This is a genomic window from Pseudomonas sp. TH04, from assembly GCF_016651355.1.
GTDB lineage: Bacteria > Pseudomonadota > Gammaproteobacteria > Pseudomonadales > Pseudomonadaceae > Aquipseudomonas > Aquipseudomonas fluorescens.
Map to the genome: position 1 here is coordinate 3731133 of NZ_JAEKEA010000001.1, position 54863 is coordinate 3785995.

The window sequence follows — 54863 nt, forward strand, 5'->3', positions numbered from 1 at the left end:
CGTCGGTCAGGGCCTTGACCAGGCTGCTCTTGCCCGCGCCCGAAGGGGCGGAAATGATGTAAAGGGTGCCGGTGCTGTGGGTCATGGAGGTTGCCTTACTCAATATTCTGTACTTGTTCGCGCATCTGCTCGATCAACACCTTGAGGTTGACCGCAGCCGTGGTGCTGCGCGGATCAAACGCCTTGGAGCCCAGTGTATTGGCTTCGCGGTTGAGTTCCTGCATCAGGAAGTCCAGGCGCCGACCGGCGGCACCGGCGGACTTGAGCACGCGGCGCACTTCGAGGATATGGGTGCTCAGGCGGTCGAGCTCTTCGGCCACGTCACTCTTCTGTGCCAGCAGCACCATTTCCTGCTCTAGGCGCACGGGGTCGAGGTCGGCCTTCATGTCGGTGAAGCGGTCGAGGACTTTCTGGCGTTGGGTGGCGAGCATCTGCGGCACCAGCTCGCGCAGGGTGACTACGTCGGCTTCGATCGAGGTCAGGCGCTCGTTGATCAGGCGGGCCAGTTCGGCGCCTTCGCGCTCGCGGCCGGCCTTGAGCTCCTTCAAACCCTGTGTAAACAAGGCGAGCGCTTCGGCGTTGAGGGCTTGCGGGTCGGTGGCGTCGGCCACGAGTACGCCGGGCCAGGCCAGCACTTCCAAAGGGTTGAGCGCGGCGGGCTGCTTGATCAGGCCGGCGATGGTTTCGGCGGCGGCAACCAGTTGCGCGGCGCGGTCGCGGTCGACTTGCAGTGGCTTACCGGTGGTTTCCTCGGTAAAGCGCAGGGTGCATTCGAGCTTGCCACGGGAGATGCCCTGGCGCAGTGCTTCACGCACGGCGCCTTCGAGGTCACGGAAGGATTCCGGCAGACGCAGGTGCGGCTCCAGGTAACGGCTGTTGACCGAGCGCAGTTCCCAGCTCAGGGTGCCTTGGACGCCGGCTTTTTCGACGCGGGCGAAGGCGGTCATGCTGTGCACCATGGAGGTACCTCGCGATGCAGTCCCACAAATGCGGGCTGATGGGTAAATTGAAGCCGACAGGCTGCGAAGGCGCAGGATTGTAGCGCAGTGGGGCGAGCGCGCCCAAACAATGGGCAATAGGCTCGCCATTCGTAACCGAATTTTTTAGAAGTGCCCCGAATCGGTTCGCGGCTCTATAATGCTCGGCAGTTTTTCGTCCTCCGTACAGGTATCCCCTATGAAACGTCCAAGTGGTCGCGCTGCCGATCAGCTCCGCTCGATCCGCATCACCCGCAACTACACCAAACACGCCGAGGGATCTGTACTGGTCGAGTTTGGCGATACCAAGGTGATCTGCACCGTCAGCGTCGAAAACGGCGTGCCGCGTTTCCTCAAGGGCCAGGGCCAGGGTTGGTTGACCGCCGAATACGGCATGCTGCCGCGCGCCACCGGCGAGCGTAACCAGCGTGAAGCCAGCCGTGGCAAGCAAGGCGGCCGTACCCTGGAAATCCAGCGTCTGATCGGCCGCTCCCTGCGTGCAGCCCTGGACATGTCCAAGCTGGGCGACGTCACCCTGTACGTCGATTGCGACGTGATCCAGGCTGACGGCGGCACGCGCACCGCTTCCATCACCGGCGCTATGGTGGCCCTGGTCGATGCACTCAAAGTGATCAAGAAACGCGGCGGCCTGAAAGGCGGCGACCCGCTCAAGCAAATGATTGCTGCTGTGTCGGTCGGCATGTACCAGGGCGAGCCCGTGCTGGACCTGGACTACCTGGAAGACTCGGCTGCCGAGACCGACCTGAACGTAGTGATGACCAGCACCGGTGGTTTCATCGAAGTGCAGGGCACCGCCGAAGGCGCGCCATTCCAGCCGGCCGACCTGAACGCCATGCTGGCCTTGGCCCAGAAAGGCATGACCGAAATTTTCGAGCTGCAGAACGCCGCACTGGCTGACTGAGTCGGCCTCAAGGAGAAACGCCATGAATGACAGCCAACTACCCGTGCCTACGCCTTCCTACGAAGTGCGTCAGGGAGCCATGTTGTGTCACTTGGCGGCGTTTCTGGGGTTTGTGTTCCCCTTCGGCAGCGTCGTAGGGCCGCTGATCCTGTGGCAGATGAAAAAGGAAGTGGACCCGTTCATTGATGATCAGGGCAAGGAAGCCTTGAACTTCCAGATCACCGTGGCCATCGCCTGGATGGCGTGCATCGTGCTGGCTTTTGCGGTCATCGGCTTTTTCCTGATGTTTGCACTGGCCATCGGCACTATCGTGCTGACGATCATAGGTGCGATCAAAGCCAACAAAGGCATCGCCTATCGCTATCCCTTGACCTGGCGAGTGGTCAAATAACGCGGGTTCGGCCGACAGGCATCCACAAAAAAACCGACAACGATGTCGGTTTTTTTGTGCCTGGGAAAAGACCTCAGATGGTCAGTGTCCAGTCGTAGTCCACGATCAGTGGTGCGTGCTGCGAAAAGCGTGGCTGGCGCGGCAGACGTGCGCTGCGAACAAACCGGCGCAGACCTGGGGTCAGCAACTGGTAGTCGAAACGCCAGCCCAGGTTGAGCATCTCAGCCTGTTCGTTATCCGGCCACCAGCTGTACTGGTCGCCTTCACGGCTGACTTCACGCAGGGCATCAACATAGCCCATGTTGCCGACAATCTCGTCCATCCAGGCACGTTCTGGTGCCAGGAAGCCCGGGGATTGCTGGCTGTCACGCCAGTTCTTGATATCCAGCTTCTGTTGCGCCACGTACAGCGAGCCACAATAAATGTACTCGCGACGTTTGCGTCGCTGTTTATCCAGGTAACGGGCGAAATCGTCCATTAGCTTGAACTTCTGGTTCAAGTCTTCATCGCCGTTCTGCCCCGAAGGGAGCAGCAAGGTCGCGATGCTGACCTTGTCGAAATCGGCTTGCAGGTAGCGCCCGTAGCGGTCGGCTGTCTCGAAGCCGAGGCCGCTGATGACCGCCTTGGGTTGCAACCGCGAGTACAAAGCCACGCCACCTTGGGTGGGCACTTCGGCATCGCAGGCATAAAGGAAGTAGCCATCCAGTTGGAAGGCTGGGTCGTCCAGTTCAAAGGCGGAGGCGCGGGTGTCCTGCAGGCAGATGACGTCGGCATTCTGTGCTTGCAGCCAACTGAGCAAACCACGCTCGACTGCAGCCTGAATACCATTAACGTTCACACTGATGATCCGCATAAATGGCCCCAAAAATCGCGTGCGTGTATGATACACGCCGTCTACCTAATTAGCTAAATCCGTGGTATCTGAGGCTTTTTTCATGCAGGCGTATCAACGCGATTTCATTCGTTTTGCCATCGATCGCGGCGTTTTGCGCTTCGGTGAGTTCACCCTGAAGTCCGGGCGCACCAGCCCATACTTCTTCAATGCAGGCTTGTTTAACTCGGGTTCGGCCCTGGCTCAGCTGGGCCGTTTCTACGCGGCAGCCATTGTTGAAAGCGGTATTTCCTTCGACGTACTGTTTGGCCCGGCCTACAAGGGTATCCCGCTGGCGGCCGCGACGGCCGTTGCGTTGGCCGAACATCATGGGCTTGATCTGCCGTGGTGCTTCAACCGTAAAGAGGCCAAGGCTCACGGCGAAGGCGGCAGCCTGGTGGGTGCTCCGCTTAAAGGCGACGTGCTGATTATCGACGACGTGATCACTGCCGGCACCGCGATCCGTGAAGTGATGCAGATCATCGCTTCCCAGGAGGGCGCCAAGGCGGCCGGCGTGTTGATCGCTCTGAACCGCCAGGAGCGCGGCAACGGTGAGTTGTCGGCAATCCAGGAAGTGGAGCGTGATTTCGGCATTCCGGTGGTGAGCATCGTGTCGTTGAACCAGGTGTTGCAGTTCCTGGAAGATGACCCGCAGCTCAAGCAGCATTTGCCGGCGGTTAAGGCATACCGCGAGCAGTTCGGCGTCTGACACGGCGGCCCATGCAAGCCAGCTCCCACAAAAAAGGCCCCGCTCAATTTGATTGAGCGGGGCCTTTTGGTTTGCCGCGTTTAAGGACGCTTGCGATTGCTGATCAGCGTACCCACACCGGTATCGGTGAAGATTTCCAGCAGGATCGCATTCGGTACCCGACCATCCAGGATCAGCGAGCTACCGACGCCGCCTTGCACTGCTTCCAGCGCGCAACGGATCTTCGGCAGCATGCCGCCGTAGATCGTGCCGTCGGCGATCAGCTCGTCCACCTGCTGGGTCGTCAGGCCGGTCAACACCTTGCCTTCCTTGTCCATCAGGCCGGCGATGTTGGTCAGCAGCATCAGCTTTTCAGCTTTCAGCGCTTCGGCCACTTTACCGGCGACCAGGTCGGCGTTGATGTTGTAGGACTCACCGTTGGCACCTACACCGATCGGCGCGATCACCGGAATGAAGTCGCCTTTGACCAGCAAGTTCAGCAGGTCGGTGTTGATGCCGATGACTTCGCCTACCTGGCCGATGTCGATGATTTCCGGCTGGGTCATTTCCGGCGTCTGACGGGTAACGGTCAGTTTTTTCGCGCGAATCAGCTCCGCGTCTTTGCCGGTCAGGCCGATGGCGCTGCCGCCATGACGGTTGATCAGGTTGACGATGTCCTTGTTCACCTGGCCGCCGAGGACCATCTCCACCACGTCCATGGTCTGCGCGTCAGTAACGCGCATGCCATCGATGAAGTGACTCTCGATCGACAAGCGCTTGAGCAAATCGCCGATTTGCGGGCCGCCACCGTGCACAACTACCGGGTTGATCCCGACAGCTTTCATCAACACGATGTCGCGGGCAAAGCCGGTTTTCAGCTCCTCGCTTTCCATGGCATTGCCGCCGTACTTGATCACCAGCGTCTTGCCGACGTAGCGTCGAATGTAAGGCAACGCTTCGGACAGGACCTTGGCGGTATTGGCAGCGGCTTCGCGTTCGAGGGTCATTCAGGGCTCCGGTAAAAAATCAGAACGGTAATTGGAGATCAGGGGCAACACGTTTCAACTGGGCGTGGAACACGTCCTTGATGCGCTGCAACTCAGCCTCGGTATCCGCCTCGAAGCGCAGGACCAGCACCGGTGTGGTGTTGGACGCGCGAACCAGGCCCCAGCCTTTGGCGTAATCGACTCGCACACCATCAATGGTGGTCAGGTTGGCGCCTTCACCCCATTGCGCATCGTGCAGTGCGTCAATGATGCTGAATTTGCTCTCCTCGGTCACATGGATATTGATCTCTGGCGTAGAAATATCATTCGGGAAGGTCTGAAACAGCTCCTGCGCCGTGGATTTTTCCTTGCTGAGGATCTCCAGCAGACGGGCGGCGCTGTAAATGCCGTCGTCAAACCCGAACCAGCGCTCCTTGAAGAACACATGGCCGCTCATCTCGCCAGCCAACAGCGCGCCGGTTTCCTTCATTTTCTTTTTGATCAACGAGTGACCGGTCTTCCACATGAGTGGGCGACCGCCGTATTCCTTGATCAGCGGCGTGAGACGGCGGGTGCATTTTACGTCGAAGATGATTTCAGCATTGGGATTGCGCGCTACCACGTCTCGGGCGAACAGCATCAGCAAGCGGTCTGCGAACACATTCTCGCCGGTGTTGGTCACCACGCCGACGCGATCACCGTCACCGTCGAACGCCAGGCCCACGTCGGCGCCGGTTTCCTTGACCTTGGCGATCAGGTCTATCAGGTTTTCAGGTTTGCCCGGGTCCGGGTGGTGGTTGGGGAAGTTGCCGTCAACGTCGCAGAACAGCGGGATAATTTCGCAGTTCAGGGCTTCGAGCAGCTGCGGGGCGATCACGCCGGCCGCGCCGTTGCCACAGTCCACCACCACTTTGAGGCGGCGTGCGAGTTTGACGTCGCCGGTGATTTGGTCGGAGTAGCGTTGAAGAATGTCGACTTGGGTAATGCTGCCTTTACCGCTGGTCAGGTCGTTGTTCTTCAGGCGGTTGTGCAGGGCCTGGATCTGTTCGTTGGCCAGGGTATCGCCGGCGATGACGATCTTGAAGCCGTTGTAGTCCGACGGGTTATGGCTGCCGGTGAGCATCACCCCGGATTTGCCGGCCAGTACGTTGGCGGCGTAGTACAGCGCAGGCGTCGGCACCAGGCCGACGTCGCTGACGTGGCAGCCGCTGTCGGCCAGGCCCTGGATCAGTTGTTCCACCAGTTCCGGGCCGGACAAGCGGCCGTCACGGCCTACCGAAACATTGGGCTCGCCCTGGGCCAGGCTCTGGGAGCCAATGGCCCGACCGATCCAATAGGCGGTTTCGGCGGTCAGGGTCTTGGGCACCACACCACGAATGTCGTAGGCGCGAAAGATGCTGTCGGGGAATGTCGGGGCTACTCGGGCTGCGGTACTCATCGCGGGGGGGGAACTCCATCTGAAGGGGGGCAAGGCTGGCCTTAAAGTGGCTGACCGGCAGGCTCAAACTGAAGGGTAAGACGGCGTTTTCGGCAGAGAGTTCGTGGTGTAAAAGTGCCATCGGAGTACTGGCTCCGTTTGCGTTTTCGCGTAATTCATTGATTTTATTAGAAAAATCTCGCTGAATAAAACCGCGCATTCTTCATCCTGAATAGCCATGCGGTGACGTCTTGCCGGACAACTGCGCCCGGCAAGATTCAGCTTAGTCAGTGGCTGCCGGAATGCCCAAAACCACCTGCGCCGCGTTGAGTTTCGTCGAACTCCTGTACCAGTTCGAAGTGCGCCTGTACCACCGGCACCAGCACCAACTGGGCGATGCGCTCGCCAACGGCGATGTTGAACGCGGTGTTGCCACGGTTCCAGCACGACACCATCAGCTCGCCCTGGTAATCCGAATCGATCAGGCCCACGAGGTTGCCCAGCACGATGCCGTGTTTGTGGCCCAGGCCGGAGCGCGGCAGGATCAGCGCCGCCAGGCCAGGGTCGCCGACATAGATCGACAGGCCAGTAGGAATGAGGAGGGTCTGGCCCGGCTCAAGGACCGTGTCCTGCTTGAGCATGGCGCGTAGGTCCAGGCCGGCGGAGCCCGGTGTGGCGTAGGCCGGCAGCGGGAATTCGTTGCCGATGCGAGGGTCGAGGATCTTGGCTTGCAAAGCGTGCATGTAAATTAAACCTGGTTCAGCCGTTGGGCGATAAATGAGATCAGTTGGCGGGCAATCTTGCCTTTGCTGGTCTGGGCGAAAACGGTGGCGTGCAACTCGCGGTCGATCACGCTGATGGCATTTTCCTCACTGTTGAAGCCGATGCTCGGGTTGGCGACATCGTTGGCAACGATCAGGTCGAGGTTTTTGTCTTTCAATTTGCGCGCGGCATAGTCCAGCAGGTGCTCGGTCTCGGCGGCGAAGCCGACACTGAATGGCCGGTCCGGGCGGGTGGCGATGGTCGCCAGAATGTCCGGGTTGCGCACCATTTGCAGGAGCAGGCCATCGCCGCTTGTAGGGTCTTTCTTGAGCTTTTGCGGGGCGACGACTTCCGGGCGGTAGTCTGCAACCGCTGCCGAGGCGATAAACAGCTCGCAGGGAATGGCTGCTTCACAGGCCGCCAACATGTCCCGGGCACTGACTACGTCGATGCGCGTGACGCGATCGGGGGTTGGCAAGTGCACCGGACCGGTGATCAGGGTGACGCGTGCGCCTGCCTCAACCGCGGCTTCGGCCAAGGCAAAGCCCATTTTTCCTGAGCTATGGTTGGTGATGTAACGCACCGGGTCGATGTTTTCCTGGGTCGGGCCAGCGGTGATCAGTACGTGTTTGCCGGTGAGTGCCAGGTGCTGGAAGCACTCTGCGGCGCACTGCGCCAGGTCGGTGGCTTCGAGCATGCGGCCCATGCCCACGTCGCCGCAGGCCTGGCTGCCGGAGGCCGGGCCGAACACTTTGAGGCCACGGCTCTGCAGGAGTTGGGTGTTGGCCTGGGTGGCCGGGTCGCGCCACATGGCCTGGTTCATGGCCGGGGCGATGGCGACGGTAGCGTCGGTGGCCAGTACCAGGGTGGTCAACAGGTCATCGGCAATGCCTTGGGCCAGACGCGCGATCAGGTCGGCAGTGGCCGGGGCGATCAGCACCAGGTCAGCCCATTTGGCCAGCTCGATATGGCCCATGGCGGCTTCGGCCGCCGGGTCCAACAGGTCCAGGTGAACGGGGTGGCCGGACAGGGCTTGCATGGTCAGTGGGGTGATGAACTCACTGCCACCGCGTGTCATGACCACGCGCACTTCGGCGCCCTGGTCCAGGAGCCTGCGAACCAGCTCTGCGCTCTTGTAGGCGGCAATGCCGCCGCCGACGCCGAGAACGATGCGTTTCCGATACAGACGCTGCATTGGTTTGCCTTTCCAGTTCAGTGATGCCAGTTCAGTGACGCCTGCGATGCCCCCTCCCCAGGTGAAATCGCACGCAAAAAAGAGGGCTTAAGATAACACAGCGACCGCCGGGCAACAGCGGCGCACATGCACACGGAGGTGGGATGAGTATTCGCGATTGGCCTGTGGCTGAGCGTCCACGGGAGAAGCTTTTGGAGTGGGGCGCGGCGAGTCTGTCCGATGCCGAGTTGTTGGCAATCTTCCTGCGCACTGGGGTTTCGGGCAGAAGTGCGGTGGATCTGGCGCGCCATCTATTGGCGCAATTCGGAGGCCTTCGACCGTTGTTGGAGGCTAACCAGACGCTGTTCATCCAGCATTTGGGGTTGGGCCCGGCGAAGTTTGCCCAGTTGCAGGCGGTGCTGGAAATGTCCCGGCGCCACTTGGCGGAGCGCCTGCGTAGCGATTCGGTATTGGAGAGTCCGCTCGCCGTGCGTGACTACCTCAAGGCGCTGTTACGGCATGAGCCCCACGAAATCTTCGGCTGTCTGTTTCTCGATTCAAAACATCGTGTGCTGGGCTTCGAGGCGTTGTTTGAGGGCACCATCGACACCGCCATCGTTTACCCTCGGCAGGTGGTCAAGCGTGCGCTTGCATATAACGCGGCAGCGCTGATCCTGTGCCATAACCATCCTTCCGGGAGTGTCGAGCCGAGTGCGGCTGATCGAAAACTAACCAAGTTGCTGCAAAAGGCGTTGGAAGTCGTGGATGTGCGAGTGCTGGACCACATCATTGTGGGCGACGGTGACCCGCTGTCGATGGCGGAATATGGGTGGCTGTAGCCCCGCCCCATTGGGGCAGGGCGGGCTTTCACGGTTTGACGCTGACCTTGGAGAAGTCCTGGCGCCCAAACGGGCTCACCTGGTAGCCCTCGACATTCTTGCGCGTCAGTGCGAACGCCGTCGGGTGCGCAAGCGGTAGCCACAGGGCTTGCTGCTGGATCTGTGCCTGGGCCTGTTGATACAGCTTGCTGCGTACACCTTGCTCGCTGGTGGTCTTGCCGGCGCTGATCAGTTTGTCCAGGGCAGGGTCGCAGTAGCGGGCGAAGTTGGTGCCGGATTTCACCGCCGCGCAGGAGAATTGCGGGGTCAGGAAGTTATCCGGGTCGCCGTTGTCGCCAGCCCAACCCATGAACAGCAGGTCATGCTCACCGGCTTTGGCGCGGCGAATCAGTTCGCCCCACTCGATCACACGGATCTCTGCCTGGATGCCGACTTTGGCGAGGTCCGCCTGCAGCAGCTGCGCGCCGAGGTTGGGGTTGGGGTTCAGCAGGCTGCCAGTGGGGCGAGTCCAGATCGTGGTCTTAAAGCCATTCTTGAGCCCGGCGCGATCCAGCAGCGCCTTGGCTTTGGCGATGTCCTGTGGATAACCCGGCAAATCCTTGGCATAGCTCCAGGTATTCGGTGGATAAATGCCATTGGCTACTTCGGCGGTGCCTTCAAATACCGCTTTCAGGTAGCTGTTCTTGTCGAAGGCCAGGTTGATCGCCTGCCGTACTTCGGGCTTGTCCAGCGGCGGGTGCTGGCTATTGATCGCAACGAATGCGGTCATGAAGGCTGGGGTTTTTTCTACTTTGAGTGCGGGATCTTTCTCGGCTTCACCCACATCCAGCGGCTTGGGCGACAGCGCGATCTGGCACTCATCGCGGTGCAGCTTCTGCAGACGCACGTTGGCATCCGGCGTAATGGCGAAGAGCAAGTTATCCACAGCCGGTTTGCCGGCGAAGTAATCCGGGTTGGCTTTGTAACGCACTACGGCATCTTTTTGGAAACGCACAAAAACGAACGGCCCGGTGCCGATCGGCTGGCTGTTGAGCTTTTCGGGCGTGCCGGCCTTGAGCAGTTTATCGGCGTATTCGGCCGGGTAGATCGAGGCAAAGCCCATGCTGAGGGCCGCGAGGAAGGTCGAGTCGGCGTGATCGAGGGTGAAACGCACGGTCAGCGGGTCGAGGGCGTCGATCTTCTTGACCAGTGCCGGCAATTGCAGAGACTGCGCATGCGGGAAGCCGCTCTGGGCAATCTTGTGCCACGGGTTGGCCGGGTCGAGCATGCGCTCAAAGCTGAAACGCACGTCTTCGGCGGTCAGGGTGCGACTCGGGGCGAAATACTCGGTGCGGTGGAATTTGACGTCCGGGTGCAGCTTGAAGGTGTAGGTCAGGCCGTCCGGCGACACTTCCCAGCTGTCTGCGAGGCTCGGCACCAGCTTGCCGCTGGCGGCGTCGTAGTCCACCAGGCGGTTCATCAGCACATCGGCCGAAGCATTGGTGGTGGTCAGGGAGTTGTACTGCACCACATCGAACCCTTCGGGGCTGGCCTCGGTGCAAACGCTCAAACTGGTGGCGGCTTGGGCCAGCGGCGCGATAAAGAGAGGGGCTAGCAATAGCGGTAGGGCAGCGAGGCGCATATTCAGTTTCCTTTGCAGATCGAAGGCCCATCTGCGAGTGCAGTCTGGAAAAAGCCTACCGTAGTGGTCTGTTTGATAAATGACTAGCCCATTTTTGCCTGTGCTTTTGGCGTAAATGCTGTTTTGATGGCGCCTCAGCGCGTTTCGTCTTGTACTTTTGTGTGCTGGCGGGCGTGGTAAATCATTCTGTGCGACGAGCGGTCGGCTGTTACAGCGGCCCCTCCTGGCAACGGTTCAGGCGTCTGTCGCCAACATTTATGCCGGTAAAAACACACGGGCTGTTGTTGCACTTGGGTCTTTCTGGTATAAAGCAGCGCTCTTTTCTAGGGGCCCGGTTCCTTCACTGTAGGTGTAGCCGGTAAGACCCTTAAAGAAACGCGGCGCCTGGCGCCAAATGACTGAGAGATTAAGCGGCCAACCCATGCCGGGTTGGGCATGTGGTTTTAGAGGGCTGAGGCATGTCGAGAGTCTGTCAAGTTACCGGTAAGGGTCCGGTGACTGGGAATAACATTTCCCACGCAAATAACAAAACCCGTCGTCGTTTCCTGCCGAACCTGCAGCATCACCGCTTCTGGGTTGAAGAAGAGAAACGTTTTGTTCGCCTGCGTGTATCTGCCAAAGGCATGCGTATCATCGACAAGCGTGGCATCACTGTCGTGCTGGCCGAAATCCGCGCCGCTGGCAAGATCTAAGGAGCTTTATCATGCGTGAATTGATTCGAATGATCTCTAGCGCCGGTACTGGTCACTTCTACACTACCGACAAGAACAAGCGTACTACCCCGGACAAGCTCGAAAAGAAAATGTTCGACCCGCGCGTTCGCAAGCACGTGATCTACAAAGAAGGCAAAATCAAGTAATTGATTTTCTTCCTTGTGAAAAAAAGCCCGTATCTCACGATCCGGGCTTTTTTTTGCCTGTGATTTGTTGATCAGGCTTTCTGTTCGAACACCACGTAGATCTTGCGGCACGGCTCCAGCACTTCCCAAGTGCCGCTGAACCCGGCGGGGATCACGAAGCGGTCGCCGGCGCGCAAGGTCTTGGCGTTGCCGTCGGCATCGCGCAACACGGAAACACCCTGCACAATCTCGCAGTACTCATGCTCCGTGTAATTGACCTTCCAATGCCCGACTTCACCTTCCCACACGCCGGCGCTCATCTGGCCGCACGGACTGTTGTAGTGGTTGTAGATCGTTTGTTCGGGGTCACCCTTGAGGATTTTCTCGGCGGCCGGACGGTAGCGGTCTGGGGCGGTGTTGGCTTGGCTGAAGTCGACGATGTCCTGGATGCTCATGTGCGTGTCCCGTCTGGCCTGCGGTTGGTGAGCCCAAAGTCTATGTTTATTAAAATGAACATCGCAAGGGCGTTTACCGCCGTTATGTCAAATATATTGAAACATCCCCAGCCGCTGGTTTAGGGTGGCAGCTGCCTTGAGCCGAACAGCAGGCTGGCCGGGCAAGAATTCTTTGAGGCTGCCGGGGGACATCACCTGGCCCTTGTATTCAATAAGAGGAGGACACTCGCATGACCACCCTGACCCGTGCCGACTGGGAACAACGCGCCAAGGACCTGAAGATCGAAGGCCGCGCGTATATCAATGGCGAATACACCGCCGCTGTTTCCGGTGACACCTTCGAATGCATCAGCCCGGTCGATGGCCGCCTGCTGGCCACCGTTGCCAGCTGTGACGTCGCCGACGCCCAGCGCGCTGTCGAAAATGCCCGCGCCACGTTCAACTCCGGTGTCTGGTCGCGCCTGGCGCCGGCCAAGCGCAAATCCACCATGATCCGTTTCGCCGCATTGCTCAAGGCCAATGCCGAAGAGCTCGCGCTGCTTGAAACCCTGGACATGGGCAAGCCGATCACCGACTCCCTGGAAATTGACGTGCCTGGCGCAGCGAATGCGCTGAGCTGGAGCGGCGAGGCTATCGACAAGATCTACGACGAAGTTGCCGCCACCCCGCATGATCAGCTGGGTCTGGTGACCCGCGAGCCGGTCGGTGTTGTCGGCGCGATCGTGCCGTGGAACTTCCCGTTGATGATGGCCTGCTGGAAACTCGGCCCGGCGCTGTCCACCGGTAACTCGGTGATCCTCAAGCCGTCTGAAAAATCCCCGCTGACCGCCATCCGAATCGCGGCTTTGGCCGTTGAGGCCGGTATTCCAAAAGGCGTGCTCAACGTACTGCCGGGTTATGGCCATACCGTGGGCAACGCGTTGGCGCTGCACATGGACGTCGACACCCTGGTGTTCACCGGTTCTACCAAGATTGCCAAGCAACTGTTGATTCGCTCCGGCGAGTCGAACATGAAGCGCGTGTGGCTGGAAGCCGGCGGCAAGAGCCCGAACATCGTGTTTGCCGATGCGCCGGATTTGCAAGCCGCTGCCGAATCCGCTGCTGGCGCCATCGCCTTCAACCAGGGCGAAGTGTGCACCGCCGGTTCGCGCCTGCTCGTGGAGCGTTCGATCAAGGACACCTTCCTGCCGCTGGTGATCGAGGCCCTCAAGGGCTGGAAGCCGGGCAACCCGCTGGACCCGGCGACCAACGTCGGCGCTCTGGTGGACACCCAGCAGATGAACAACGTGCTTTCGTACATCGAGGCCGGCCACGCCGACGGCGCCAAGCTGGTCGCGGGCGGCAAACGCACGCTGGAAGAAACCGGCGGTACCTACGTGGAACCGACGATTTTTGACGGCGTAACCAACGCCATGAAGATCGCCCAGGAAGAGATTTTTGGCCCCGTCCTGTCGGTTATCACCTTCGACAGCGCCGAAGAAGCCATCGCCATTGCCAACGACACCCAATACGGCCTGGCCGCGGCGGTGTGGACGGCGGATATCTCCAAGGCGCACCTGACCGCCAAGGCCTTGCGCGCCGGTAGCGTGTGGGTCAACCAATACGATGGCGGTGACATGACCGCGCCGTTTGGTGGCTTCAAGCAGTCGGGTAATGGCCGCGACAAGTCGCTGCACGCGTTCGACAAGTACACCGAGCTGAAGTCGACCTGGATCAAGCTGTAAGCCATACCGCTGATCCCCTGTAGGAGCCAGCTTGTGAGGGCGTCGGGTCTGCCGGCGATAGCAGCGCCAAGGTGTGACTGACACACCGAGGCGTCTGCAATCGCCGGTAAGCCCGGCTCCCGCATAAGCTCGTTCCTACAGTTCGTTTGCAACCTCGGACATTTTCCACAGGAGCGTGGGCATGCGTTGGGCGACATATTTCGCCGTGCTGGCTTCGGTACTCAGCGTCGGCCTGGCCCTGGGCGTCAGCATGCCGCTGGTGTCCCTGCGTCTCGAAGGCTGGGGTTACGGCAGTTTCGCCATTGGTGTGATGGCCGCCATGCCGGCCTTCGGCGTGCTGCTGGGAGCGAAGGTCTCCAGTCGGTTGGCCGCATGGCTCGGCACTGCGAACCTGATGCGTTTGTGCCTATGGGCCGGTGCAGTGTCTATTGGCCTGCTGGCAATCTTACCCAGCTACCCGGTCTGGCTGGTGCTGCGGTTGATGATCGGGGTGATCCTGACCATCGTGTTTATCCTCGGCGAAAGCTGGATCAACCAGTTGGTGGTGGAGCAGTGGCGTGGCCGACTCGTTGCGCTGTATGGCTGCAGTTACGCCTTGAGCCAACTGTCTGGCCCGTTGCTTTTGGGCGTGCTGGGTACCGACCATGATTATGGTTTCTGGGTGGGCGTGGGCTTGTTGATGGTCGCGCCACTGCTGTTGCTGGGGCGCTCCGGTGCGCCAACGGCCGATTCTTTCAGCGTCACCTTCGGCGACCTATGGCGTTTCTGCCTGAATCTGCCTGCGATTGGCTGGGCGGTGGCGTTGTTCGCCGCGTTCGAAGCGATGATTCTGACGCTGCTGCCGGTGTATTGCCTGCAGCAGGGGTTCACGGCCGAGATCGCCCTGGCCATGGTCAGCACGGTGGTGGTTGGCGATGCGCTGCTGCAATTGCCCATCGGCGCATTGGCTGACTACCTGCCGCGACGCACGCTGTTCTTGAGTTGTGCGGTGCTGTTGCTGGTCTCGAGCCTGGCGATTCCGCTGCTGCTGCACACGCCGCTGATCTGGCCGGTGTGGGTGGTCTTCGGCGCCAGCGCCGGCGGGTTGTTCACGTTGTCGCTGATCCTGATCGGCGAGCGCTATCGGGACGACGCTCTGGTGCGCGCCAACGCTCACGTGGCGCAGCTGTGGGGCATCGGTTGCCTGATCGGGCCGCTGGTGGCCGGTGCGGGCAGCCAATGGATCAGTGGGCATGCATTGCCGTGGTTGATGGCTGCCGGCGCGTTGGGGCTGGTGGTGCTGTTGCTGCGCCAGGGCGCATTTGGCGTTGCACAGCCCGCCTGATTTGAAATGCGATCAACTGTGCGAGCGGGCAAGCCCGGCCCCACATTGGATCTTTGTTCCTACAGCATGCGTTCCAATCCGACTGAGGTGGCGAACCAGGCATTAAACCGACGCCACCAGCTGCCGGGTTCACGGCTCAGCGTGTGCAATTGGCCATTGTCTTCGGTCACCCATACCACCTGGCCGTCCTGCAATTTCGCCTGGTAGCTCAAGGCTGGTGACATGCCTTGCAGCGCGAGGTTGCGTACGTGCTCGGCCAGCTCGGGGCTGTCCACCAGCACGCCGACTTCGGTGTTCCACAGCACCGAGCGCGGGTCGAAGTTGAACGAGCCGATAAACGACTTCTGCCGATCAAAGATCATCGCCTTGCTGTGCAGGCTGGAGTCCGAGCCGTGGAAGGCGCCCCGGCGAAACAAGTGCGGACCGCTGCCACCGCTGGGGTCGCCGGGCTGGCGGCGCAGCTCGTAGAGTTTCACGCCGTGCTCCAGCAACGCCTTGCGATAAGGCGCGTAACCACCGTGCACGGCCGGTACGTCCGTGGCCTCCAGGGAGTTGGTCAGCAGGCTGACCGACACGCCTGCATCGGCGCGGCCGGTGAGGTACACCAACCCGGGCTGCCCAGGTACGAAATACGCCGAGATCATTATCAGCTCATGGTTCACGCCTTCCAGCTCCGGCGCCAGTTGGGTGGTGAGCAGCAAGCGTGGGTCTGGGTCGGCTTTGGCCAGCACCTTGCTCGGCGCATCCCACAATGCCTGGTTCCACGCCCAGATCAGCTCGCGGCGCCAGATGTTCATGCGCGGTTGGGTCTGGTAGGTGCGCAAGCGGTTATACAGCGCGTGATTCTGCTGGCGAGATTCGGCCAGCGAATTTTGCAGGCGCACGCGTGCGGCGGCCAAGTCACCTTTGGACGGGCTGCTTGAGACGAAATCATCAATCGGTTTGCTCAGCGCGCTGTTCCAATACTGATCAAAGCTGTGCCCGAGCTGCTCGGCCACCGGGCCGACGCTGAGCATGTCGATATCGGTGAAGTTCAGGTTCGGCTCGGCGTCGAAATACTCGTCACCCAGGTTGCGCCCGCCAACAATTGCCACGCTGTTGTCCGCCAGCCACAGCTTGTTGTGCATGCGCCGGTGTTGGAGCGACAGGTTGAACAACCGCCCCATGGCTCGCGTCACGCCGGTGCTGCGGCCCAGGTGCAGGGGGTTGAACAGGCGAACCTGGATCTGTGGGTGGGCGGCGAGGGTGGCGATGGCTTGGTCGAGGCCGTCGCTGGTGGTGTCGTCCAGCAGGATGCGGATGCGCACGCCACGGTCAGCCGCTTTGAGCAGTTCATCCACCAACATGCGGGTGCTGATGCCGTCGTGCACGATGTAGTACTGCAGGTCGAGGCTGCTTTGGGCATTACGGATCAGTTCGGCGCGGGCCATGAAGGCTTCGCTGCTATTGGGCAGCAGGCGAAAGCCTGAGCGGCCCTGATACGGCGCGGCCTGGGCCTGGATCGAGCGGCCGAATGACGATTGCGCAGCGGGCAGCGCATCGCTGGGAATGCGCGGTGCATTGACTGTCGCGCAACCGCTCAGGGCCACGGCACCCAACAGGAAAAACGGTAAAAGCCGTCGAATCATCAAGGGCGCTGTTTCCACATCAGGGCAATTGTCGGCATATGACGGCTAATTCCTGTGAAAGGTCAGTCTGCAGTCTCGGCGAGCATTTTTATCGCTGCGGCGCCGACCTTGCGCACCGCTTCTTCGATCTGCGGGGTTGGCTTGGCCGCGTAGTTCATTCGCAGGCAGTTCCGGTACTTGCCGGAAGCCGAGAAGATACTGCCCACGGCCACCTGCACGCCCTGTTCGGCCAGCATGCGATTGAGCTTGAGGGTGTCGAAACCTTCGGGCAGCTCGACCCACAGCATGAAACTGCCCTGAGGCCGGCTCGCCCGTGTACCCGCTGGGAAATAGCGGCTGACCCAATCGAGCATTAAGTCGCGATTGCGTTGATATTGTGCACGCATCCGCCGCAAATGCGGTTCGAAGTGGCCATTTTTGAGGAATTCGGCAATGGCGATCTGCGGCTGTGTCGCCGTGGAGCCGGTGCTGATGTATTTCATGTGCAGCACCCGCTCCAGGTAGCGGCCCGGCGCAACCCAGCCAATGCGCAAGCCAGGCGCCAGGGTTTTCGAGAACGAACTGCAAAGGAGTACGCGGCCATCTTCGTCAAAGGACTTGATCGTGCGTGGGCGCGGGTAGCTGTAGGCCAGTTCGCCATACACGTCGTCTTCGATGATCGCCACATCGAAGCGTTGGGCCAGGGTCAGCAGTGCGCGTTTGCGGGCTTCCGGCATGATGTAGCCCAAGGGGTTGTTGCAGTTCGGCGTCAGTTGGATGACCTTGATCGGCCACTGTTCCAGGGCCAATTCCAGTGCTTCGAGGCTGATACCGGTGAGCGGGTCTGTGGGGATTTCCAGGGCCTTCATGCCGAGGCCCTTAAGGGTTTGCATGGCACCGTGGAAGCTTGGCGAGTCGACTGCGACGATATCCCCAGGTTCACAAATAGCATGAATACTGGCGGACAGTGCCTCATGGCAACCGGTAGTGATGACGATATCTTCGGCGTTGAGTTGGCAGCCGGAATCAAGAGACAGACGCGCGATCTGCTCGCGTAATTCCATACAGCCAAGGATGTTGTCGTAATACAGTCCGGGCATATCCTGGCGACGACTGATCCTTGCGAGGCTGCGCAGCAGGGGTTTGAGGGTCGGCGACAATACATCCGGCATGCCCCTGCCCATCTGTATGACATCTTTGCGGGGGACTGCGCGAATCAGTTCCAGCACCTGGTCCCACTGCGAGATTTCTACCGGCCGCTGGGCCGGGCGGCCGATTTCGGGCAGGGCCGGCAGCTCACGCCCGACGGGCACAAAGTAGCCGGATTTGGGCTTGGGCATCGCCAGGCCGTTGTCTTCCAGCAAGCGATAGGCCTGTTGAACGGTGCTCAGGCTGACCCCGTGTTCCACACTCAAAGCCCGTACCGAGGGCAAGCGATCGCCGGGGCGGTAGAAGCCCTGCTCTATGCGAGTGCCCAGCACTTCGGCGAGATTGACGTAGAGGGTCATGGCGGTCGCTCCCGGTGGACCATTACAGATACACAGAAAATACAGGATTCAGCCCCCTGAAGGCAGCATCTGTATTGATTTAATAAGAGTTGGTTGAATCTGTAATGGTTTTGCTCGCGCGCTCAAGCTAGTCACTCATGGCAACAGGCAAATGAGGGGCAGCAAAATGACCGGCATGAGCGATGTGCGGTTGGCATTACACAGTCAGGAGTTGGAAGCGGGGCAGGAGCCGGCGATGTCGACGCCCGCCTGCGGCCGCTGGAGTCTTTTCTGGCACCGTCGCCACACGCGCAAGGCCTTGCTGAGCCTGACTCACGAGCAACTGCGTGACATCGGACTCAGCGCCGAGCAGGCGCGCCATGAAGGTTTGAAACCGTTCTGGCGTGACTGATTACACCCATTCTTTGAATCGGTGCCACAGCATCCCCAGCGCCAGCAGCGGCGAGCGCAGATGCTTGCCGCCGGGGAAGGTGATGTGCGGCACCTGGGCGAACAAATCGAAACGGCCCTGCTGCTGGCCACTGATCGCTTCGGCCAGCAGCTTGCCGGCCAGGTGCGTGGCGTTGAGGCCATGCCCTGCGTAGGCCTGGGCGTAATACACGTTGGGTTGATCGGCCAGTCGGCCGATCTGCGGCAGACGGTTGGCGCCGATGCCGATCATGCCGCCCCACTGGTAGTCGATCTTTACGTGCGCCAGTTGCGGGAACACCTTAAGCATTTTTGGCCGCATATAGGCGCCGATATCCTGAGGATCGCGTCCGGAATAGTGGCAGGCACCGCCGAACAACAGGCGGTTGTCAGCGCTGAGCCGGAAGTAATCCACCGTCACCCGTTGATCACATACCGCCATGTTCTGCGGCAGCAGGCTGGCGGCCTGCGCTGCGCTCAACGGTTCGGTGGCAATGATGTAGCTGCCCGCGGGCAGCACTTTGCCGCTTAACTGCGGATTCAAGCCATTGAGGTAGGCATTACACGCCAGCACCAGGGTCTTGGCGCGTACGTTACCAAGGGCTGTGTGCACGTTAACCTGGGGGCCGTAGTCGATGCGCGTCACTTCGGACTGCTCAAACAGCTTCACGCCCAACTGCTGCGCGGCGGCCGCTTCGCCGAGGGCCAGGTTCAGCGGGTGCAAATGGCCGGAGCCCATGTCGATCATCCCGCCCGCATAGCGGTCGGAGCCGATCACGCTGCTCATTTCGCTGGCTTGCAGCAAGCGCACCTCATGGCGATAGCCCAGGCTGCGCAGTTCTTCGGCGTCTTCGGCGAAGCCTTGCAAGTGCTGAGGTTGGTTGGCCAGGTCACAGTAGCCCCAGGTCAGGTCGCAGGGGATTTGATAGCGCTCGACGCGCTCGCGCACAATCTCGACGGCTTCCAGGCCCATCAGCTTCATCTGGCGCACGCCGTCGGTGCCGATCACGTTGGCGAACTGCTCCAGGCCATGGCCGACGCCGCGAATCAACTGGCCGCCATTGCGGCCGCTGGCGCCCCAGCCGATCTTGCGCGCCTCCAGCAACACCACGCTATAACCCCGTTCGGCCAACTCCAGCGCCGTGTTAAGCCCTGAATAACCGCCGCCAATCACGCAGATGTCGGCGCTCACTTCGCCCGCCAGCGCCGGGTAATCGGGTTGCGGCACGCTGCTGGCGGCGTAGTAGGAAGTGGTGTGCCGGGCGCGGGCAGTCATCGGGAGCATCCCTGTTTGGAAAATTTGACGCAGGATACAGCGGTCGGACGAAGCTGTCTCATCAGGGCTTTTTGCGGCAGAATCCATGCCTATTCGCCGTTCGGTACGTGTTTCGATGAGTTGCAACAGTCAGAAAATCAGCGCGCTGCGCCGACAGATTCCTTCGTTCGAGTGCGTCCCCGGTTGCCACGACTGCTGTGGGCCAGTGACAACCTCGCCCGAGGAGATGTCGCGCCTGCCACGTAAGACTGCTGCCGAGCAGGACGCGGCCATGGACGAGCTGAACTGTGTGCACCTCGGGCCGAATGGCTGCACGGTGTATGACGAGCGTCCGCTGATCTGCCGCTTGTTCGGGACCACAAAGACCTTACCGTGCCCCAACGGCCGCGGGCCGGTGGAACTGATTCATCCACGGGTCGAAAAGCAGATCCACGACTACATGGCCAGCACTCGGCAGGTGCTGGTATAGCGGGTGCACGCGGTCAAACTGACGCAGTCGGGTCAGTTAATCGGGGATGGGCAGGTTAAGGCTCTCTTTCACTTCTTCCATCACGATATAGCTCTTGGATTCGCGCACGTGGGGCAGTTTGAGCAGGATATCGCCAAGCAATTTACGGTACGACGCCATCTCGGAAATCCGCGCCTTCACCAGGTAGTCAAAGTCGCCTGAGACCAGGTGGCACTCCAGCACATGGGGCAGTTTCAGCACGGCGCGGCGGAACTCTTCAAAGGTGTCGCCGGACTTGTAATCGAGGCTGATCTCGACAAATACCAGCAAACTTCCCTTCAAATGCTGCGGGTTGAGCCGCGCGTTGTACCCCATGATGATTCCTTCACGCTCCAGGCGGCGAACCCGCTCAGTGCACGGCGTGGTCGACAGCCCGACCTTTTCCCCCAGCTCGGTGAACGAAATACGCCCGTCGGTTTGCAGGATGCGCAGGATATTGCGGTCGATCTTGTCCAGCTCCCGCTTGGTCTGGGTGTTGGTACGCATAGGGGATACGCCTCTGTGAAAAGGGTTTTTGCCGAGAATTGTCGCCAAATATAGGCATTTATATAGTGAAATGCACTGGTGATTGCTTTTTATACTGCGCCCATCATTGCTCGAATAACACACGTCAGCGGCTAAGCCCGTGATGAGGATATAAAAATGCGCGTTCTGGTCTTGGGTAGCGGCGTCATTGGTGTGACCAGTGCCTACTATTTGGCGCGGGCCGGCTTTGAAGTGGTCGTGGTCGACCGTCAGCCCGCCGCTGCCATGGAAACCAGTTTCGCCAACGCCGGCCAGGTATCCCCTGGTTATGCCTCGCCATGGGCCGCCCCGGGCGTACCGCTCAAAGCGATCAAATGGCTGCTGCAACGCCACGCACCGCTGGCGATCAAGGCCACTGCCGATATCGATCAATACCTGTGGATGGCGCAGATGCTGCGCAACTGCACCACCAGCCGCTATGCCGTGAACAAGGAGCGCATGGTTCGCCTGTCCGAGTACAGCCGCGACTGCCTCGACGAGCTGCGCGCCGAAACCGGTATCGCCTACGAAGGCCGCAGCCTCGGTACGACCCAGCTGTTCCGCACCCAGGCCCAACTCGATGGTGCGGCCAAGGACATCGCCGTACTGAAAGAGTCCGGTGTGCCGTTCGAACTGCTCGACCGCGCCGGTATCGCCCGCGTTGAACCGGCCCTGGCCAGCGTCACCGACATCCTCGCCGGTGCCCTGCGCCTGCCTAACGACCAGACTGGCGACTGCCAGATGTTCACCACGCGCCTGGTGGAGATGTGCAAACAGCTGGGCGTGGAGTTCCGCTTTGAACAAGACATTCAGCGCCTCGACTACGCGGGTGACCGCGTCAACGGCGTGTGGATCGACGGCAAGCTTGAAACCGCCGACCGCTATGTACTGGCCCTTGGCAGTTATTCGCCGAAATTACTCAAGCCGCTGGGAATCAAGGCGCCGGTGTACCCGCTCAAGGGTTACTCGCTGACCGTGCCGATCACCAACCCGGCAATGGCGCCAACGTCGACCATTCTCGACGAAACCTACAAGGTCGCGATCACCCGTTTCGACAACCGCATCCGCGTCGGCGGCATGGCTGAGATAGCCGGTTTTGACCTGTCGCTGAACCCACGTCGACGCGAAACCCTGGAGATGATCGTCAACGACCTTTATCCTCAGGGCGGTGATTTGACCGAAGCCACTTTCTGGACCGGCCTGCGCCCGACCACGCCCGACGGCACGCCGATTGTCGGTGCCACCCCGTTCAAGAACCTGTTCCTGAATACCGGCCACGGCACTCTCGGCTGGACCATGGCCTGTGGCTCTGGTCGTTTGCTGGCCGACCTGATGGCGAAGAAAACGCCGCAGATCAGCGCCGAAGGCCTCGATATTTCCCGTTACGGCAACCCTCAGGAGTCCGCAAAACATGTCCATCCAGCGCCAGCTCACCAATGAGCGCATGAGCCAGATCGTTGTTCACAGCGGTACCGTGTATCTGGCAGGGCAAGTCGGCGACGACATGAGTGCCGGGATTGAACAGCAGACCCGTGAAACCCTGGCCAATATCGAGCGGTTGCTGGATTTGGCCGGCACTGACAAAACCAAGCTGTTGTCGGTGACGATTTACCTGAAAGACATCAATGCCGACTTCGCCGGCATGAACGCGGTGTGGGACACATGGCTGCCCAAAGGCGTCGCTCCGGCCCGCGCCACGGTTGAAGCCAAGCTGTGTGAACCGGAAATTCTGGTGGAGCTGTCCGTCGTGGCCGCGCTGCCTTAACCAAGATCCCTCTCCCGGTGCCGACGCTGTTGGTCGGTGCCGGTTTTTTCTTCACTCGCCGCCTAGAAGCCTGCCGCCATGCGTCCTGCCCGTGCCCTGATTGACCTCCAAGCCCTGCGCCATAACTATCAACTGGCCCGTGAAGTCACGGGGGCCAAAGCCCTCGCCGTGGTCAAGGCCGATGCCTATGGCCACGGTGCCGTGCGCGTCGCCCAGGCGCTGGAAGCCGAGGCCGACGGTTTTGCCGTGGCGTGTATCGAGGAAGCGCTGGAGCTGCGTGCTGCCGGTATTCGTGCGCCGGTATTGCTGCTCGAAGGTTTTTTCGAAGCCGACGAGCTGCCGCTGATCATCGAGCACGATTTTTGGTGCGTGGTGCATTCGCTGTGGCAGTTGGAAGCGATCGAACAAGCACGGTTGAGCACGCCGCTGACTATCTGGCTCAAGCTGGATTCGGGCATGCACCGTGTTGGGTTGCATCCTAAGGATTATCACGAGGCGTACCAGCGCCTGCTGGCCAGCGGCAAAGTGGCGAAAATTGTACTGATGAGCCATTTCGCGCGTGCCGATGAACTCGATTGTGTGCGCAGCAATGAACAGGTGGAGGTGTTTGAAGCGGCGCGCCAAGGCCTGTCGGCCGAAGTCAGCCTGCGCAATTCGCCGTCGGTGATGGGGTGGGCGAACGTGGCCAGCGACTGGGTGCGCCCGGGCATTATGCTCTACGGCGCCACACCGTTTGGTGAGGAGCAGGCCATCGCCGCGCGTTTGCAGCCGGTGATGACCCTGGAATCGAAAGTCATCTGCGTGCGCGAACTGCCGGCCGGTGAACCGGTGGGCTACGGCGCCAAGTTCATCACGCCGAAACCCATGCGCATTGGCGTGGTTGCCATGGGTTATGCCGACGGCTACCCGCGCCACGCGCCGACCGGCACGCCGGTGCTGGTGGCGGGGCAGCGCAGCCAATTGCTGGGCCGCGTGTCCATGGACATGTTGTGTGTCGACCTCACCGACGTGCCTGAGGCCGGCCTCGGCTCCCCCGTTGAGCTGTGGGGCAAGAACATCCTCGCCAGCGAAGTTGCGGCCGCCGCCGAGACCATCCCCTACCAGATCTTCTGCAACCTGCGCCGGGTGCCAAGGCTCTATTCCGAGGCTTGAACGCCACCTACGAGCAGAGCTGGCCGGGATTTAGGCCCAAGTGTTGTAAATACTGAACGCTGTCGCCATGATAACGCTCAATTACAACAAAGCCTGAATCCTAGGAGGCTCCTGCATTGGACGTCGGCGAACGACTGCAATCCATCCGTAAACTGAAGGGTCTTTCCCAGCGCGAGCTCGCCAAGCGTGCGGGTGTCACCAACAGCACCATTTCGATGATCGAAAAAAACAGTGTCAGCCCCTCGATCAGCTCCTTGCGCAAGGTGCTGGGCGGCATCCCCATGTCCATGGTCGAATTCTTTTCCGAGGAGATCCTCCAGGAAATACCGACCCAGATCGTCTATAAAGCCAATGAGCTGATCGACATCTCTGACGGCGCCGTCACCATGAAACTTGTGGGCCGCGCGCACCCGAGCCGGGCGATTGCGTTTCTCAACGAAATTTACCCGCCGGGCGCCGACACCGGCGAAGAAATGCTCACCCACGAAGGTGAGGAAACCGGGATCCTGGTGGAAGGCCGCCTGGAGTTGGTGGTCGGTCTTGAAACTTTTGTGCTCGAAGCTGGCGATAGCTACTACTTTGAAAGCACCAAGCCTCATCGTTTTCGTAATCCGTTCGACGTGCCGGCGCGACTAATCAGCGCAGCCACACCCGCGAACTTCTGACAGAAGAGGCGTCCTGCCAGTGGTGCAGAGACACCCGTAGCTGCATTCCGCGAAGCTGAATCTCCCTTTATTTAATAGGGTTGTTTCAGCCGGGCGGGCTAACCGTTATACTTTCGCCGCCTGCGAAACCGTGGCCGCAGGCGTGAATAGCCACCATTGAGGGTGAACGCGTGAACCTAATTATGAAAATGCTGGCTGCACCAGCAACCGTACTGGCCCTATGGGCTGTCAGCGCTCAAGCTGCGACCAATGATGAAATTGCCAAGCGCCTGGAGCCTGTCGGCCAAGTTTGTGTTCAGGGCCAGGAATGCAAAGGGATGGAAGTGGCCGTGGCAGTGGGCGGCGGCGGCGGTGCGAAAACGCCGGACGAGGTGATCGCCAAGCATTGCAATGCGTGCCACGGCAGCGGGCTGCTGAATGCTCCGAAAATCGGTGACACAGCTGCCTGGAAAGAGCGGCTTGGCCATGTGGATGCCGTATTGGCAGAGCTCAAGATCGAGGACCCGCAGAAAGGCACCAAGGGTTTGGCGCAGGTCGCCAAACACGGTTTGAACGCTATGCCGCCGATGGGCACCTGTGCTGATTGCAGCCTTGACGACCTTGAAGGTGCAATCAAGAAGATGTCTGGCCTGTAACCCGCCGATCTTCGCCAAAAACGCCGCTTACGAGCGGCTTTTTTGTGCCTGGAATTTGTATTTCGAGGCTGTTCATTGCAGCAAAGACCCGGCAAGCTCGGTCCAACCCCTAATCATGGAATGTCAGGAGGGTCGGATGGTGCAGTTGTGTTCAATCGAGCAAGCAGTTGACGACGTACTGGCGCGTTTGCCGGCGCATATCCATATGGGCATGCCCTTGGGCCTGGGCAAGCCGAATCTGTTCGTCAATGCGCTGTATCGGCGTATCGCCAAGTTGCCGGAGCGGGCGCTGACCCTCTACACCGCGCTGGCCCTGGGCCGACCAACGATGGGCGATGGCTTGCAAAAACGCTTTCTCGAACCTTTTATCGAGCGGGTGTTCGGCGATTACCCCGAGCTGGATTTTCTCGCCGACCTGCACAAGGACAGCCTGCCGGCGAATATCCGCGTGCAGCAGTTCTTCATGCAGCCCGGCAGCCTGCTTCACAGTGCATCGGCGCAGCAGGATTACGTCAGCAGCAATTACAGCCACGCGGCACGCGACATCAACGCAGCCGGCCTGAATCTGGTGGCGCAGCTGGTGGCCAGCAGCCCTGAGCACCCGGATCGCCTGAGCCTGAGCTGCAACCCCGATATCACGCTGGACCTGCTGCCCATGATCGAGAAGCGCCGTGAGGCCGGTGAAACCATTCTGATCGTTGGCCAAGTGCACAGCGACTTACCCTACATGCCCGGCGACGCCGAGTGGGGCATGGGCGAATTCGACTACCTGATCGACGAAAAGGACAGCACCACGCTGTTCTCCACACCGAATATGCCTGTGGGCCTCCAGGACCATTTTATCGGCCTGCACGCCAGCACTCTGGTGCGCGATGGTGGCACCTTGCAGATCGGTATCGGCTCCATGGGGGATGCGCTGACCGCCGCCTTGTTGGCGCGCCAGGCCGATAACGAAGCCTATCGGCTGCTGCTGACCGACCTCGATGTGTATCAGTGGGCGCCCTTGATCAGCCACGAAGGCGGCGTCGCGCCCTTTGCCCGTGGCCTTTATGGCTGCAGCGAAATGTTCGTCAACGGCCTGCTGGTGCTGGCCGATGCCGGCATTATCCGGCGCAAGGTCTACCCGGATGTGGCGACACAGCAGCAAGCCAACGCCGGAACGCTGGATGACGCGGCCCAACCTGACGGCATTTCGATCCACGGCGGCTTCTTCCTCGGGCCGCGCAGTTTTTACCAGCGCTTGCAGGAAATGACTCACGCCAAGCGCCTCGAATTCAACATGACCCGCATCAGTTACATCAACGAGCTCTACGGTCAGGAAGAACTCAAGCGCCTGCAGCGCCTGGATGCGCGGTTTATCAACAGTGCAATCATGGTGACGTTGCTTGGGGCTGGCGTAGCGGACCAGTTGGAGGACGGCCATGTACTGAGCGGCGTCGGCGGGCAGTACAACTTCGTTGCCCAGGGCCATGCGCTGGAAGGTGCCCGTTCGATATTGATCCTGCGCAGCTGGCGCGAGTCGGCGGGGCAGGTCAGTTCCAATATCGTTTGGGAGTACGGCCACTGCACCATTCCTCGACACCTGCGCGATATCGTCATCACGGAGTACGGGATTGCCGATTTGCGTGGGCAGACGGATGCCCAAGTGATCGAGGCGCTGCTGAATATTACCGACTCGCGCTTTCAGGGGGACTTGATCGAACAAGCGCAGAAGGCCGGCAAGTTACCCAATGACTTCCAGCTGGCCCCGCGCTTTGCCGACAACACACCGGAGCGGCTCAAGGGCATTCAGGCCCGCCATCGCCGGCTGTTTCCGGAGTACCCGCTGGGCACTGACTTCACGGATGAGGAAAAGGATCTGTTGCGAGCGTTGAACTGGCTCAAGAGCAAATTCAAGCTGACAGAGATTCTGGAGTTGGGCAAAGCGGCGCTGGATGCACCGGAGCCGGAGGCGTTTCCCGAGCATTTGAAGCGGATGCGGCTGGATCAGCCGGAGGGGTTGAAAGAGGATTTATACCAACGCTTGCTGCTCGCCGGCCTGCAGGCCACCGCGCACTGACAGCCCAACGCAAAACCAAATGTGGGAGCGGGCTTGCTCGCGAAAGTGGTGTATCAGTCGACTTATTCATTGACTGACACAGCGCATTCGCGAGCAAGCCCGCTCCCACAGGGTTAACTGCATTCAGGCAGCGATTACTCGATGAAAGTGACCACGCCACCCGCCAGCGACTTCACCCGCGCCAGCGACTCAACCCGATAACCCTGCGCATCCAGCTCCGCACGGCCACCCTGGAAGGATTTCTCGATCACAATCCCCAGGCCGGCAACGGTTGCGCCCGCTTGCTTGATGATCGAAATCAGCGCCTGGGATGCCTTGCCGTTGGCCAGGAAGTCATCGATGACCAGCACGCGGTCGCTGCTGGTCAGGTGGCGCGGGGAGATCGCCACCGTGCTTTCCACCTTCTTGGTGAAGGAATACACGGTCGCCGACAGCAGGTTTTCTGTCAGGGTCAGGGATTGCTGCTTGCGGGCGAAAATCACCGGCACACCGAGGTTCAGGCCGGTCATGATCGCCGGTGCGATGCCCGAGGCTTCGATGGTGACAATCTTGGTGATGCCCGAGTCCTTGAACCGCGCGGCGAATTCGTCGCCGATGAGCTTCATCAGCGCCGGGTCGATCTGGTGGTTCAGAAAGGCGTCGACCTTGAGTACCTGGTCGGAAAGCACGATGCCTTCTTCGCGAATTTTCTTGTGCAGTGCTTCCACGGAAAGCTTCCTCTAATGGCGCGGTGTGCGCCGAAAGTAGATTAAAAAGTAGTCGATTTTAGCGCTTTAACATCGCGCGTATATCCGCCAGAGCGGTGTTGCCGCGAACGGCCTTCACCTCGGTCGGGGTGTCGTCATTGCCTTCCCAGGCCAGGTCATCCGGCGGTAGCTCGTCGAGGAACCGGCTGGGGGCACAGTCAATGATTTCGCCGTACTGCTTGCGCTTGGCGGCAAAGGTAAAGGCCAGGGTCTGACGCGCGCGGGTAATGCCCACGTAGGCCAGGCGCCGTTCTTCTTCGATAGTGTCGGCTTCGATGCTGGAGCGGTGTGGGAGAATTTCCTCTTCCATGCCCATGATGAACACGTAGGGGAATTCCAGGCCCTTGGACGCATGCAAGGTCATCATCTGCACGCCTTCGGCACCGTCTTCCTCTTCTTGCTGGCGTTCGAGCATGTCGCGCAACACCAGTTTGCCGATGGCGTCTTCGACGGTCATCTCGCCGTCTTCGTCTTTTTCCAGGGTGTTCTTCAGCGCCTCGATCAGGAACCAGACGTTGCCCATGCGGTAATCCGCGGCCTTGTCGCTGGAGCTGTTGGTGCGCAGCCAATTTTCATAGTCGATGTCCATGACCATGCTGCGCAGGGCACTGATCGGGTCTTCGCCGGCGCACTGTTCGCGGACCTTGTCCATGAAGCGCTTGAAGCGTGACAGGCGATCGGTGAAGCGCGTGTCCAGGTGTTCGCCCAGGCCGATTTCGTCGGTGGCGGCGTACATCGAGATCTTGCGTTCGGTGGCGTAGTTGCCGAGCTTTTCCAGGGTGGTGGAGCCGATTTCCCGGCGCGGCACGTTGATCACGCGCAGGAAGGCGTTGTCGTCATCCGGGTTTACGATCAAGCGGAAGTAGGCCATCAGGTCTTTTACTTCCTGACGTCCGAAAAAGCTGTTGCCGCCCGACAGGCGATACGGCACCTGGTGGTGCTGCAATTTCAGCTCGATCAGCTTGGCCTGGTAGTTACCGCGATAAAGGATCGCAAAATCGCTGTAGGGCCGGTCGGTGCGCAAGTGCAGGCTGAGGATTTCCACCGCGACGCGCTCGGCTTCGGCGTCTTCGTTGCGGCAACGGATCACGCGAATTTCGTCGCCATGGCCCATCTCGCTCCACAGCTGTTTTTCAAACTCGTGGGGGTTGTTGGAGATGAGTACGTTGGCGCAACGCAGAATACGGCTGGTAGAGCGATAGTTCTGCTCCAGCATCACCACTTTCAGGGACGGGTAGTCGTCCTTGAGCAACATCAGGTTTTCTGGCCGCGCGCCGCGCCAGGCATAGATCGACTGGTCATCGTCGCCGACCACGGTGAATTGGTTGCGCGTGCCGATCAGCATTTTCACCAGCAGGTACTGGCTGGCGTTGGTGTCCTGGTATTCGTCCACCAGCAGGTAGCGGACTTTGTTCTGCCACTTTTCGAGGATGTCGGCGTGTTCCTCGAACAGCTTCACCGGCAGCAGGATCAGGTCGTCGAAGTCCACCGCGTTGAACGCCTTGAGCGTGCGCTGGTAGTGGGTGTAGACGATGGCAGCGGTCTGTTCCTTGGGGTTGCGCGCGTTTTCCAGGGCCTGGGGCGGCAGGATCAGGTCGTTTTTCCAGGCGCCGATCATGTTCTTGATCTCATCCACGCCGTCGTCGCCTGCGTATTCCTTTTGCATGATGTCGGTCATCAGCGACTTCACATCGGTTTCGTCGAAGATCGAGAAACCTGGCTTGTAGCCCAGCCGCGCATGCTCCTTGCGGATGATGTTCAAACCCAGGTTGTGGAAGGTGCACACCGTGAGGCCGCGGCCTTCGCCGCCCTTGAGCAGCGTGCCGACACGTTCTTTCATTTCGCGCGCGGCCTTGTTGGTAAAGGTCATGGCGACGATGTACTGGGCACGGATGCCGCAGTTCTGGATCAGGTGCGCGATCTTGCGGGTGATCACGCTGGTCTTGCCGGAGCCAGCACCGGCGAGCACCAATAGAGGGCCGCCGACGTAGTTCACGGCTTCTTGCTGCCGGGGGTTGAGTCGGGACATACAGAATTCAGGGAGTCGTTGTTCAAAAGGGCGGGCATTTTAACAGGCTCGCAGGATTCTGCTCTGACAGAACGACAGTGTGACGTACCACTCGATCTAAATTTGCCGGTTTTGATACTTTGCCGCAGGATGTGGAGGCTTTTACGGCTAAGGTTACGACTTAACCTTACAGTCGGCGCATTTGATAACCCTTATCATTGGTGATTATCAGGCAGCGCGTCATAATGCCCGCCGCCAACACACTTTTGCAGAGTCTAGGGAGCTAGCTTGTCTACGCCTGTCGAACCCTTGCGTTTGCTGCTACTGGCCGATGAGCCAGCGTGGGCAGCGTTGTTGCGCGAGTGCCTGGCGCCGATGGGCGAAGGGGCTGTGCTGATCAGTGCGCCCAACTGGGACTCGGTGAGCCGTCTATTCGATGACGACCACACCGCCGTGCTGTTGACCACGCCACATTTGCAACCCGGTCCTGGCCGCTGCAACTTGCCGTGCGTGTTGCTGCTGGAGCAGGAGCCACTGGTTGCGCCGCTGGGTGTCAGCGATTGGCTGATCCGGAGTGTTCTGGATGCCGATACATTGCGCCGCTGCTTGCGCCACGTGCGTGAGCGGGGCGCGCTGGAAAACACCTTGCAACGCCTGGCCGAGCAGGATCCGCTCACCGGCATCGCCAATCGGCAGGGTTTCCAGACCTTGCTGGCGGCGCGATTGGTTGAGAACGAAGGCCGCGGTTTGGCCCTTGGCCACCTGGACCTCGACAACTTCCGTCACGCCAACGACGCGTTGGGCCACCAGGCGGGCGACCGGTTGATCCTGCAGGTGGTTTCGCGGCTCAAGAGCCAACTCGAAGCCGGTGACCAACTGGCGCGCCTGGGCAGTGACGAATTCGCCTTGCTGATTGATACCCGCCGCGCGCCTCAGCGCGCCGAATGGATGGCTGAACGCATTATCGAAGCGATGGCCGAACCCTACTGGGTAGACGGCGAAAGCCTCTTGATCGGTTGCAGCCTGGGCGTGGCACATGCGCGCGCGCGCGCCGGTGCCGACCCGTTGATGTGGCACGCGCACATCGCCATGCAGCAAGCCAAAAGCACACAAGGCTGCACCTTTCACATCTTCAACGAACGCATCAACCGCAACGCACGCAGCCTGGCCGACCTGGAAAGTGAACTGCGCCGCGCATTGCGCCGTGACGAACTGGAACTGCACTACCAGCCGCGCCTGGATCTGGACGACGGGCACATCGTCGGCCTTGAAGCGCTGGTGCGCTGGCGCCACGGCGAACGAGGCCTGTTGCCGCCCAGTGAGTTTGTGCCCTTGGCTGAACAGAGCGGTCTGATCGTACCGCTGGGTTACTGGGTCATCTCCCGGGCCCTACGCGACATGCAAGACCTGCGCGAGCGCGGCCTGCCGCCGCTGCACATGGCGGTCAACCTGTCATTTCGCCAATTCCAGGACAGCCAATTGCTCTCGACCCTCAGCCGGTTGATTGCCGAGCGGGGTGTGGAAGCGCAGTGGCTGGAGTTTGAACTCACCGAAACCGCCGTGATGCGCCGCAGTGATCTGGTCAAGCAGACCATGGATGCCCTCGGCCGCCTTGGCGTGAGGTTTTCCCTGGATGACTTCGGCACCGGCTTTTCGTCGTTCGTGCACCTCAACAGCCTGCCGATTGCCTTGTTGAAGATCGATAAGAGTTTTGTCGGCGGCATGGAAGAGCGTGAAGAAAATCGCAAGCTGGTGCACGCCATGATCAACCTGGCCCACAACCTCAACCTGGAAGTGGTGGCCGAAGGTGTGGAAACACCCGAGCAACTTGCGCTGTTGAGGTTGTTTGGTTGCGACCAGGCCCAGGGTTATTTGATCAGCAAGCCGTTACCGTTGCCGGAGTTGGTCGAATACCTGACGCTTGGCAAAGACCAGCAGGCGCTGTTGGGCTGAGTTGCGACCCCCCTCAAAAATGTGCGAGCGGGCTTGCTCGCGAATATGGCGTATCAGTCACCGACGTTATCGACTGTTCCACCGCATTCGCGAGCAAGCCCGCTCTCACCTGTTGATTGAGTAAGACCCTTACTCTGCCTGTGCGGTATGAAAGCCAGGGTGTGCTTCAGGCTCGCGGCGAATCATCCTTTCCATCTTCGCTTCAAACGCCCAGGTCAGGCTGATGGCCGCGCAGGCCAGGCCCAGCGCCAGGCCCCACCACACGCCAGTCGGCCCCCAGCCGAGGGTGAACGCCATCAGCCATGCCGATGGAGCGCCGATCAGCCAATAGCAGCCCAAGCCCACCAGGAAGGTGGTCTTGGCGTCTTTCAGCCCACGAATGCAGCCCATCGCGATGGTCTGCACGCCGTCGAACAATTCAAACCAGGCCGCTACCGCCAGCAGGCTGACGGCCAGGACGATCACGTCGTGGAAGGCCGGGTCGTTATGGTCGAGGAATAGCCCGATAAGCGGATCGGAAAACAGCCACAGCACCGCCGCAAATCCCAACATCACTGCCGCGCCAAACCCGATGCCAACCCTCCCGGCCATGCGTGCGCGCAGCAACTGGCCGGCGCCGTAATGCTGGCCGATGCGCATGGTGATCGCGTACGACATTCCCGCCGGCACCATGAACGCCACCGAGACAATTTGCAGGGCAATCTGGTGCGCCGCCAGTTGCGTACTGCCCATGGTGCCCATGCACAGCGCCGCGAAGGCAAACAGCCCGACTTCCACCGCATAGGTGCCGCCAATCGGCAGGCCCAGGCGCCACAGCTCGCGCAAGTACTGGGTGTTGAGGCGCAGCAGGCCGGTGCCGAGCGGGTAGGCCGCGTAGGTCCGGTTGCTGCGGATGTACCACATCAACGCCAAGGCCATGCTGTTGGCGACGATGGCCGTGACCAAACCGATGCCCATCAAGCCCAGCTTGGGCAGGCCGAACATGCCCTCTATCAGCGCGTGGTTGAGGAAATAGTTAAGCACCGTACCGCACAGGCTGATCACCATCACCGGGGTAGCCTTGCCGATGGCGCTGGTGAAACCACGCAAGGCCATGAAGCTCAGGTAGCCGGGCAGGGCGAACGGCAGGATGGTCAGGAATTGCCCCGCCGCGTGCACGTTGGTTTCGGTCTGGCCAAACATCAGCAATACGGGCTTGAGGTTCCACAGCAGTAAGCCGGCCACCAGGGCCATCAGCCATGCGAGCCAGAGCCCGGCCTGGGTCAGGCGAGTAGCGCCTTCGATGTCGCCCGCACCATGACGAATGGCGACAAGGGTGCCGACTGCGGCAATTACGCCGATGCAAAAAATCGCCACAAACGAATAGCTTGCGGCGCCGAGGCCGCCACCGGCCAAGGCTTCGGGGCTGAGGCGGGCCATCATCAGGGTGTCGGTCAGCACCATCAGCATGTGTGCCAACTGTGAGGCAATCAACGGCCCCGACAGCCGCAGAATGGCCCAGAGTTCGGTACGTACCGGATGCTGCATGATCATCACGCTCAAAAAGTCGGAGGGTTGAGGAAGGGTTGATTCTCGGCGCTTTGAGCACATTGCACAAAACGATAAATGCGATCGTTTGCATGATTAAAACTCATGCCTGAGTGATTCTGGTAGGGTTTCAATATTGCGCTGTCGGAGCTTTCCCAATGTCTCGTCGCCTTCCTCCGCTTTATGCCCTGCGGGCCTTTGAAGCCGCCTCCCGGCATAACTCGTTCACCCGTGCGGCGCTGGAACTGTCGATCACGCAAAGTGCGGTCAGCCGACATATCCGTACGCTCGAAGAACATTTCGCCTGCCGCCTGTTCCAGCGCAGCGGCCGGAACCTGCAACTCACCGAAGCGGCGCGCCTGCTGCTGCCCGGTGTACGTGAAGGTTTCGCTGCGTTGGAGCGGGCCTGCCACACCCTGAATGCCGAAGACGACATCCTGCGCATGAAAGCGCCGTCCACCTTGACCATGCGCTGGCTGCTGGCGCGGCTCAGCCGCTTTCGCGCGTTGCAGCCCGGCAATGAAGTGCAACTCACGAGTGCGTGGATGAGCGTGGATGAAGTGGACTTCAACCAGGAACCGTTCGATTGCGCAGTCCTGTTGAGCTATGGGCATTTCCCGGCGGACTGGGAGGCCTGTTACCTGTTCCCTGAATTGCTGATCCCGGTGGGCGCCCCCAACCTGCTGACCGATGGGCCATGGGATGTTCATCGTTTGGCGTGTGCGGAGTTGCTGCACCCTACGCCCGACCGCCGCGACTGGCGCAACTGGCTGGAGCGCATGGGGCTGTCGTCCCAGGTGTCGCTCAAGGGTGGGCAGGTATTCGACACGCTTGAACTGGGCATGATTGCAGCGGCGCGAGGCTACGGGGTGTCCATGGGCGATCTACTGATGGTGGCCGAAGACGTCGCCCAAGGGCGATTGAGCCTGCCGTGGCCGACCGCCGTGGCCAGTGGGGAGAATTACTACCTGGTGTGGCCGAAAACCCGTCCCGGTGGTGAGCGTCTGCGCCGTTTGGCGGAGTTCCTCCAAGGGGAAGTCAACGCCATGGCGTTGCCCCAGGTGGAACGTCTGGACTGAAGCGCTACCCACCGTGCGTACAATCGTTTGCGCGATCCCCCTGTGAAGCGCTCAAGTATTGCCCGTGCCCGCCGAAGTAGGGGTGTTGGAACCTTCGTGCACCAACGTTTCCCCACTAGATAATTTGCCGAGCAGCGCTATGAGATCAGGATGATCCTGGCCTCGGCCAGGAGCTGTCATGTCTCAACCTCGCGCTCGGATTGCCTCCCAGTTAGGCCTCGCCTTGGCCGTAATCTTGGCTGTCGTCATCAGCGGCAGCACTGTTTTCGCCTTGCGTTCCCTCGATTCCGCCAACCTTGAAACGCGCGAGGAACACCTGGCCAGCGAGGCGCGCTTGCTCGCCGACCAGCTCAACACCTTCCACAGCACCTTGCGCGAGAGTACCCAGCGTTTGAGCGGGCTGTTTGAAAAGCGCTTCGGCGCCGGGTTGAGTGTGCGTGGCGAGCAGCCGGTAGCCGTGGCCGGCGTACAAACCCCGAGCCTGTTCCTGGGCAGCGACCTGTTGAACAACGATTTCGGCGAGGTCGACGAATTCAAGGACACGTCCGGCGGCGTGGCCACGGTATTTGTGCGCAGCGGCGAAGACTTTATCCGTATCAGCACATCCCTGACCAAACAGGATGGCAGCCGCGCCATCGGTACGGCCCTGGACCACCAGCATCCGGCCTATCAGCGCCTGCTGGCAGGGCAGAGTTATGTCGGCCGGGCGGTGTTGTTCGACCGCTCCTACATGACCCAGTACACGCCGGTGCGGGATGCGGCCGGCAAAGTGATCGCCGTGCTGTTCGTCGGCTTCGACTACACCGACGCCCAGAAGGCCCAGTTCGACAACCTTAAGCGCTTCCGGATCGGCCAGACAGGCTCCCTGGCCCTGTTGGATGAACAGAAGCACTGGCTGGTGCCACCCGCAGGTGTGCAGGCGCTGGACCAGGCAATCCCGGTGATGCTCGACCTGGCCAAGACGCCCGGTAAAGGTCTCTTCTGGAGTGACAAAAACGAAGATTTCTACAGCGTCTCGGTGCCGTTCGACGGCGGCCCGTGGGCGGTGGTGGCAAGTATGCCGAAGTCAGAAATTCGCGCGGTGACCTGGGCGGTGGGGATTCGCCTGGTCATTGGCAGTGTGCTGGCCATGTTGCTCGCTGTGGGCGCTGCGGTCTGGCTGCTGCGCAGTAAGTTGCAGCCCCTGAGCGACCTGGTGCGCCAGGCCGAAGCCCTTGGCGCGGGTGATTTGAGTGCGCGCCTCAATGTGTCCAGCCATGACGAAATCGGCCAACTGGCCCGCAGCTTCAACCAGATGGGCGAAGCGCTGTCGACCATGGTTTCGCATATCCGCAAGGCGTCCGAAGAGGTCAACAGCCGAGCCCAGGCGTTGTCTGGGTTGTCTGGCGGTGCGTATGAAGGCATGGAGCAGCAGTCCGGCGAAATCACCAGCATGGCCGGCGCAGTGGAGGAGTTCAGCGCGACTTCGCTGAACATCGCCGACAACATGGGCAACACCGAGCGACTGGCTCAGGAAAACGCCCAGCAGACGCGTATCGGCCGCACCTCGATGCAGGAGGCGTCGTCGTCTTTGGAGCATATCGCTGAGGCGCTGAACAGCACGGCCACGGTCATCAATACCCTCGGCCAGCGTTCCCAGGAAATTGGCGGGATCGTCGGCGTCATCACCTCGATCGCCGAGCAAACCAACTTGCTGGCGCTCAACGCCGCCATCGAAGCCGCGCGTGCCGGTGAGCAAGGCCGAGGTTTTGCCGTGGTTGCCGACGAGGTGCGTAACCTCGCTTCGCGCACGCGTCAGGCCACCGACGAAATCTCCGGGATGATCCAAAGCATCCAGCAAGAAACCGGCAACGCCATCAGCACCATGGAGCACGGCAACGTATTGATGCAGGAAGGCTTGTCGCGCAATGCTGACGTGGCGTCGGCCCTGGCGCGGATCGACGAGCAAAGCCGCTCGGCGGGCCAGCAGTTTGCCGCGATCACCACCGCGACCCAGGAGCAGAGCAGCACGGCAAATGTGCTCAGCAGCAACCTGCAAAGCATTGCGCTGGCCAACAGCGAGCAGCGTGAAGTGGTGTCGAACCTGGCCATTACCGCCAAGGAACTGGAAACCCTGGCGGCCGGCTTGCGGCACGAGGTGGATCGGTTTCGTTGAGGCCTAGCGGTCGCCGAGGCCCGGGTCCACACGCTTGCCGATATCCTTGAGGCGCGCGAGCTGATCGACCATCCCTGGTGCCTCGTCCAGGCTACTGACGAAGGTCCACAGGTAAGTCATGACCGCGTACACGTGGCCGGCTTTGACCGCAGGCGACAGGGCCAACTGGCTGATCGCGACGACAAACAGCAGGGCGGCGAGCGTACCGATAAACAGGAACGCGGCCGCCTCGCGGTCTGACAGCCAGATCCGCAGGCGCGACAGCACGTGATAGTGGCGCTGCAAGGTTTGCACGCCGACCTTTTCCACCAAACCGATTTCCTTCTCCAGACGGTCATTCAAGCGCTCATGCAGCTGCTGATTGCGTCGGGCGAAGCGTGGCAGCAAAGTGGTGCACAACAGCAGTGCGCCCAGGCACGCCAGGCCGATCCACGGCTCGATCACCAGCAACATCACCGCCGCACCGACGATGGAGACCAGCGCCGTCGCGATGATCGGCACGTGTTTTTCGAAGAAGTCGACGAAATCCCGTGCCAATACCACCCGCGCCGCCGCCCTTGAAGTGCTGTGGTTTTGCAGGCGCTGATTGAGGATGACCGGCACGGCGAGGTCAGCGTAGATCCGCGTGAAGGTGCGGGTGTCCAACGCGCGTCGCGCCGCCCCGACCACCCAAAACATCAAGACCACGGCGGCGTAAAACAACGCACTGTCGGCATCGCCACGGATGATCGAGTCCACCGCGAACCCGGCAAACAGCGGGTAGGCCAGCAATAGCGCGTTCTCCAGCGCAACCAGCGACAGCGTGCAGAACAGTTTGCCAGGGTACGCCCGCGCAATTGCCTTGAGGGTTTGGCTGGCGGACTGTTGGCCAATTTTCTTGCTTTCTTCGATCAGAATTTGCGGAGTGACGGATGACATAGGTGCACCAATGGGGTGATAGACGCTATTATTGAGCGACTGCTCAAGTATCCTTGAGCGATCGCTCAAAAAGCAAGCGCCACTCATCCATCGGCGCCCGAAGGAATTGCCCATGTCGCGTATTGACCGTAAAGACCAGATCATCGCCGCTGCCCTGGAGCTGTTTCGCAGCAAGGGTTTTGCCGATGTGTCCACCCGCGACCTGGCCGAGCATGCCGGCCTGTCCCGCAGCCACGTCTACCACTACTTCAGCGACTGGAATGAGTTGCGCCGCGAAGCGTTTGTGCGTTTTGCCAATGAACAACTGGATGAAGTCCGCGCCCCGTTGGTGGGCGTGCCACCGCTTGAGGCGCTGGTCGGGTTCTTGCGCGATTGCCTGCCGTGCACCGCCGACGCCGGCTGGGCGCTGTGGCTGGATGCATGGGACGAGGCGATGCATGACCCGCAGATGGCCCAGGCCTATCTGGTGATCAATGCTCAATGGCAAGGCATGCTCGCTGAGGTGATCGAGCAAGGAGTTGCTGAAGGTGTTTTCCGCTGTAATTCACCCCAACGCGCTGCCCGGCAGATCTTTGCCTTGGCAATGGGGTATGCCGATGACCTGATGCTCAAACCGTCTACCGAGTCGGCAGAAGCGGTGTTGGGTGAGGTGATGGAAGTGGCGAGGCTGCTATTGGATTTCCCCTCGGCGCACTAGCCAGCGGCCACCGGCCGGTATTGCAGCGCTTCTGCCAGATGATGGCGGGTGATGTTCTCTACTTGCTCAAGGTCGGCCAGGGTCCGCGCCACTTTGAGCAACCGATGTGCTGCGCGCAGGGACAAGGTCAGCCGTTCGCAGGCGCTTTCCAGCCAGCTTTCGTCGGCTTTCGCCAGCCCGCAGTGCTTGCGCAGCCCTGGCAGATCCAGAAAGGCATTGGCGCAGCCTTGACGTCGTTGCTGGCGCTCGCGTGCCTCGGCGACCTCTGCCGACGCCTTCGCCGTGTTATCGCCGTCCTGTTGGGTTGGGTTCAGCGCGGTGGTTTCCCGCGCGACAGTGACGTGCAAGTCGATGCGGTCCAGCAATGGCCCGGAGAGTTTGTTGCGATAGCGCTGGATCTGCTCCGGCGTACAGCGGCAACGCCCGTTGGGGTCGCCCAGATAGCCGCAAGGGCAGGGGTTCATGGCTGCCACCAATTGAAAGCGCGCGGGGAAACTCACCCGGTCCCGCGCCCGGGAAATCACGATATGCCCAGACTCCAGCGGCTCGCGCAGCACCTCCAGCACCTTGCGATCAAACTCCGGCAACTCATCCAGAAACAGCACGCCATGGTGGGCGAGGGTAATTTCCCCAGGTTGCGGCTTTGAACCACCGCCCACCAGTGCCGGCGCGGAAGCCGAGTGGTGTGGCTGGCGAAACGGGCGGTGCGGCCAATGGCTCAGGGGCGCCGGGCTGACCACCGATTGAATCGCCGCCACTTCCAGGGCTTCCTGTTCACTCAACGGCGGTAGCAGCCCAGGCAGCCGACTGGCGAGCAAGGTCTTGCCGGTGCCGGGTGGCCCGCTGAACAGCAGGTTATGCGCGCCCGCCGCCGCGATCAGCAACGCGCGTTTGGCCGCCAGCTGCCCTTGCACCTCACTCAAATCCGGATAGGGTTTGTTCAGGTACAGCAGCCCGTCGGACTTGTAGGGCTCAATCGGTACTTGCCCGTTCAGGTGCGCCACCACCTGCAGCAAGTGATCTACCGCAATCACCTTCAACCCCGACGCCAGGCACGCTTCCTCGGCATTGGCCCGAGGCACTATCACGGTGCGCCCGGCCTTGCGTGCTGCCAGCGCCGCCGGCAACACGCCTTTTACTGCGCGCACCTCACCCGACAGCGCCAGCTCCCCCAGGCATTCCACGTCGTCCAGCATCAACGCCGGCACCTGCACGCTGGCTGCGAGAATCCCTAGGGCAATCGCCAAATCAAAACGCCCGCCGTCCTTGGGCAGGTCGGCAGGCGCGAGGTTGAGGGTGATGCGGCGGGCGGGGTATTGCAGCGCTGAGTTAAGGATGGCGCTGCGCACGCGGTCCTTGCTTTCCTTGACGGCAGTTTCCGGCAGGCCTACCAGCGTCAGGGAGGGCAGACCGTTGGCCATATGCACTTCAACGCTGACGGCAGGGGCTTCGACGCCAATCTGGGCGCGGCTGTGGACGATAGCGAGGGACATGCTCGTTCCTTGAAAGAGAGGGCCGCTTCCTGCGGTTTTTCAAGGGTAGACGAGGGGGTGGAGAGCGAGGCGGGGGAGGTTTTACAGAACGTATCCGAGGTGCAGCGAAAAAACTCATGTGGGAGCAGGCTTGCTCCCACCGTTGACTGAGTTGTGACCGTTACTCGGCAGTGGGTGCGAGCCGCGCTTCCAACTCCGCCACCTTCGCCTCCAGGCTCTCCAGCCGCGCACGGGTGCGGGCCAGCACGACCATCTGGCTGTCAAACTCTTCCCGGCTCACCAGGTCGAGCTTGCTGAAGCCGCTTTGCAGCAACGCTTTGAACTGGCTTTCGATTTCGTTGCGGGGCAACGGGGTGTCGCCGCTGAACAAGCGAGAGGCGTGGCCGCTCAGGGCGTCGAGGAGGTCTTTGGGCGCGAGCATGGGAAATATTCCGGAAAACTGTTGGCGGGCAGTGTATCACGCAGCGTCTATAGTCTTTTCACGGTCGCAGACGCACGCTTTTCGCGCAGGGGGCCGGGCGGCTACGCACTGTTTTTGTGCGCATTGGCGTCGCGATAAAGCCCCGCAGGTGGGCATAAGTGGGCAACGGACTGATTTCAGTGGTTTTTACGGAGCTGGCAAGCTTTCTGCTTAGACGATCATGACCCATGCACTGATGCAGTCGCTGTGACGAATGCAGTGCGCCGACGGATCAGGGGTACAGGTTTCGTCACCAGTGGTTCGCTGGCGTCGCAACGGCAAATGCCGAGGCGACGACGCGTTACAAAGCCAGGCACTGCGCTTAGACTTGAGACGGGTTTGTTTTCCTGGGGCAAGTCCACCAATTCGGGAGAGAGTTTTCATGAAGCTAGTCACTGCCATCATCAAGCCGTTCAAGTTGGACGATGTACGCGAGTCGTTGTCCGAGATCGGCGTGCAGGGCATTACCGTTACTGAGGTCAAAGGCTTCGGTCGGCAGAAGGGTCACACCGAGCTGTATCGCGGCGCGGAATACGTGGTCGATTTTCTGCCGAAGGTGAAGATTGATGTCGCCATTGACGACAAGGATCTTGACCGGGTTATCGAGGCGATAACCAAGGCGGCCAACACCGGCAAGATCGGTGACGGCAAGATCTTCGTGGTCAATCTGGAACAGGCTATTCGCATCCGTACCGGCGAAACCGATACCGACGCAATCTAAGCCGCCAAACCCCCAACGCCCCAGGAGAAAACAATATGACTCTGCGTAAATTCGCAGGGCTAGGAGCCCTGTTGTCCCTCGTAATGCCGGCCTTGGCATTGGCGGCGGACCCAGCCCCTGCTCCAGTCCTCAATTCCGGCGACACGGCGTGGATGCTCACATCCACCGCGCTGGTGCTGTTCATGACCATTCCAGGCCTGGCGCTGTTCTACGGCGGCATGGTTCGTTCCAAAAACATTCTTTCCGTGATGATGCAGTGCTTCGCCATCACCGGTCTGATCACCATTTTGTGGTTCGTTTACGGCTACAGCATGGCGTTCGACACTACGGGTATGGAAGCCGGCGTCGTCAACCTCAACTCGTTCGTGGGCGGCCTGTCCAAACTGTTCCTGTCGGGTGTGACTCCGGCGAGCATCACCGGCCCTGCGGCGCTGTTCCCTGAGGCGGTGTTCGTCACCTTCCAGATGACGTTCGCGATCATTACACCTGCGCTGATCGTCGGTGCTTTCGCTGAGCGTATGAAGTTCTCCGCGATGCTGATTTTCATGGGCGTCTGGTTCACCCTGGTCTACGCACCAATCGCCCACATGGTGTGGGGCGGTCCGGGTTCGTTGCTGGGCGACTGGGGCGTGCTGGACTTCGCGGGCGGCACCGTGGTGCATATCAACGCCGGTGTGGCTGGCCTGGTGGCGTGCCTGGTACTCGGCAAGCGTAAAGGCTTCCCGACCACCCCAATGGCACCTCACAACCTCGGGTATACCCTGGTGGGTGCGGCCATGTTGTGGGTTGGCTGGTTCGGCTTCAACGCCGGTTCCGCTGCTGCGGCCAACGGCACTGCCGGTATGGCGATGCTGGTCACCCAGATTGCTACCGCTGCGGCGGCGCTGGGCTGGATGTTCGCCGAGTGGGTCACCCACGGTAAGCCAAGCGCACTGGGCATTGCCTCGGGCGTGGTCGCCGGCCTGGTTGCAATCACCCCGGCTGCCGGCACCGTGGGCCCGATGGGCGCTCTGGTTATCGGCCTGGCGGCAGGCGTGGTGTGCTTCTTCTGCGCAACTACCCTGAAACGCAAGCTGGGCTACGACGACTCCCTGGACGCCTTCGGCGTGCACGGTATCGGCGGTATCCTCGGCGCGATCCTGACCGGCGTATTCGCAGCCCCTTCCCTGGGCGGCTTCAACGCGGCGACCACTGACATCGCGGCGCAAGTCTGGATCCAGTGCAAAGGCGTCGGCTTCACCGTGATCTACACGGCCATCGTGACCTTCATCATCCTCAAGGTGCTGGATGCGGTCATGGGCCTGCGGGTCACCGACGAAGAAGAGGCTGTCGGCCTCGATCTGGCGCAACACAACGAACGCGGCTACAACTTGTAAGTACGCGAAAAAAAGATGCCCGGCTTGCCGGGCATTTTTTTGTCTGGTGTTTGTCAGTGATAGGACGCTGTACCGGTTTTTGCACAGAGTTTGTGATGGGGCGCACACAGTACTTTTCACCGTGCAAAAGTCTTACATGCATGTAGGCGTATTCGGCACTTTGTTTTTTTCCTGAGCGCGCTAGAATGCGCGCCGATGGGCGGAGAACTGTATGTGGCAACAGACCCTGATTACCCTGCGGGCCAAGCCCCGGGGCTTTCACCTTGTAACGGATGAGTTGCTTGCCGGCTTGCCTGAATTGAAGGCTTGTCGCGTAGGCCTGTTGCATCTGTGGCTGCAGCACACCTCGGCCTCGTTGACGATCAACGAGAATGCCGACCCGGCGGTTCGCCGTGACTTCGAACGTTTTTTCAACTCGCTGGTGCCGCAAGGGCGTGCAGGGTTCGAACACAACGACGAAGGTCCGGATGATCTGCCGGCGCACTTCAAGGCCAGTCTCCTGGGCTGCCAGCTGAGTTTGCCGGTCAAGGCCGGCCGCTTGGCAATGGGGACCTGGCAAGGTGTTTATCTGGGCGAGCACCGTGATCATGGCGGTGCTCGTAAAGTCCTCGCCACCTTGCACGGTGATGGGGCATAAGCCACTGGTTATCCGGTGGATGTTGATTTTTTCCGGCGAACTCGACAGCGAGTGAGGCTGGGCTATAACTAATCTGCTTTTCGCAAGTCATGAGGTAGAACATGAGCGACGATGATCTGGAAAACGACGACCTTGAAGTAGGTGACGACGACGAGACCGAAGAAGGTCTTGAAGCGGCAGCTGAAGACGTTACTGACGACGACGGTGGCGATGATGCACCTGCCCCGGCGGCCAAAGGCAAAGCCAAGGCAGCGGTTTCGGTAGACGAACTGCCAAGCGTTGAAGCCAAGAACAAAGAGCGCGATGCGCTGGCCCGTGCGATGGAAGAATTCCTCGCAAAAGGCGGCAAAGTGCAGGAAGTCGAGGCGAACGTGGTGGCAGATCCACCGAAAAAGCCGGATAACAAGTACGGCAGTCGACCTATTTGAGGTCAGTCACCTGCTTGTAAGAAAAAGCCCGCCGTCGCTGCGGGCTTTTTCATGCCTGTAATCAATCCTGCAGGTCACCACAAAACAAAAGGGCTGCCGCTATAGCGTTACTGCCAACTGCGAAGCAACGGCGGCAACTCGTTTAAGCGACGAATTTCCGCGTCCGGCAGCTTATCCGCTTCCCACGCCTTGCCCGTCGGGTTAAACCACACCGCACGAAGCCCTGCCTGCTGCGCCCCGGCGATGTCATCGCCAGGGTGATCGCCAATATGCACCGCCTGACTGGCACTCACCCCACCGCGTTGCAAGGCTTCCTGAAACAGGCGCGCATCAGGCTTTGCGATACCGATATCTTCGGCGCGCAGGGCAAAGTGAAAGTAGTCGGCCAGGCCCACACGCTGCACATCGGCATTGCCGTTGGTGATAACCCCGAGCAGGAAGTGCTCGCGCAGGGCTTGCAACATCGGTTCAGCTTCGGGAAACACCGTGAGCTGGTGGCGTGCGTGAATGAACGCTTCAAAGCACACATCAGCCATCTGCGTGGCTTCTGGCTGTGGATAACCGGCCTCTTCAAAGGCGTGCATCAGCACCCGATGGCGCAACACGCTGATCCGATATTTGAGCTCAGGATGGCGCTCCAGTACCTGCTGGCGAAGGCTCGCGAAGTGCTCGAGCGGTAAATCGCCGACCTTGGAAGCATGGGTCGCCAGCCATTCACGCATCGACGCTTCGGCGCTGATGATGACGGGTACGTTGTCCCAGAGCGTGTCGTCCAGGTCGAAGGTGATCAGCTTGATACTCATGAGTCGCCGCCCTTGATGCGTTTGGCCCGTGGATGGGCACTGTCATACACCGTCGCCAGGTGTTGGAAGTCGAGGTGGGTGTAGATCTGCGTGGTCTTGATGTCGGAGTGGCCGAGCAGTTCCTGCACGGCGCGCAGGTCCTGGGACGACTCCAGCATATGGCTGGCAAAGGAATGCCGCAGCATGTGTGGGTGCAGGTTCTGCCCCAGCTCACGCTCGCCGGCGGCCTTGACCCGCAATTGAATCGCGCGTGGCCCCAGGCGGCGGCCTTGTTGGCTGACAAACACCGCATCGTCCGCCGGGTTGGTCAAAAGGCGCAGCGGTAGCCACAATTGCAAGGCTTCACGGGCCTTCCTGCCCACCGGCAGTACGCGGGTTTTGCTGCCCTTGCCGAGCACCTGCACCAGGCCGTCCGCCAGGTCCAGCTGATCGAGGTTCAGGCCGGTCAGCTCCGACAGGCGCAGGCCAGAGGAATAGAACAGCTCCAGGATCGCCTGATCGCGGTGGGCGAGGAAGTCATCCTCCACCGCGCCATCGAGCAATTGCAGGGCGCGGTCGGTGTCCAGGGTCTTGGGCAGGCGTCGCTCGCCCTTGGGCGGGGCCAGGCCATTGGCCGGATCGTGGTCGCACAGGCCTTCGCGGTTGAGGTAATGATAGAGGCCGCGCACCGCCGACAGCAGACGGGACAGGCTGCGCGAGGATTGGCCTTGCTGGTGCAGGCGCGCAATCAGGCTGCGCAGGCTCTGGATATCCAGGGCCTTCCAGCTGGCGATCTGTTGCTTTTCGCAGTACGCCAGGACCTTGTTCAAGTCCCGTCGATAGGCTTCCAGGGTATGGGGCGACACCTGGCGCTCGTTGCGCAGGTGAGCGCAGTAAGCGTCCAGTTGCCTGTCCATGGCTAGCGCACCGCGCGCAAGGCAGTGGTAAAGCGCGGCAGGACCCGGCCCAGCACTTCAGCGATATAGGTCAAAAACAGCGTGCCCACCGAGCTTTTGTAGTGCTGAGGGTCACGACTGGCGATGGCCAATACGCCATGCAGGCCTTGATGGCTGAGGGCAACCACAGCGGTCGAGCCGATCTGCTTGCGCTGTTCAGCGCCAAACAAAAAGTCCAGCTCATGCTCGCGCAGGGTGCCGCTGATGGTCTTGCCTTCGGAGAGCAGGCCGCCGATTGCCGTCTGTGCTTCGCCGCCGCTGACCCAGCGACCCACCGGCATCGGGTTGTCGCTGAACAGAATCAGGCTCACAAACGGCACCTGGAAGTCCTGGCGCAGGCTGTCTTCCACGGCAATGACCGTTTCTTCGAGGCTGGTGGCATCCATCAGGGTAAGAATCAGGCGACGGGTCTTGTCGAAAAGACGGTCGTTGTCGCGGGCCACGTCCATCAGGTGCGAGAGCTTGTGGCGCATTTCGATGTTGCGCTCGCGCAGGATCTTCATCTGGCGCTCCACCAGCGACACGGTGTCGCCGCGCTGGTGGGGGATGCGCAGGGCGGGCAGCAGTTCTTCGTGTTCGACGAAGAAGTCCGGGTTAGCCTCAAGGTACGCCGCGACAGCAGCGGCCTCCAGACTTTCGCTCGGGGACGTTTCGGCGGGTACTTGAGGCTTATCGGTCATTAGCTTGGCTCACTCATAGACGGACCTGTCCTTCGTATACGCGCGAGGCCGGCCCGGTCATCATCACCGGGTGGCCAGGGCCTGCCCATTCGATGGACAAGCGTCCGCCGGGCAGGTCGATCAGCAGCGGCGAATCCATCCACCCCTGGCTGATCGCGGCGACGGCGGCGGCGCAAGCACCGGTGCCGCACGCCTGGGTTTCACCGGCGCCGCGTTCCCATACACGCAGTTGCGCGCGGGAACGGTCGATCACCTGCAGAAAGCCCACATTGACCCGTGCCGGAAAGCGCGGGTGATGTTCGATCTTTGGCCCCAGCTCATGCACGGGGGCGTTATTGATGTCGTTGACCCGCAGGACGGCGTGGGGGTTGCCCATGGACACGGCTGCCAGGTCGACAATCTTGCCATCGACATCCACTGCATAACGGGTGGCCTGCTCGGTGGCCAGGAACGGAATATCCGCCGGCACCAGGCGTGGTTCACCCATGTTGACGCTGATTTGGCCGTCGCTGCGAATATCCAGCTCGATTACACCGCTCTTGGTCTCGACGCGAATCTGCCGCTTGGCGGTCAGGCGTTTGTCCAGCACAAAGCGCGCGAAGCAGCGCGCGCCGTTGCCGCACTGTTCCACTTCGGAACCGTCGGAGTTGAAGATCCGGTAACGGAAATCCACTTCCGGGTTGCTCGGCGCCTCAACGATCAGCAATTGGTCGAAGCCGATGCCGGTGTGACGGTCGCCCCATTGTTTAGCGTGCTTGGGCAGGATGTGCGCGTGCTGGCTGACCAGGTCGAGAACCATGAAATCATTGCCCAGCCCGTGCATCTTGGTAAAACGCAGCAGCATGGCTTACTCCGGCAGCAGGCTTTCGCCAGCATACAACTCGGCTACCGTCTCGCGGCGACGCACTTCAAACGCTTGATCACCGTCCACCAGCACCTCGGCGGCACGCCCGCGAGTGTTGTAGTTGGAACTCATGACAAACCCGTAGGCACCGGCCGAATGCACAGCCAGCAGGTCGCCTTCTTCCAGGGCCAGTTGACGATCCTTGGCCAGGAAGTCGCCGGTCTCGCAGATCGGGCCGACGATGTCGTAGTTGCGACCTTCGCCAGTACGTGGCTTGACCGCAGTCACATCCATCCAGGCCTGATAGAGCGCCGGGCGAATAAGGTCGTTCATCGCCGCATCGACGATGGCGAAATCCTTGTACTCGGTGTGCTTGAGGTATTCGACCTGGGTCAGCAGGACGCTGGCATTGGCGACGATATGACGGCCCGGCTCGAACATCAGGGTCAGGCCGCGGCCTTCGGTGCGCTCGCGCACGGCCTGGATGTAGTCGGCAATCAGCGGCGGCTCTTCATCGCGATAACGCACGCCCACACCACCACCGAGGTCGATGTGTTGCAGGTAGATGCCGCACTCGCCAAGGCGCTCGCTCAGCGCCAGCAGGCGGTCGAGGGCGTCCAGGAACGGAGGCAGGGTGGTCAGCTGCGAGCCGATATGGCAGTCGACGCCCAGCACTTCCAGGTTCGGCAATTGCGCGGCACGGATGTACACGTCCTCGGCGTCGGCAATGGCGATGCCGAACTTGTTCTCTTTGAGACCGGTGGAAATGTACGGGTGGGTGCCGGCATCGACGTCCGGGTTGACGCGCAGGGAGATCGGCGCGCGAACGCCCATCTCGGCCGCGACGACCTGCAGGCGCTCCAGCTCGTCGGTGGACTCAACGTTGAAGCAATGCACGCCGACTTCAAGGGCGCGGCGCATGTCTTCGCGGCTCTTGCCGACGCCGGAGAACACGATTTTTTCAGGCTTGCCGCCGGCAGCCAGCACACGTTCCAGCTCGCCACGGGAGACGATGTCGAAACCAGCGCCCAAGCGCGCCAGGACATTCAATACGCCCAGGTTGGAGTTGGCCTTGACCGCGTAGCACACCATGTGTGGAACGCCGTTAAGAGCGTCGGTGAAAGAACGGTACTGGGCTTCGATGTGCGCACGGGAATACACATAGGTCGGGGTGCCAAAGCGCTCGGCAATCGCGGACAGCGCCACGCCTTCCGCGAACAGCTCGCCGTCCCGGTAGTTAAAAGCGTCCATGAGTTTCCCTTAATAGATGTCGTGCTTGTGCGCTTTGGATTGCGACGTTTGCGCTTGGTCATTGGGGTCTTTGCTGTCATCGGGCAGGTACAGCGGACCTTTTTGACCACAGGCACTAACGAGGCAAGCGACCGCGACGAGCGCAGCAAGGGAAGAGATCAGGCGCTTCATGGCGAAATCCTTGAATATGCATTAATTGCGCCCGAGTATACCGACCACCCGCCAGCTTGCCTATGCGCCGGAATACCCGTCCGGCGGGGGTTTGCCGAGATAGTTGGGAAGCAGGCTACGCTGGTCGAGGATATTTCATACTGTCATCGGTAATGAACTCGGTATCCTTTGCAATCAGCGGGGCTCGCCCGTATCGTGCGGCGCTTGAGCAAAACCAGACACTTTTGAGGTTGCCACAATGAGTTTGACCGAAGCCCGTTTTCACGACCTGGTGGATTCGACCCAGCAGACGCTGGAAGATATTTTCGACGACAGCGGCCTGGATGTGGACCTGGAAAACTCGGCCGGCGTGCTGACCGTCAAGTTTGAGAACGGCACTCAACTGATCTTCAGTCGCCAGGAACCGCTGCGTCAGTTGTGGCTGGCAGCCCGTTCGGGTGGTTTTCACTTCGACTTCAACGAAGAAGACAACAACTGGCAGTGCGATACCAGTGATGAGCTGCTCAGCGAAATGCTCGCGCGCCTCACGCAGGAGCAGGCCGGCGTCGAGCTGAGCTTCGATGAGCTGAACCCCGACGAGAATTGATTGTGACCCAGCCTGCACCTGTACGCCCGCCAAAGCCGTTGTTCAGCAATGTCAGCCCGGCGGTGCCGTCACCTTGTATCAGTTTGTGTCGTCTGGACGAGCAAAAAGTCTGCCTCGGCTGCTTCCGCCATGTGGAAGACATCCGTGAATGGCGCTCTGCCGACGACGCCCGGCGCCGCCTGATCTGTGACGAGGCCGAGCAGCGCAGGGCGCGCGCTTGAGGCCGCCTTGTTTATTTGTGACGCTGTGGTAGTGTCCGGGTACACCTCAAATCATCGAGGTCCGTGAGAACCCCGCCTTTTCCTGGCGGGGTTTTGCTTTTTTGTGCAGAAAAAAGGAGTCTGCCTGAATCATGACCACCGCACCTTCCATCATCCTCACCCGTCTTGACGTGCAGCGTCTTGAGCAACTGATCGACCGCCTGGGCGATGAGTTTCCCGGCGTCGAAGCGTTGCAAGCCGAACTCGACCGCGCAGAAACAGTCGGCCACGATGAAGTGTCGGGAGACGTCGTGACTATGAACTCCCGTGTCCATTGCCGTGAAGAAAGCAGTGGCAAGGAGCGTCACCTGACCTTGGTGTATCCCAAGGATGCGAATGCCGATGAAGGCAAGATTTCGATTCTGGCTCCGGTCGGCAGCGCCTTGCTGGGTTTGCAGGTCGGTCAGCACATCGACTGGCCAGCTCCCGGTGGCAAGACCCTCAAGCTTGAATTGCTCAGCGTTGAAGGCCAGCCCAAAGATGGCGGCGCCTTCCCGCTCTAAACCTGGTTCAACGCTTTATTGAGCGACAGCTCCAGCTCGGCCTTGTAGCGCAGATACAAGTTGCTCGGGCTCTGCACATCACCGAGCAGGCCCGACAGGTCCAGGTCGGTGATGTAGCAGCGGTAGCGCTCGGTCTCTCGACGCTGCCCGACGATTTCCTGGGCGACCACTGCAAACAACTGGTCGCCAAACTCCAGTTCGCAAAACTCCCGCTGATTGCAGTACAGGGTGATACCTACCTGGCCGTGCGCCGCTTTGCCGATAATCGCCTGCACGTCATAAAACGGTTTATTGACCGGGTTTTGAGGGGCGGGCCGCGGCTCGATGCTGCGGGCGCGATGGCTGCCGGACGGCAACAGTTGGTAATACAAAGTTTGCACTTCACCCAGCGTCTGTGGCGTATCCAGCGGCGATAGCGCTTCACGGCGGTAGATGATCGATTGCAGAAAACGCTGCAACGGCGCCAACAGGCTTTGTTCGTCATGAAACGGCTGGCGCTGCTGCCACAGCGCATTGAACTCATCCAGCACATACAGCTCGGCGAAGCCTTCATTGACGCGGTAGAACACCTGCACACAATCGGCCAGGCCCATGGGTAACAGCAGCGCCAGGTCGTGGTCTTCCAGGGCCATGGCGTCCAGGTGCAGCGGGCTGTAGGTGGCCAGTTCTTCGCTGAGGTACGCGATCAGCGCGTCCTGGGTCGGCAGCGACACATGGGTGGCCTGGCCTGGGCTCAGCTCCATCACGTGATAGTGCTGCTGCACTTGCAGGAGGTAGCGGTGATTGGACTGACCCAGCAGCAGGCTCTGCGCCGTGTCGAAGATTTCTTCCACGCGCTGGGCAATGAACTGCGCACGGTTGTGACAGAAGCAGCGCACCCGCAGCCGTGGCAAGTGGTCCGGCGGCAGTTGGTTGAGGTAGTCACGCAGGCAGTCGAGCAATGCGTGGGGGCCGTCGTAGCGGCTGACCATCACCTCGTTCCAGCTGTTGAGCGTCACTTGGTCCAGGGTCAGCACCAAATTGTCGCGCACGCCGGCGTAGCTCAAGGAGTCGGTACGCTCGGTGGTCATCACGATATTCAGGTCGCGGTGATGCTTGAGCGGGTCAACGCCGACGTTGATCAGCAACAACACGTCTTCCGGCACGGCCGGGCGCAACAGGCGATCTTCATCGACGCTGGTCAACGGCAGGGCGATGGTCTGTTGCAGGCTGCCCAACAGGTTGAACAGCTCGAATTCGGTCATGTCACTGACGCCCGGGTGCAGTGCCAGGCGCGTGCTGCTGTCGATCACGCCGTTGCGGTGGCACCAGGTGAGCATTTCCAGCAGGTCGCGGCTGCGTTTGATCGGCGCAAAGTGCTCCCATTCCAGTGCCGTCAGGTTGCCGTTGTACAGGCCCCAGTGGTGCTGGCCGGGCTCCTTGCGGTTGGGCGATTGCACCAGGGTCAGGGTGTCTTCGGCCAAGTCCGGGGCGATGCCGGGGTTGATGAACTCGACCTTGCCGGCCTTGCGCTCAAACGCCGCATACAAGCGCCGGCCCAGCACATTGAGGTCGCGCTTGTTAATCAGGCTGACAGTCTGCTCGGTGCGAGCGAACTGGGTGAGAAAGCGGTAGCTGTAATTCAGCTCATTGACCAGCGCGCGGCGTTCGGAGGCGACCTGGCGCACTTTCCACTGGCTGCGACTGTCCAGCAGGGCCAGTTGGCGCTGGTCCCAGCCCCATTCATGGGCCAGGCGTTCCAGTAACAAGCGCTGCCAACTGGTGCTGCGTTGGCCGGCGCTGAGCTTGAGGTTGACCTTCAGGTACAGCGCGCGCCGTACCAGTTCCAGGCGTTCGGGCTCGTTACGCGCCTTAAGGTGTTCCTCGATGCGGCGGTAGACCACGATGTACGGGTCCAACTCATCCAGATCCATCTGATTGGCGAACACCGCGCGTTTGAAGCGCAGGCTCAGGCAATGCACGTGCGGGTGTTCGCTGGCGTAAACCTCGGTCAGCAGCAGCTTGAGCACCGACTTGTAGGGCGACTCGATGCCTTTGAACAGTTGCCACAGCCCGGCGCCAATGAATTCGCCGGGGGGAATGTGGGCCAGGTGACCAAGGTCGAGGGTTTCATCGGCGCGGATAAAGCGCTTGGAAATCAGTGCGTGGGTGAACTCGGCGTAGCGACTTTCTTCGTAGACCGGCACCAGCCACCAGATCGGCGTGCGCCCGGCGAGCCAGATTGCGGTGCGGTAGAACTCGTCCAGCAGCAGGTAATGCTGCGTGGTGCCGCAGTCGTCGGAGCTCAATTGTGTGTCGCGTTCACCCAGCACAAAGCGTGTCGGCTCGATCAGAAAAAAATGCGCCTCGGCGCCCATGGTCAGGGCCCAGGCTTCCAGCAACTGACACTTTTTGCGCAGCTCAGCCAGCTCGTTTTCGCCCAGGTCGGGCGCGTGGCATACCCACACGTCCATATCGCTTTGGTCTGCCTGAGCCAGGGTGCCGAGGCTGCCCATCAAAAACAGCCCGTGGATCGGCTGCGGCGGGTTGCCATGGCGTGCCTTGTAGGAGAACGAGCGGGTCAGGCGTTGGGCTTCAGTGAGGGCTTGGGCGTCAGGTTCGAAGTTCGACAGCCCGGCCGGCGTGCTGCCCGACACATAACCGGGCAGCAGCGGATGATTGACGTGAAAAAACAGCGGCAGCAGGGTCAGCACGCTTTGTTGGCGTGGTGTCAGCCCCTCGACGGCCCGGGCCATGCGGCCTTCATTGAGGGCCATGAAGCGTGCGCGCAATTGAGCCAGCACCTTGCGGTCGATGCCTTCGTCCAGGTCGGGGCGGATCTCATGGGTGCGGGTCATGTAGAACTCGGTGGCTCGCAGGGCCCGACATGGGCGGCCGTGTAGGAGTTTACAGCCAGTAGCGTAGGAGTTTTAGAGGGAAATTGTTTTTGGCGTCAGAATTTTGAGCGGCTGAACAGCAGCGCCCTCGGAATCCGCAAAGGGCGGACTCCATGGGCGTCAAGCGGTGTCAGGCGGCTTCTTTGGTCGAGGCAGTGGTCAGAATGGTCAACAGGGTTTGGGCCTGTTCGGCAGCATCCCGGCCAAGGCTGGTCAGGTAGCCCCCGTCCGGCTGGTCGATCAGTTTTTTCTCGAACAGGCGTTTGGCGGCGGCGATGGCAGAGGGGGCGGCGGTCTGGTGGACTTTCAGACCTTCCTGGGAGCTGCCCAGGTTGAAGAGTGCAAGGATTTCCAGTTCGGCAACCAACTCAGGGGTATACGACATAAGGACTCCAGACTTTCTAAGAATTTATTAGAGGCTAGCAGGGCATAAGGTGAACGCACTTTGCCGGGCTGTCCAGTGAGAAAGTCGTGGGTCTTGATATGGCGCACCTTTGTGATGAGCACGCCTGCTGCTTCGCCACGAAGGTGCTCGATTCAGTCGTTTTTCGGTGGCAATTCCGGCAGTGCCCGCAGCGCTGTTTCGTACCATTCGGTATTGAATGCGCGGTCTTCGTCCAGCATCTTGTCGATTTCCACGGCCAATACGTGAGCCATGAGGTTCAGAATCTCTTCGCGTTCGTAACCCACCAGCGTCAGCTTGTTCAGCGTGGCTTTGGCGGCAGGCGGATTGTCGCTTTCGATCTGGTTTTCGATGGCTTTGATCAGCTCGTTTTCGGTGAACTCTTCTTCGTCGCTGTCGATATCGGTCGGCTCGCTCATGGCAGGCTCCTCAAGGAAAGGGCGCCAGTCTACCCCCATTCAGGCAGGTGATGCTGCTGGTCAGGTCGGTCGCGACGCTCTATAACTTCTGCAGCCAACCCCACACCCGGCCTGGAGGCATTCGCAATGCTCAAGCTTTACGGATTTTCGGTCAGCAACTACTACAACATGGTCAAACTGGCGCTGATGGAGAAGGGCCTGCCGTTTGAAGAAGTACCGTTTTACCCGAGCCAGACGCCCGAAGCCCTTGCTGTCAGCCCCCGTGGCAAAGTGCCGATTCTTGGTGTGAAGCAGGGGTTTATCAACGAAACGAGCGTGATCCTCGAATACATCGAGCAGACCCAGGAGGGCCGTTCGTTGCTGCCGGCCGACCCGTATCAACGCGCCCAGGTGCTGGCGTTCTGCAGGGAAATCGAGCTGTACATCGAGCTGCCCGCGCGCGCCTGTTTCGCCGAGGCGTTCTTCGGTATGCCGGTGCCGGATGCGATCAAGGAAAAATCCAAGGCCGAGTTGCTGTTGGGGATCGGTTCTTTAGGTCGACACGCCAAGTTCGCGCCTTACGTGGCGGGGGAGAGCTTCACGATTGCCGATCTGTATTTCATGTACAGCGTGAACCTCGCCTGTGGCGTGGGCGAGAAGCTGTTTGGCGTGGATCTGCTGGCTGAGCTGCCGGCGGCCAAAGCGCTGCTGGAGCGATTGCATGCCTTGCCCAACGCGCAAAAGGTGGCGGCGGACAGGGAAGCGGCGATGCCAGCGTTTATGGCGATGATTGCGGCGAAGAAATAGTGCGGTGACGCCTTCGCGCGCAAGCCTGCCCCCACATGCGACTGCATTCCACAAGTGGAACCTGGTCAGTGGTGGCGGCGGGCTTGCTCGTGAAGCGTTTAGCGGCTGGCCAGCAGTGCCTGGCCGCGCGCTACGGCTGCCTTGACCTGCGCCGGTGCAGTGCCGCCTACGTGGTTACGGGCATTCACCGAGCCTTCCAGGGTCAGCACCGCGAACACGTCCTGCTCGATCTGGTCGCTGAACTGACGCAGTTCTTCCAGGCTCATCTCTGCCAGGTCCTTGCCGGTGTCCACACCGTACTTGACGGCATGGCCGACGATTTCGTGGCAATCACGGAACGGCAGGCCGCGGCGCACCAGGTAATCCGCCAGGTCGGTCGCAGTAGAGAACCCACGCAAGGCCGCCTCACGCATGATCGCGTGCTTGGGCTTGATTGCAGGGATCATGTCGGCAAACGCACGCAGCGAATCGCGCAAGGTGTCGGCAGCGTCGAACAGCGGTTCTTTGTCTTCCTGATTGTCCTTGTTGTAGGCCAGCGGCTGGCCCTTCATCAACGTCAGCAGGCCCATCAGCGCGCCGAACACACGGCCACTCTTGCCACGCACCAGCTCGGGCACGTCGGGGTTTTTCTTTTGCGGCATGATCGAGCTGCCAGTGCAGAAGCGATCCGGCAGGTCGATGAATTGGAATTGCGCGCTGGTCCACAGCACCAGTTCTTCGGAGAAACGCGACAGGTGCATCATCGCGATGCTGGCGGCGGCGCAGAATTCGATAGCGAAGTCGCGGTCCGATACGCCATCCAGGGAGTTGCCGCCCACGGCGTCAAAACCCAGCAGTTGAGCGGTGTACTCGCGGTCGATCGGGTAAGTGGTGCCCGCCAGTGCCGCGCTGCCCAACGGCATGCGATTGGCGCGTTTACGGCAATCCACCAGGCGCTCGTAGTCACGGCTGAGCATTTCGAACCAGGCCAGCAGGTGGTGGCCGAAGGTCACTGGCTGTGCGGTTTGCAGGTGGGTGAAGCCGGGCATGATGGTGTCCGATTCACGCTCGGCCTGCTCCAGCAGACCTTTTT

General features: G+C 60.6%; 56 protein-coding genes and 1 pseudogene (2 of these 57 cut by a window edge). 28 read left to right on the forward strand and 29 right to left on the reverse strand.

The annotated features are described in order from the left end of the window. On the reverse strand, positions 1-85 hold the beginning of the coding sequence (gmk, locus tag JFT85_RS16605) for a guanylate kinase (RefSeq protein WP_053258666.1). It extends 536 nt beyond the left edge of the window; the window shows 85 of its 621 coding nt (coding positions 1-85); it begins with the start codon at positions 83-85; its stop codon lies beyond the left edge, outside the window. Between the two features lie 10 nt (positions 86-95). Then, positions 96-959, reverse strand: a complete 864-nt coding sequence (locus tag JFT85_RS16610) for a YicC/YloC family endoribonuclease (RefSeq protein WP_053258665.1) — start codon at positions 957-959, stop codon at positions 96-98. Positions 960-1176: 217 nt separating this feature from the next. Here JFT85_RS16610 and rph point away from each other — a divergent pair, with 217 nt between their 5' ends. After that, positions 1177-1899: a ribonuclease PH gene (rph, locus tag JFT85_RS16615; protein ID WP_003213280.1), complete on the forward strand. Its 723-nt coding sequence runs from the start codon at positions 1177-1179 to the stop codon at positions 1897-1899. A 22-nt stretch (positions 1900-1921) separates the two neighbouring features. Further along, positions 1922-2290, forward strand: coding sequence for a DUF4870 domain-containing protein (locus tag JFT85_RS16620; RefSeq protein WP_053258664.1), 369 nt, complete (start codon positions 1922-1924; stop codon positions 2288-2290). 73 nt (positions 2291-2363) lie between these two features. On the opposite strand, the gene JFT85_RS16625 is transcribed toward JFT85_RS16620, so the two are convergent. Next, positions 2364-3143, reverse strand: a complete 780-nt coding sequence (locus tag JFT85_RS16625; RefSeq protein ID WP_003195493.1) for an exodeoxyribonuclease III — start codon at positions 3141-3143, stop codon at positions 2364-2366. 82 nt (positions 3144-3225) lie between these two features. On the opposite strand from JFT85_RS16625, the gene pyrE reads away from it, so the two are divergent. Then, positions 3226-3870, forward strand: a complete 645-nt coding sequence (gene pyrE / locus JFT85_RS16630) for an orotate phosphoribosyltransferase (RefSeq protein ID WP_053258663.1) — start codon at positions 3226-3228, stop codon at positions 3868-3870. An 80-nt stretch (positions 3871-3950) separates the two neighbouring features. Here pyrE and argB read toward each other — a convergent pair whose 3' ends face one another. The 4 genes and pseudogenes from argB to coaBC form a co-directional block, all read right to left on the reverse strand. Continuing rightward, entirely contained in the window at positions 3951-4856 is a 906-nt protein-coding gene (argB, locus tag JFT85_RS16635) for an acetylglutamate kinase (RefSeq protein ID WP_017735763.1), read from the reverse strand. A 19-nt stretch (positions 4857-4875) separates the two neighbouring features. After that, positions 4876-6279 (reverse strand): annotated as a pseudogene (locus JFT85_RS16640) (phosphomannomutase/phosphoglucomutase); the annotation flags it as partial. 260 nt (positions 6280-6539) lie between these two features. Then, positions 6540-6995, reverse strand: coding sequence for a dUTP diphosphatase (gene dut, locus JFT85_RS16645; RefSeq protein ID WP_053258661.1), 456 nt, complete (start codon positions 6993-6995; stop codon positions 6540-6542). A gap of 5 nt (positions 6996-7000) precedes the next feature. Continuing rightward, a complete protein-coding gene (gene coaBC / locus JFT85_RS16650; RefSeq protein ID WP_053258660.1) occupies positions 7001-8209 on the reverse strand; it encodes a bifunctional phosphopantothenoylcysteine decarboxylase/phosphopantothenate--cysteine ligase CoaBC in 1209 nt (402 codons plus the stop codon). A gap of 143 nt (positions 8210-8352) precedes the next feature. Here coaBC and radC point away from each other — a divergent pair, with 143 nt between their 5' ends. Continuing rightward, the gene (gene radC / locus JFT85_RS16655) at positions 8353-9027 is read left to right on the forward strand and encodes a RadC family protein (RefSeq protein WP_201230154.1); all 675 of its coding nucleotides are present in this window, start codon (positions 8353-8355) and stop codon (positions 9025-9027) included. Positions 9028-9055: 28 nt separating this feature from the next. On the opposite strand, the gene JFT85_RS16660 is transcribed toward radC, so the two are convergent. Further along, positions 9056-10648 carry an ABC transporter substrate-binding protein gene (locus tag JFT85_RS16660; protein WP_078827511.1) on the reverse strand — a complete coding sequence of 531 codons (1593 nt, stop codon included), beginning with the start codon at positions 10646-10648 and terminating at the stop codon, positions 9056-9058. A 458-nt stretch (positions 10649-11106) separates the two neighbouring features. On the opposite strand from JFT85_RS16660, the gene rpmB reads away from it, so the two are divergent. Then, positions 11107-11340, forward strand: a complete 234-nt coding sequence (gene rpmB / locus JFT85_RS16665) for a 50S ribosomal protein L28 (protein WP_003176907.1) — start codon at positions 11107-11109, stop codon at positions 11338-11340. Positions 11341-11351: 11 nt separating this feature from the next. Next, complete coding sequence (rpmG, locus tag JFT85_RS16670; RefSeq protein WP_003176906.1) at positions 11352-11507, forward strand: 50S ribosomal protein L33; 156 nt, start codon at positions 11352-11354, stop codon at positions 11505-11507. A gap of 71 nt (positions 11508-11578) precedes the next feature. On the opposite strand, the gene JFT85_RS16675 is transcribed toward rpmG, so the two are convergent. Beyond that, positions 11579-11941, reverse strand: coding sequence for a cupin domain-containing protein (locus JFT85_RS16675; protein ID WP_053258657.1), 363 nt, complete (start codon positions 11939-11941; stop codon positions 11579-11581). Between the two features lie 230 nt (positions 11942-12171). Here JFT85_RS16675 and JFT85_RS16680 point away from each other — a divergent pair, with 230 nt between their 5' ends. Both JFT85_RS16680 and JFT85_RS16685 read left to right on the forward strand, forming a co-directional pair. Further along, positions 12172-13665 (forward strand): aldehyde dehydrogenase, encoded by a 1494-nt coding sequence (locus JFT85_RS16680; protein WP_053258656.1) that lies wholly within the window; start codon positions 12172-12174, stop codon positions 13663-13665. Positions 13666-13846: 181 nt separating this feature from the next. After that, positions 13847-14989, forward strand: coding sequence for an MFS transporter (locus tag JFT85_RS16685; protein WP_187601190.1), 1143 nt, complete (start codon positions 13847-13849; stop codon positions 14987-14989). A gap of 59 nt (positions 14990-15048) precedes the next feature. Here the strand turns inward: JFT85_RS16685 and JFT85_RS16690 are convergent, their stop codons facing one another. Both JFT85_RS16690 and JFT85_RS16695 read right to left on the reverse strand, forming a co-directional pair. Next, on the reverse strand, positions 15049-16617 hold the full coding sequence (locus tag JFT85_RS16690; protein WP_187601191.1) for a phospholipase D family protein: 1569 nt from the start codon (positions 16615-16617) through the stop codon (positions 15049-15051). Between the two features lie 62 nt (positions 16618-16679). After that, a complete protein-coding gene (locus JFT85_RS16695; RefSeq protein WP_053258654.1) occupies positions 16680-18104 on the reverse strand; it encodes an aminotransferase-like domain-containing protein in 1425 nt (474 codons plus the stop codon). A 166-nt stretch (positions 18105-18270) separates the two neighbouring features. On the opposite strand from JFT85_RS16695, the gene JFT85_RS16700 reads away from it, so the two are divergent. Then, on the forward strand, positions 18271-18495 hold the full coding sequence (locus JFT85_RS16700) for a DUF1127 domain-containing protein (protein ID WP_187601263.1): 225 nt from the start codon (positions 18271-18273) through the stop codon (positions 18493-18495). Here JFT85_RS16700 and JFT85_RS16705 read toward each other — a convergent pair whose 3' ends face one another. After that, positions 18496-19788, reverse strand: coding sequence for an NAD(P)/FAD-dependent oxidoreductase (locus tag JFT85_RS16705; protein WP_053258652.1), 1293 nt, complete (start codon positions 19786-19788; stop codon positions 18496-18498). Positions 19789-19903: 115 nt separating this feature from the next. Between JFT85_RS16705 and JFT85_RS16710 the strand changes: the two genes are divergently transcribed. Continuing rightward, complete coding sequence (locus JFT85_RS16710) at positions 19904-20257, forward strand: YkgJ family cysteine cluster protein (RefSeq protein WP_053258651.1); 354 nt, start codon at positions 19904-19906, stop codon at positions 20255-20257. Between the two features lie 36 nt (positions 20258-20293). Here the strand turns inward: JFT85_RS16710 and JFT85_RS16715 are convergent, their stop codons facing one another. Then, positions 20294-20782 (reverse strand): Lrp/AsnC ligand binding domain-containing protein, encoded by a 489-nt coding sequence (locus tag JFT85_RS16715; protein ID WP_003176896.1) that lies wholly within the window; start codon positions 20780-20782, stop codon positions 20294-20296. Positions 20783-20938: 156 nt separating this feature from the next. Here JFT85_RS16715 and dadA point away from each other — a divergent pair, with 156 nt between their 5' ends. The 6 genes from dadA (at position 20939) to JFT85_RS16745 (ending at position 27076) form a co-directional block, all read left to right on the forward strand. After that, a complete protein-coding gene (dadA, locus tag JFT85_RS16720; RefSeq protein WP_053258650.1) occupies positions 20939-22240 on the forward strand; it encodes a D-amino acid dehydrogenase in 1302 nt (433 codons plus the stop codon). Beyond that, positions 22212-22565 carry a RidA family protein gene (locus tag JFT85_RS16725; RefSeq protein WP_073636683.1) on the forward strand — a complete coding sequence of 118 codons (354 nt, stop codon included), beginning with the start codon at positions 22212-22214 and terminating at the stop codon, positions 22563-22565. The genes dadA and JFT85_RS16725 overlap by 29 nt, the downstream gene beginning before the upstream one ends. A 78-nt stretch (positions 22566-22643) precedes the next feature. Continuing rightward, entirely contained in the window at positions 22644-23717 is a 1074-nt protein-coding gene (gene alr, locus JFT85_RS16730) for an alanine racemase (RefSeq protein ID WP_201230155.1), read from the forward strand. Positions 23718-23833: 116 nt separating this feature from the next. Then, positions 23834-24382 carry a cupin domain-containing protein gene (locus JFT85_RS16735; RefSeq protein WP_003176893.1) on the forward strand — a complete coding sequence of 183 codons (549 nt, stop codon included), beginning with the start codon at positions 23834-23836 and terminating at the stop codon, positions 24380-24382. A gap of 182 nt (positions 24383-24564) precedes the next feature. Continuing rightward, positions 24565-25017 carry a c-type cytochrome gene (locus tag JFT85_RS16740; protein ID WP_201230907.1) on the forward strand — a complete coding sequence of 151 codons (453 nt, stop codon included), beginning with the start codon at positions 24565-24567 and terminating at the stop codon, positions 25015-25017. 136 nt (positions 25018-25153) lie between these two features. Further along, positions 25154-27076: an acetyl-CoA hydrolase/transferase C-terminal domain-containing protein gene (locus tag JFT85_RS16745; protein WP_053258646.1), complete on the forward strand. Its 1923-nt coding sequence runs from the start codon at positions 25154-25156 to the stop codon at positions 27074-27076. A 134-nt stretch (positions 27077-27210) separates the two neighbouring features. On the opposite strand, the gene JFT85_RS16750 is transcribed toward JFT85_RS16745, so the two are convergent. Both JFT85_RS16750 and rep read right to left on the reverse strand, forming a co-directional pair. Then, the gene (locus tag JFT85_RS16750; protein ID WP_053258645.1) at positions 27211-27783 is read right to left on the reverse strand and encodes a xanthine phosphoribosyltransferase; all 573 of its coding nucleotides are present in this window, start codon (positions 27781-27783) and stop codon (positions 27211-27213) included. 58 nt (positions 27784-27841) lie between these two features. Continuing rightward, complete coding sequence (gene rep / locus JFT85_RS16755; protein ID WP_053258644.1) at positions 27842-29851, reverse strand: DNA helicase Rep; 2010 nt, start codon at positions 29849-29851, stop codon at positions 27842-27844. 267 nt (positions 29852-30118) lie between these two features. Here rep and JFT85_RS16760 point away from each other — a divergent pair, with 267 nt between their 5' ends. Beyond that, positions 30119-31783 (forward strand): putative bifunctional diguanylate cyclase/phosphodiesterase, encoded by a 1665-nt coding sequence (locus JFT85_RS16760; RefSeq protein WP_053258643.1) that lies wholly within the window; start codon positions 30119-30121, stop codon positions 31781-31783. Between the two features lie 129 nt (positions 31784-31912). On the opposite strand, the gene JFT85_RS16765 is transcribed toward JFT85_RS16760, so the two are convergent. Further along, entirely contained in the window at positions 31913-33316 is a 1404-nt protein-coding gene (locus JFT85_RS16765; RefSeq protein ID WP_053258642.1) for a NorM family multidrug efflux MATE transporter, read from the reverse strand. 152 nt (positions 33317-33468) lie between these two features. Between JFT85_RS16765 and JFT85_RS16770 the strand changes: the two genes are divergently transcribed. Together JFT85_RS16770 and JFT85_RS16775 are read left to right on the forward strand one after the other, a co-directional pair. Further along, on the forward strand, positions 33469-34389 hold the full coding sequence (locus JFT85_RS16770) for a LysR substrate-binding domain-containing protein (RefSeq protein WP_053258641.1): 921 nt from the start codon (positions 33469-33471) through the stop codon (positions 34387-34389). A 178-nt stretch (positions 34390-34567) separates the two neighbouring features. After that, on the forward strand, positions 34568-36544 hold the full coding sequence (locus JFT85_RS16775) for a methyl-accepting chemotaxis protein (RefSeq protein ID WP_053258640.1): 1977 nt from the start codon (positions 34568-34570) through the stop codon (positions 36542-36544). A 3-nt stretch (positions 36545-36547) separates the two neighbouring features. Here the strand turns inward: JFT85_RS16775 and JFT85_RS16780 are convergent, their stop codons facing one another. Continuing rightward, positions 36548-37462: an ABC transporter six-transmembrane domain-containing protein gene (locus JFT85_RS16780; protein WP_169875525.1), complete on the reverse strand. Its 915-nt coding sequence runs from the start codon at positions 37460-37462 to the stop codon at positions 36548-36550. Between the two features lie 112 nt (positions 37463-37574). Between JFT85_RS16780 and JFT85_RS16785 the strand changes: the two genes are divergently transcribed. Continuing rightward, a complete protein-coding gene (locus tag JFT85_RS16785; protein WP_053258638.1) occupies positions 37575-38159 on the forward strand; it encodes a TetR/AcrR family transcriptional regulator in 585 nt (194 codons plus the stop codon). On the opposite strand, the gene JFT85_RS16790 is transcribed toward JFT85_RS16785, so the two are convergent. Together JFT85_RS16790 and JFT85_RS16795 are read right to left on the reverse strand one after the other, a co-directional pair. After that, positions 38156-39652 carry a YifB family Mg chelatase-like AAA ATPase gene (locus tag JFT85_RS16790; RefSeq protein WP_201230156.1) on the reverse strand — a complete coding sequence of 499 codons (1497 nt, stop codon included), beginning with the start codon at positions 39650-39652 and terminating at the stop codon, positions 38156-38158. The genes JFT85_RS16785 and JFT85_RS16790 overlap by 4 nt on opposite strands. Before the next feature lie 160 nt (positions 39653-39812). Then, positions 39813-40073, reverse strand: coding sequence for an accessory factor UbiK family protein (locus JFT85_RS16795; RefSeq protein WP_053258636.1), 261 nt, complete (start codon positions 40071-40073; stop codon positions 39813-39815). Between the two features lie 421 nt (positions 40074-40494). Here JFT85_RS16795 and glnK point away from each other — a divergent pair, with 421 nt between their 5' ends. The 4 genes from glnK to sutA all read left to right on the forward strand — a co-directional run bounded on the left by glnK (position 40495) and on the right by sutA (position 43274). Continuing rightward, positions 40495-40833, forward strand: a complete 339-nt coding sequence (gene glnK, locus JFT85_RS16800; protein WP_002555808.1) for a P-II family nitrogen regulator — start codon at positions 40495-40497, stop codon at positions 40831-40833. Positions 40834-40868: 35 nt separating this feature from the next. Next, positions 40869-42209 (forward strand): ammonium transporter, encoded by a 1341-nt coding sequence (locus JFT85_RS16805; protein WP_053258635.1) that lies wholly within the window; start codon positions 40869-40871, stop codon positions 42207-42209. A gap of 211 nt (positions 42210-42420) precedes the next feature. Then, positions 42421-42846, forward strand: a complete 426-nt coding sequence (locus tag JFT85_RS16810) for a secondary thiamine-phosphate synthase enzyme YjbQ (RefSeq protein WP_017845176.1) — start codon at positions 42421-42423, stop codon at positions 42844-42846. Positions 42847-42947: 101 nt separating this feature from the next. Continuing rightward, positions 42948-43274, forward strand: a complete 327-nt coding sequence (gene sutA, locus JFT85_RS16815; RefSeq protein WP_053258634.1) for a transcriptional regulator SutA — start codon at positions 42948-42950, stop codon at positions 43272-43274. Positions 43275-43381: 107 nt separating this feature from the next. On the opposite strand, the gene JFT85_RS16820 is transcribed toward sutA, so the two are convergent. The 6 genes from JFT85_RS16820 to lptM are packed head-to-tail and all read right to left on the reverse strand — an operon-like array spanning position 43382 to position 47958. Further along, positions 43382-44077: an HAD family hydrolase gene (locus JFT85_RS16820; protein ID WP_201230157.1), complete on the reverse strand. Its 696-nt coding sequence runs from the start codon at positions 44075-44077 to the stop codon at positions 43382-43384. Next, the gene (gene xerC / locus JFT85_RS16825; protein WP_053258632.1) at positions 44074-44973 is read right to left on the reverse strand and encodes a tyrosine recombinase XerC; all 900 of its coding nucleotides are present in this window, start codon (positions 44971-44973) and stop codon (positions 44074-44076) included. Before xerC ends, JFT85_RS16820 begins: the two co-directional genes overlap by 4 nt. A 2-nt stretch (positions 44974-44975) precedes the next feature. Next, positions 44976-45692, reverse strand: coding sequence for a DUF484 family protein (locus JFT85_RS16830; RefSeq protein WP_064454694.1), 717 nt, complete (start codon positions 45690-45692; stop codon positions 44976-44978). 13 nt (positions 45693-45705) lie between these two features. Next, the gene (gene dapF, locus JFT85_RS16835) at positions 45706-46536 is read right to left on the reverse strand and encodes a diaminopimelate epimerase (protein WP_053258630.1); all 831 of its coding nucleotides are present in this window, start codon (positions 46534-46536) and stop codon (positions 45706-45708) included. A gap of 3 nt (positions 46537-46539) precedes the next feature. Then, the gene (gene lysA, locus JFT85_RS16840) at positions 46540-47787 is read right to left on the reverse strand and encodes a diaminopimelate decarboxylase (protein WP_053258629.1); all 1248 of its coding nucleotides are present in this window, start codon (positions 47785-47787) and stop codon (positions 46540-46542) included. Positions 47788-47796: 9 nt separating this feature from the next. Then, entirely contained in the window at positions 47797-47958 is a 162-nt protein-coding gene (gene lptM / locus JFT85_RS16845) for an LPS translocon maturation chaperone LptM (protein WP_073636688.1), read from the reverse strand. A gap of 238 nt (positions 47959-48196) precedes the next feature. Here lptM and cyaY point away from each other — a divergent pair, with 238 nt between their 5' ends. The 3 genes from cyaY (at position 48197) to rnk (ending at position 49307) form a co-directional block, all read left to right on the forward strand. Beyond that, complete coding sequence (gene cyaY / locus JFT85_RS16850; RefSeq protein ID WP_053258628.1) at positions 48197-48544, forward strand: iron donor protein CyaY; 348 nt, start codon at positions 48197-48199, stop codon at positions 48542-48544. A 2-nt stretch (positions 48545-48546) separates the two neighbouring features. After that, complete coding sequence (locus tag JFT85_RS16855; RefSeq protein ID WP_201230159.1) at positions 48547-48765, forward strand: DUF1289 domain-containing protein; 219 nt, start codon at positions 48547-48549, stop codon at positions 48763-48765. 131 nt (positions 48766-48896) lie between these two features. Then, positions 48897-49307 (forward strand): nucleoside diphosphate kinase regulator, encoded by a 411-nt coding sequence (rnk, locus tag JFT85_RS16860; RefSeq protein ID WP_053258626.1) that lies wholly within the window; start codon positions 48897-48899, stop codon positions 49305-49307. On the opposite strand, the gene JFT85_RS16865 is transcribed toward rnk, so the two are convergent. The 3 genes from JFT85_RS16865 to JFT85_RS16875 form a co-directional block, all read right to left on the reverse strand. Continuing rightward, a complete protein-coding gene (locus JFT85_RS16865; RefSeq protein ID WP_201230161.1) occupies positions 49304-52144 on the reverse strand; it encodes a class I adenylate cyclase in 2841 nt (946 codons plus the stop codon). The genes rnk and JFT85_RS16865 overlap by 4 nt on opposite strands. 169 nt (positions 52145-52313) lie before the next feature. Beyond that, positions 52314-52568 (reverse strand): TIGR02647 family protein, encoded by a 255-nt coding sequence (locus tag JFT85_RS16870; RefSeq protein WP_053258624.1) that lies wholly within the window; start codon positions 52566-52568, stop codon positions 52314-52316. 152 nt (positions 52569-52720) lie between these two features. After that, positions 52721-53005, reverse strand: a complete 285-nt coding sequence (locus JFT85_RS16875) for a hypothetical protein (protein ID WP_201230163.1) — start codon at positions 53003-53005, stop codon at positions 52721-52723. A 126-nt stretch (positions 53006-53131) separates the two neighbouring features. On the opposite strand from JFT85_RS16875, the gene JFT85_RS16880 reads away from it, so the two are divergent. Then, on the forward strand, positions 53132-53791 hold the full coding sequence (locus JFT85_RS16880) for a glutathione S-transferase family protein (RefSeq protein WP_201230165.1): 660 nt from the start codon (positions 53132-53134) through the stop codon (positions 53789-53791). Between the two features lie 98 nt (positions 53792-53889). Here JFT85_RS16880 and argH read toward each other — a convergent pair whose 3' ends face one another. Beyond that, on the reverse strand, positions 53890-54863 hold the 3' portion of the coding sequence (gene argH / locus JFT85_RS16885; RefSeq protein ID WP_073636689.1) for an argininosuccinate lyase. Its footprint extends 421 nt past the window's final position; only the last 974 of its 1395 coding nucleotides appear in the window; the start codon falls outside the window, past its right edge; the stop codon is at positions 53890-53892.

Bases quoted from the DNA above. Each gene is read 5' to 3' on its own strand.
- JFT85_RS16610 (WP_053258665.1), bottom strand. From the start codon at position 959: ATGGTGCACAGCATGACCGCCTTCGCCCGCGTCGAAAAAGCCGGCGTC.
- rph (WP_003213280.1), top strand. From the start codon at position 1,177: ATGAAACGTCCAAGTGGTCGCGCTGCCGATCAGCTCCGCTCGATCCGC.
- JFT85_RS16620 (WP_053258664.1), top strand. From the start codon at position 1,922: ATGAATGACAGCCAACTACCCGTGCCTACGCCTTCCTACGAAGTGCGT.
- JFT85_RS16625 (WP_003195493.1), bottom strand. From the start codon at position 3,143: ATGCGGATCATCAGTGTGAACGTTAATGGTATTCAGGCTGCAGTCGAG.
- pyrE (WP_053258663.1), top strand. From the start codon at position 3,226: ATGCAGGCGTATCAACGCGATTTCATTCGTTTTGCCATCGATCGCGGC.
- argB (WP_017735763.1), bottom strand. From the start codon at position 4,856: ATGACCCTCGAACGCGAAGCCGCTGCCAATACCGCCAAGGTCCTGTCC.
- dut (WP_053258661.1), bottom strand. From the start codon at position 6,995: ATGCACGCTTTGCAAGCCAAGATCCTCGACCCTCGCATCGGCAACGAA.
- coaBC (WP_053258660.1), bottom strand. From the start codon at position 8,209: ATGCAGCGTCTGTATCGGAAACGCATCGTTCTCGGCGTCGGCGGCGGC.
- radC (WP_201230154.1), top strand. From the start codon at position 8,353: ATGAGTATTCGCGATTGGCCTGTGGCTGAGCGTCCACGGGAGAAGCTT.
- JFT85_RS16660 (WP_078827511.1), bottom strand. From the start codon at position 10,648: ATGCGCCTCGCTGCCCTACCGCTATTGCTAGCCCCTCTCTTTATCGCG.
- rpmB (WP_003176907.1), top strand. From the start codon at position 11,107: ATGTCGAGAGTCTGTCAAGTTACCGGTAAGGGTCCGGTGACTGGGAAT.
- rpmG (WP_003176906.1), top strand. From the start codon at position 11,352: ATGCGTGAATTGATTCGAATGATCTCTAGCGCCGGTACTGGTCACTTC.
- JFT85_RS16675 (WP_053258657.1), bottom strand. From the start codon at position 11,941: ATGAGCATCCAGGACATCGTCGACTTCAGCCAAGCCAACACCGCCCCA.
- JFT85_RS16680 (WP_053258656.1), top strand. From the start codon at position 12,172: ATGACCACCCTGACCCGTGCCGACTGGGAACAACGCGCCAAGGACCTG.
- JFT85_RS16685 (WP_187601190.1), top strand. From the start codon at position 13,847: ATGCGTTGGGCGACATATTTCGCCGTGCTGGCTTCGGTACTCAGCGTC.
- JFT85_RS16690 (WP_187601191.1), bottom strand. From the start codon at position 16,617: ATGATTCGACGGCTTTTACCGTTTTTCCTGTTGGGTGCCGTGGCCCTG.
- JFT85_RS16695 (WP_053258654.1), bottom strand. From the start codon at position 18,104: ATGACCCTCTACGTCAATCTCGCCGAAGTGCTGGGCACTCGCATAGAG.
- JFT85_RS16700 (WP_187601263.1), top strand. From the start codon at position 18,271: ATGACCGGCATGAGCGATGTGCGGTTGGCATTACACAGTCAGGAGTTG.
- JFT85_RS16705 (WP_053258652.1), bottom strand. From the start codon at position 19,788: ATGACTGCCCGCGCCCGGCACACCACTTCCTACTACGCCGCCAGCAGC.
- JFT85_RS16710 (WP_053258651.1), top strand. From the start codon at position 19,904: ATGAGTTGCAACAGTCAGAAAATCAGCGCGCTGCGCCGACAGATTCCT.
- JFT85_RS16715 (WP_003176896.1), bottom strand. From the start codon at position 20,782: ATGCGTACCAACACCCAGACCAAGCGGGAGCTGGACAAGATCGACCGC.
- dadA (WP_053258650.1), top strand. From the start codon at position 20,939: ATGCGCGTTCTGGTCTTGGGTAGCGGCGTCATTGGTGTGACCAGTGCC.
- JFT85_RS16725 (WP_073636683.1), top strand. From the start codon at position 22,212: ATGTCCATCCAGCGCCAGCTCACCAATGAGCGCATGAGCCAGATCGTT.
- alr (WP_201230155.1), top strand. From the start codon at position 22,644: ATGCGTCCTGCCCGTGCCCTGATTGACCTCCAAGCCCTGCGCCATAAC.
- JFT85_RS16740 (WP_201230907.1), top strand. From the start codon at position 24,565: ATGAAAATGCTGGCTGCACCAGCAACCGTACTGGCCCTATGGGCTGTC.
- JFT85_RS16745 (WP_053258646.1), top strand. From the start codon at position 25,154: ATGGTGCAGTTGTGTTCAATCGAGCAAGCAGTTGACGACGTACTGGCG.
- rep (WP_053258644.1), bottom strand. From the start codon at position 29,851: ATGTCCCGACTCAACCCCCGGCAGCAAGAAGCCGTGAACTACGTCGGC.
- JFT85_RS16765 (WP_053258642.1), bottom strand. From the start codon at position 33,316: ATGATCATGCAGCATCCGGTACGTACCGAACTCTGGGCCATTCTGCGG.
- JFT85_RS16770 (WP_053258641.1), top strand. From the start codon at position 33,469: ATGTCTCGTCGCCTTCCTCCGCTTTATGCCCTGCGGGCCTTTGAAGCC.
- JFT85_RS16775 (WP_053258640.1), top strand. From the start codon at position 34,568: ATGTCTCAACCTCGCGCTCGGATTGCCTCCCAGTTAGGCCTCGCCTTG.
- JFT85_RS16780 (WP_169875525.1), bottom strand. From the start codon at position 37,462: ATGTCATCCGTCACTCCGCAAATTCTGATCGAAGAAAGCAAGAAAATT.
- JFT85_RS16785 (WP_053258638.1), top strand. From the start codon at position 37,575: ATGTCGCGTATTGACCGTAAAGACCAGATCATCGCCGCTGCCCTGGAG.
- JFT85_RS16790 (WP_201230156.1), bottom strand. From the start codon at position 39,652: ATGTCCCTCGCTATCGTCCACAGCCGCGCCCAGATTGGCGTCGAAGCC.
- JFT85_RS16795 (WP_053258636.1), bottom strand. From the start codon at position 40,073: ATGCTCGCGCCCAAAGACCTCCTCGACGCCCTGAGCGGCCACGCCTCT.
- glnK (WP_002555808.1), top strand. From the start codon at position 40,495: ATGAAGCTAGTCACTGCCATCATCAAGCCGTTCAAGTTGGACGATGTA.
- JFT85_RS16805 (WP_053258635.1), top strand. From the start codon at position 40,869: ATGACTCTGCGTAAATTCGCAGGGCTAGGAGCCCTGTTGTCCCTCGTA.
- JFT85_RS16810 (WP_017845176.1), top strand. From the start codon at position 42,421: ATGTGGCAACAGACCCTGATTACCCTGCGGGCCAAGCCCCGGGGCTTT.
- sutA (WP_053258634.1), top strand. From the start codon at position 42,948: ATGAGCGACGATGATCTGGAAAACGACGACCTTGAAGTAGGTGACGAC.
- JFT85_RS16820 (WP_201230157.1), bottom strand. From the start codon at position 44,077: ATGAGTATCAAGCTGATCACCTTCGACCTGGACGACACGCTCTGGGAC.
- xerC (WP_053258632.1), bottom strand. From the start codon at position 44,973: ATGGACAGGCAACTGGACGCTTACTGCGCTCACCTGCGCAACGAGCGC.
- JFT85_RS16830 (WP_064454694.1), bottom strand. From the start codon at position 45,692: ATGACCGATAAGCCTCAAGTACCCGCCGAAACGTCCCCGAGCGAAAGT.
- dapF (WP_053258630.1), bottom strand. From the start codon at position 46,536: ATGCTGCTGCGTTTTACCAAGATGCACGGGCTGGGCAATGATTTCATG.
- lysA (WP_053258629.1), bottom strand. From the start codon at position 47,787: ATGGACGCTTTTAACTACCGGGACGGCGAGCTGTTCGCGGAAGGCGTG.
- lptM (WP_073636688.1), bottom strand. From the start codon at position 47,958: ATGAAGCGCCTGATCTCTTCCCTTGCTGCGCTCGTCGCGGTCGCTTGC.
- cyaY (WP_053258628.1), top strand. From the start codon at position 48,197: ATGAGTTTGACCGAAGCCCGTTTTCACGACCTGGTGGATTCGACCCAG.
- rnk (WP_053258626.1), top strand. From the start codon at position 48,897: ATGACCACCGCACCTTCCATCATCCTCACCCGTCTTGACGTGCAGCGT.
- JFT85_RS16865 (WP_201230161.1), bottom strand. From the start codon at position 52,144: ATGACCCGCACCCATGAGATCCGCCCCGACCTGGACGAAGGCATCGAC.
- JFT85_RS16870 (WP_053258624.1), bottom strand. From the start codon at position 52,568: ATGTCGTATACCCCTGAGTTGGTTGCCGAACTGGAAATCCTTGCACTC.
- JFT85_RS16875 (WP_201230163.1), bottom strand. From the start codon at position 53,005: ATGAGCGAGCCGACCGATATCGACAGCGACGAAGAAGAGTTCACCGAA.
- JFT85_RS16880 (WP_201230165.1), top strand. From the start codon at position 53,132: ATGCTCAAGCTTTACGGATTTTCGGTCAGCAACTACTACAACATGGTC.